Source organism: Paracoccus sp. PARArs4 (assembly GCF_947311865.1).
GTDB lineage: Bacteria > Pseudomonadota > Alphaproteobacteria > Rhodobacterales > Rhodobacteraceae > Paracoccus > Paracoccus zeaxanthinifaciens.
In genome coordinates, this window is sequence record NZ_CAMZMW010000005.1 from 1 (window position 1) to 56,187 (window position 56,187).

55 protein-coding genes (1 of these 55 only partly in view) are annotated in these 56,187 nt (G+C 63.3%); 14 read left to right on the forward strand and 41 right to left on the reverse strand.

Features of this window, described 5'->3' with window-relative positions; genetic code table 11:
- Positions 1–466 precede the first annotated feature (466 nt).
- The 4 genes from QMZ16_RS05245 to QMZ16_RS05260 all read left to right on the forward strand — a co-directional run bounded on the left by QMZ16_RS05245 (position 467) and on the right by QMZ16_RS05260 (position 6,014).
- A complete protein-coding gene (locus tag QMZ16_RS05245) occupies positions 467–2,065 on the forward strand; it encodes an AAA family ATPase (RefSeq protein ID WP_147100010.1) in 1,599 nt (532 codons plus the stop codon).
- A gap of 7 nt (positions 2,066–2,072) precedes the next feature.
- The gene (locus QMZ16_RS05250) at positions 2,073–3,137 is read left to right on the forward strand and encodes a UvrD-helicase domain-containing protein (RefSeq protein ID WP_246133124.1); all 1,065 of its coding nucleotides are present in this window, start codon (positions 2,073–2,075) and stop codon (positions 3,135–3,137) included.
- A gap of 22 nt (positions 3,138–3,159) precedes the next feature.
- Positions 3,160–4,836, forward strand: a complete 1,677-nt coding sequence (locus QMZ16_RS05255) for a hypothetical protein (RefSeq protein WP_282602409.1) — start codon at positions 3,160–3,162, stop codon at positions 4,834–4,836.
- A 215-nt stretch (positions 4,837–5,051) separates the two neighbouring features.
- Entirely contained in the window at positions 5,052–6,014 is a 963-nt protein-coding gene (locus tag QMZ16_RS05260; RefSeq protein ID WP_282602410.1) for an SOS response-associated peptidase, read from the forward strand.
- Between the two features lie 169 nt (positions 6,015–6,183).
- Here QMZ16_RS05260 and QMZ16_RS05270 read toward each other — a convergent pair whose 3' ends face one another.
- From QMZ16_RS05270 to QMZ16_RS05385, 24 genes are all read right to left on the reverse strand, one after another.
- A complete protein-coding gene (locus QMZ16_RS05270; RefSeq protein ID WP_147100346.1) occupies positions 6,184–6,435 on the reverse strand; it encodes a hypothetical protein in 252 nt (83 codons plus the stop codon).
- A complete protein-coding gene (locus tag QMZ16_RS05275) occupies positions 6,435–7,109 on the reverse strand; it encodes a D-Ala-D-Ala carboxypeptidase family metallohydrolase (RefSeq protein WP_282602412.1) in 675 nt (224 codons plus the stop codon). Before QMZ16_RS05275 ends, QMZ16_RS05270 begins: the two co-directional genes overlap by 1 nt.
- A gap of 95 nt (positions 7,110–7,204) precedes the next feature.
- Positions 7,205–7,492 carry a DUF6127 family protein gene (locus QMZ16_RS05280; protein WP_271890176.1) on the reverse strand — a complete coding sequence of 96 codons (288 nt, stop codon included), beginning with the start codon at positions 7,490–7,492 and terminating at the stop codon, positions 7,205–7,207.
- Positions 7,489–8,565 (reverse strand): DUF2793 domain-containing protein, encoded by a 1,077-nt coding sequence (locus tag QMZ16_RS05285; protein WP_282602413.1) that lies wholly within the window; start codon positions 8,563–8,565, stop codon positions 7,489–7,491. Before QMZ16_RS05285 ends, QMZ16_RS05280 begins: the two co-directional genes overlap by 4 nt.
- A 19-nt stretch (positions 8,566–8,584) precedes the next feature.
- Positions 8,585–12,550, reverse strand: a complete 3,966-nt coding sequence (locus QMZ16_RS05290; RefSeq protein WP_282602414.1) for a glycoside hydrolase/phage tail family protein — start codon at positions 12,548–12,550, stop codon at positions 8,585–8,587.
- Between the two features lie 11 nt (positions 12,551–12,561).
- Entirely contained in the window at positions 12,562–12,993 is a 432-nt protein-coding gene (locus QMZ16_RS05295; RefSeq protein ID WP_282602415.1) for an NlpC/P60 family protein, read from the reverse strand.
- Positions 12,993–13,877: a DUF2163 domain-containing protein gene (locus QMZ16_RS05300; protein WP_282602416.1), complete on the reverse strand. Its 885-nt coding sequence runs from the start codon at positions 13,875–13,877 to the stop codon at positions 12,993–12,995. Before QMZ16_RS05300 ends, QMZ16_RS05295 begins: the two co-directional genes overlap by 1 nt.
- Complete coding sequence (locus QMZ16_RS05305) at positions 13,874–14,500, reverse strand: DUF2460 domain-containing protein (RefSeq protein WP_282602417.1); 627 nt, start codon at positions 14,498–14,500, stop codon at positions 13,874–13,876. The genes QMZ16_RS05300 and QMZ16_RS05305 overlap by 4 nt, the downstream gene beginning before the upstream one ends.
- Positions 14,501–14,515: 15 nt before the next feature.
- Entirely contained in the window at positions 14,516–16,699 is a 2,184-nt protein-coding gene (locus QMZ16_RS05310; RefSeq protein ID WP_282602418.1) for a phage tail tape measure C-terminal domain-containing protein, read from the reverse strand.
- A gap of 1 nt (position 16,700) precedes the next feature.
- On the reverse strand, positions 16,701–16,880 hold the full coding sequence (locus QMZ16_RS05315; protein ID WP_282602419.1) for a hypothetical protein: 180 nt from the start codon (positions 16,878–16,880) through the stop codon (positions 16,701–16,703).
- A 26-nt stretch (positions 16,881–16,906) separates the two neighbouring features.
- Positions 16,907–17,356 (reverse strand): hypothetical protein, encoded by a 450-nt coding sequence (locus QMZ16_RS05320; RefSeq protein WP_282602420.1) that lies wholly within the window; start codon positions 17,354–17,356, stop codon positions 16,907–16,909.
- Positions 17,357–17,360: 4 nt separating this feature from the next.
- Positions 17,361–18,299: a phage tail tube protein gene (locus QMZ16_RS05325; protein ID WP_282602421.1), complete on the reverse strand. Its 939-nt coding sequence runs from the start codon at positions 18,297–18,299 to the stop codon at positions 17,361–17,363.
- A 25-nt stretch (positions 18,300–18,324) separates the two neighbouring features.
- Complete coding sequence (locus QMZ16_RS05330) at positions 18,325–18,744, reverse strand: acyl-CoA transferase (RefSeq protein WP_282602422.1); 420 nt, start codon at positions 18,742–18,744, stop codon at positions 18,325–18,327.
- A 98-nt stretch (positions 18,745–18,842) separates the two neighbouring features.
- Positions 18,843–19,226 (reverse strand): hypothetical protein, encoded by a 384-nt coding sequence (locus tag QMZ16_RS05335; RefSeq protein ID WP_282602423.1) that lies wholly within the window; start codon positions 19,224–19,226, stop codon positions 18,843–18,845.
- Positions 19,227–19,231: 5 nt separating this feature from the next.
- A complete protein-coding gene (locus QMZ16_RS05340) occupies positions 19,232–19,933 on the reverse strand; it encodes a hypothetical protein (protein WP_282602424.1) in 702 nt (233 codons plus the stop codon).
- A 105-nt stretch (positions 19,934–20,038) separates the two neighbouring features.
- Positions 20,039–20,665 carry a DUF6441 family protein gene (locus tag QMZ16_RS05345; RefSeq protein WP_282602425.1) on the reverse strand — a complete coding sequence of 209 codons (627 nt, stop codon included), beginning with the start codon at positions 20,663–20,665 and terminating at the stop codon, positions 20,039–20,041.
- Positions 20,662–20,976 carry a hypothetical protein gene (locus QMZ16_RS05350; RefSeq protein WP_282602426.1) on the reverse strand — a complete coding sequence of 105 codons (315 nt, stop codon included), beginning with the start codon at positions 20,974–20,976 and terminating at the stop codon, positions 20,662–20,664. The genes QMZ16_RS05345 and QMZ16_RS05350 overlap by 4 nt, the downstream gene beginning before the upstream one ends.
- 6 nt (positions 20,977–20,982) lie before the next feature.
- Positions 20,983–22,005, reverse strand: a complete 1,023-nt coding sequence (locus QMZ16_RS05355) for a major capsid protein (RefSeq protein WP_282602427.1) — start codon at positions 22,003–22,005, stop codon at positions 20,983–20,985.
- Between the two features lie 58 nt (positions 22,006–22,063).
- The gene (locus QMZ16_RS05360) at positions 22,064–22,444 is read right to left on the reverse strand and encodes a head decoration protein (protein ID WP_282602428.1); all 381 of its coding nucleotides are present in this window, start codon (positions 22,442–22,444) and stop codon (positions 22,064–22,066) included.
- Between the two features lie 26 nt (positions 22,445–22,470).
- A complete protein-coding gene (locus QMZ16_RS05365) occupies positions 22,471–23,838 on the reverse strand; it encodes a S49 family peptidase (RefSeq protein WP_282602429.1) in 1,368 nt (455 codons plus the stop codon).
- Positions 23,838–25,346 (reverse strand): phage portal protein, encoded by a 1,509-nt coding sequence (locus QMZ16_RS05370; RefSeq protein ID WP_282602430.1) that lies wholly within the window; start codon positions 25,344–25,346, stop codon positions 23,838–23,840. The genes QMZ16_RS05365 and QMZ16_RS05370 overlap by 1 nt, the downstream gene beginning before the upstream one ends.
- A 3-nt stretch (positions 25,347–25,349) precedes the next feature.
- Positions 25,350–25,562 (reverse strand): hypothetical protein, encoded by a 213-nt coding sequence (locus QMZ16_RS05375; RefSeq protein WP_282602431.1) that lies wholly within the window; start codon positions 25,560–25,562, stop codon positions 25,350–25,352.
- A gap of 3 nt (positions 25,563–25,565) precedes the next feature.
- Positions 25,566–27,608, reverse strand: coding sequence for a phage terminase large subunit family protein (locus tag QMZ16_RS05380; RefSeq protein ID WP_282602432.1), 2,043 nt, complete (start codon positions 27,606–27,608; stop codon positions 25,566–25,568).
- A complete protein-coding gene (locus QMZ16_RS05385; RefSeq protein ID WP_282602433.1) occupies positions 27,556–28,149 on the reverse strand; it encodes a hypothetical protein in 594 nt (197 codons plus the stop codon). Before QMZ16_RS05385 ends, QMZ16_RS05380 begins: the two co-directional genes overlap by 53 nt.
- Before the next feature lie 124 nt (positions 28,150–28,273).
- On the opposite strand from QMZ16_RS05385, the gene QMZ16_RS05390 reads away from it, so the two are divergent.
- Both QMZ16_RS05390 and QMZ16_RS05395 read left to right on the forward strand, forming a co-directional pair.
- On the forward strand, positions 28,274–28,501 hold the full coding sequence (locus QMZ16_RS05390; protein ID WP_282602434.1) for a hypothetical protein: 228 nt from the start codon (positions 28,274–28,276) through the stop codon (positions 28,499–28,501).
- Between the two features lie 140 nt (positions 28,502–28,641).
- Positions 28,642–29,190, forward strand: a complete 549-nt coding sequence (locus QMZ16_RS05395) for a DUF3489 domain-containing protein (RefSeq protein ID WP_282602435.1) — start codon at positions 28,642–28,644, stop codon at positions 29,188–29,190.
- Positions 29,191–29,445: 255 nt separating this feature from the next.
- On the opposite strand, the gene QMZ16_RS05400 is transcribed toward QMZ16_RS05395, so the two are convergent.
- From QMZ16_RS05400 to QMZ16_RS05435, 8 genes are all read right to left on the reverse strand, one after another.
- Positions 29,446–30,915 carry a Fic family protein gene (locus QMZ16_RS05400; RefSeq protein WP_282602436.1) on the reverse strand — a complete coding sequence of 490 codons (1,470 nt, stop codon included), beginning with the start codon at positions 30,913–30,915 and terminating at the stop codon, positions 29,446–29,448.
- 353 nt (positions 30,916–31,268) lie between these two features.
- On the reverse strand, positions 31,269–32,366 hold the full coding sequence (locus QMZ16_RS05405; RefSeq protein WP_282602437.1) for a DNA cytosine methyltransferase: 1,098 nt from the start codon (positions 32,364–32,366) through the stop codon (positions 31,269–31,271).
- Between the two features lie 4 nt (positions 32,367–32,370).
- Positions 32,371–33,624, reverse strand: coding sequence for a site-specific DNA-methyltransferase (locus tag QMZ16_RS05410; RefSeq protein ID WP_282602438.1), 1,254 nt, complete (start codon positions 33,622–33,624; stop codon positions 32,371–32,373).
- Between the two features lie 396 nt (positions 33,625–34,020).
- Positions 34,021–34,722, reverse strand: a complete 702-nt coding sequence (locus QMZ16_RS05415; protein WP_282602439.1) for a hypothetical protein — start codon at positions 34,720–34,722, stop codon at positions 34,021–34,023.
- Entirely contained in the window at positions 34,719–35,681 is a 963-nt protein-coding gene (locus tag QMZ16_RS05420) for a helix-turn-helix domain-containing protein (RefSeq protein WP_282602440.1), read from the reverse strand. Before QMZ16_RS05420 ends, QMZ16_RS05415 begins: the two co-directional genes overlap by 4 nt.
- A complete protein-coding gene (locus tag QMZ16_RS05425; protein WP_282602441.1) occupies positions 35,678–36,076 on the reverse strand; it encodes a VRR-NUC domain-containing protein in 399 nt (132 codons plus the stop codon). The genes QMZ16_RS05420 and QMZ16_RS05425 overlap by 4 nt, the downstream gene beginning before the upstream one ends.
- Positions 36,073–36,333 carry a hypothetical protein gene (locus tag QMZ16_RS05430; protein ID WP_216034472.1) on the reverse strand — a complete coding sequence of 87 codons (261 nt, stop codon included), beginning with the start codon at positions 36,331–36,333 and terminating at the stop codon, positions 36,073–36,075. Before QMZ16_RS05430 ends, QMZ16_RS05425 begins: the two co-directional genes overlap by 4 nt.
- A 5-nt stretch (positions 36,334–36,338) precedes the next feature.
- Positions 36,339–36,599, reverse strand: a complete 261-nt coding sequence (locus QMZ16_RS05435; protein WP_101461915.1) for a helix-turn-helix transcriptional regulator — start codon at positions 36,597–36,599, stop codon at positions 36,339–36,341.
- 471 nt (positions 36,600–37,070) lie between these two features.
- Here QMZ16_RS05435 and QMZ16_RS05440 point away from each other — a divergent pair, with 471 nt between their 5' ends.
- Positions 37,071–37,667 (forward strand): hypothetical protein, encoded by a 597-nt coding sequence (locus tag QMZ16_RS05440; protein WP_101459780.1) that lies wholly within the window; start codon positions 37,071–37,073, stop codon positions 37,665–37,667.
- A gap of 27 nt (positions 37,668–37,694) precedes the next feature.
- Here the strand turns inward: QMZ16_RS05440 and QMZ16_RS05445 are convergent, their stop codons facing one another.
- Positions 37,695–38,966 carry a site-specific integrase gene (locus QMZ16_RS05445; protein ID WP_282602442.1) on the reverse strand — a complete coding sequence of 424 codons (1,272 nt, stop codon included), beginning with the start codon at positions 38,964–38,966 and terminating at the stop codon, positions 37,695–37,697.
- Positions 38,967–39,622: 656 nt separating this feature from the next.
- Between QMZ16_RS05445 and QMZ16_RS05450 the strand changes: the two genes are divergently transcribed.
- The 4 genes from QMZ16_RS05450 to QMZ16_RS05465 all read left to right on the forward strand — a co-directional run bounded on the left by QMZ16_RS05450 (position 39,623) and on the right by QMZ16_RS05465 (position 43,025).
- Positions 39,623–41,119: a multicopper oxidase domain-containing protein gene (locus QMZ16_RS05450; RefSeq protein ID WP_282602443.1), complete on the forward strand. Its 1,497-nt coding sequence runs from the start codon at positions 39,623–39,625 to the stop codon at positions 41,117–41,119.
- A gap of 28 nt (positions 41,120–41,147) precedes the next feature.
- On the forward strand, positions 41,148–41,747 hold the full coding sequence (locus tag QMZ16_RS05455; RefSeq protein ID WP_230383201.1) for a DsbA family protein: 600 nt from the start codon (positions 41,148–41,150) through the stop codon (positions 41,745–41,747).
- A gap of 93 nt (positions 41,748–41,840) precedes the next feature.
- Positions 41,841–42,293, forward strand: a complete 453-nt coding sequence (locus QMZ16_RS05460; protein WP_211096375.1) for a DUF305 domain-containing protein — start codon at positions 41,841–41,843, stop codon at positions 42,291–42,293.
- An 81-nt stretch (positions 42,294–42,374) separates the two neighbouring features.
- Positions 42,375–43,025: a L,D-transpeptidase gene (locus tag QMZ16_RS05465; RefSeq protein ID WP_168782982.1), complete on the forward strand. Its 651-nt coding sequence runs from the start codon at positions 42,375–42,377 to the stop codon at positions 43,023–43,025.
- A 28-nt stretch (positions 43,026–43,053) separates the two neighbouring features.
- On the opposite strand, the gene QMZ16_RS05470 is transcribed toward QMZ16_RS05465, so the two are convergent.
- The 4 genes from QMZ16_RS05470 to QMZ16_RS05485 all read right to left on the reverse strand — a co-directional run bounded on the left by QMZ16_RS05470 (position 43,054) and on the right by QMZ16_RS05485 (position 44,968).
- Positions 43,054–43,326, reverse strand: coding sequence for a hypothetical protein (locus tag QMZ16_RS05470; RefSeq protein ID WP_101459775.1), 273 nt, complete (start codon positions 43,324–43,326; stop codon positions 43,054–43,056).
- A gap of 38 nt (positions 43,327–43,364) precedes the next feature.
- On the reverse strand, positions 43,365–43,820 hold the full coding sequence (locus tag QMZ16_RS05475) for a c-type cytochrome (RefSeq protein WP_282602444.1): 456 nt from the start codon (positions 43,818–43,820) through the stop codon (positions 43,365–43,367).
- Between the two features lie 3 nt (positions 43,821–43,823).
- Positions 43,824–44,303 carry a DUF411 domain-containing protein gene (locus tag QMZ16_RS05480; protein ID WP_282602445.1) on the reverse strand — a complete coding sequence of 160 codons (480 nt, stop codon included), beginning with the start codon at positions 44,301–44,303 and terminating at the stop codon, positions 43,824–43,826.
- Between the two features lie 416 nt (positions 44,304–44,719).
- Positions 44,720–44,968: a metal-sensitive transcriptional regulator gene (locus QMZ16_RS05485; RefSeq protein ID WP_348984652.1), complete on the reverse strand. Its 249-nt coding sequence runs from the start codon at positions 44,966–44,968 to the stop codon at positions 44,720–44,722.
- A 133-nt stretch (positions 44,969–45,101) separates the two neighbouring features.
- On the opposite strand from QMZ16_RS05485, the gene QMZ16_RS05490 reads away from it, so the two are divergent.
- Entirely contained in the window at positions 45,102–47,465 is a 2,364-nt protein-coding gene (locus tag QMZ16_RS05490) for a heavy metal translocating P-type ATPase (RefSeq protein WP_282602446.1), read from the forward strand.
- A gap of 64 nt (positions 47,466–47,529) precedes the next feature.
- On the opposite strand, the gene QMZ16_RS05495 is transcribed toward QMZ16_RS05490, so the two are convergent.
- The gene (locus QMZ16_RS05495; RefSeq protein WP_271890140.1) at positions 47,530–48,138 is read right to left on the reverse strand and encodes an isoprenylcysteine carboxylmethyltransferase family protein; all 609 of its coding nucleotides are present in this window, start codon (positions 48,136–48,138) and stop codon (positions 47,530–47,532) included.
- Between the two features lie 4 nt (positions 48,139–48,142).
- The gene (locus QMZ16_RS05500) at positions 48,143–50,410 is read right to left on the reverse strand and encodes a heavy metal translocating P-type ATPase (RefSeq protein WP_282602447.1); all 2,268 of its coding nucleotides are present in this window, start codon (positions 50,408–50,410) and stop codon (positions 48,143–48,145) included.
- Positions 50,411–50,498: 88 nt separating this feature from the next.
- On the opposite strand from QMZ16_RS05500, the gene QMZ16_RS05505 reads away from it, so the two are divergent.
- On the forward strand, positions 50,499–50,939 hold the full coding sequence (locus QMZ16_RS05505; RefSeq protein WP_101459769.1) for a helix-turn-helix domain-containing protein: 441 nt from the start codon (positions 50,499–50,501) through the stop codon (positions 50,937–50,939).
- Positions 50,940–51,718: 779 nt separating this feature from the next.
- Here the strand turns inward: QMZ16_RS05505 and QMZ16_RS16290 are convergent.
- Complete coding sequence (locus QMZ16_RS16290; protein WP_348984653.1) at positions 51,719–53,593, reverse strand: NAD-dependent epimerase/dehydratase family protein; 1,875 nt, start codon at positions 53,591–53,593, stop codon at positions 51,719–51,721.
- Here QMZ16_RS16290 and QMZ16_RS05515 point away from each other — a divergent pair.
- Positions 53,522–55,213 (forward strand): glycosyltransferase family 2 protein, encoded by a 1,692-nt coding sequence (locus QMZ16_RS05515; RefSeq protein ID WP_282602448.1) that lies wholly within the window; start codon positions 53,522–53,524, stop codon positions 55,211–55,213. The genes QMZ16_RS16290 and QMZ16_RS05515 overlap by 72 nt on opposite strands.
- Here the strand turns inward: QMZ16_RS05515 and opgC are convergent.
- Positions 55,210–56,187, reverse strand: partial view of an OpgC domain-containing protein gene (gene opgC / locus QMZ16_RS05520; RefSeq protein ID WP_282602449.1) — the 3' portion only. Its footprint extends 147 nt past the window's final position; only the last 978 of its 1,125 coding nucleotides appear in the window; its start codon lies off the right edge, out of view; it ends in the stop codon at positions 55,210–55,212. The genes QMZ16_RS05515 and opgC overlap by 4 nt on opposite strands.

Below are 56,187 nucleotides of genomic sequence, written 5' to 3' on the forward strand. Positions count from 1 at the left end.
GGGGTAGAGCAGCCCGGTAGCTCGTCAGGCTCATAACCTGAAGGTCGCAGGTTCAAATCCTGCCCCCGCAACCAAAAATAACAAATAAATCAAATGCTTGGATGCCGACCGAAATGGTCAGGCATCCCAATCCCCGTTTTACATCAACGCCACATCAACGTTTGAAGAGACGGGTGGCAGAACCGTACGACGCCTTGGCTCTCAATGCCGCTGATAGTTCGCCTTCGATACTACCACCTCAGCAAAGATTCGTGCGGTCATTGGGCTGATGCTGACCAAACCGACACGCGGGATCGAGGCGGGCCAGTAAAGCTACGGGTGGACTGACCTCGTAGAAGGTCGCCCGACCCCAATTTCGTATCCAGCTTTTTTCTGGGCAGCTAGACTTGGCTAAGCCGCACCGGCCCTTGCAGACTTTGCTTAAGCTGTGCCTCATGGCAGCGTATGCGGCAAAGGGAGACGCGGTTTGTTCATCCAACGGGCGGTAATCAGAAACTACCGCTGCCTTAAGCAGGCAAACGTCACCTTCAATGACAAATTGAACGTCATTGTCGGAAACAACGAGTGTGGCAAATCCACCCTCCTTGAAGCGATCCACCTGGCGCTTACCGGTCAACTCAACGGCCGTCCTCTCCATATTGAACTCCATCCATATCTGTTCAATGTCGATCTCGTTCTTGAGTACATCGAAGCGCTGAAGGCGGGTCTTGCGCAGGCACCGCCATCGATCCTAATTGAGGTGTATCTCGCCGACGATCCGGCCCTTGCGAAGCTCAAAGGCAACAACAATACTCTTGGCCTTGACCTTCCCGGCGTGGCGCTCCTCATTGAACTCAACCCGGCGCACGCAGAGGACTTTGCTCAGTACGTCTCCGACCCTTCGGAAATTCGTACGGTGCCAGTGGAGTACTACTGGATCAAGTGGAGGGACTTCGCCGAGAACGACGTTCTAAATTCGCGCGGCATTCCACTTCGCTCAAGCCTGATCGATGCAAGCACAATCAAGAACAACTCGGCAGCTAGCCGCTACGTTATCGACATCGTGAAGGAGAGCCTTACCTCGAAAGAGAAGGTGGATCTCGCGCTGACTTATCGGCTCATGAAGGATCGCTTTCTTGAAGAGCCGAAGGTCAAGACGATCAACGACGCCCTAGCAGAAAAGAAGGGGAAGATCAGCGACAAGGTTATCTCGGTTTCCCTCGACACGTCCGCTCGGGCGAACTGGGAGGCTGGAATTATGCCTCACCTGGACGATATTCCTTTGTCACTCGTAGGGAAAGGCGAGCAGAATTCGGTCAAGATTAAGCTCGCGATGGAGACGTCGGCAAAATCCCACATTATCCTGATTGAGGAAGCTGAAAATCACCTCTCCTACGCTGGCCTCAACGAACTAATCGGCCACATTGCGGCTAACGCTGGTTCGCGACAGATATTCATCACGACGCACAGCAGCTTTGTTCTCAACAAGCTTGGCGTGGAGTCCGTACTTTTGTTCCTCCGCGGCGAGGGTGTGCGCCTGACCGACCTGAAGGATAAGACTACACAGGACTATTTTATGAAGCTGCCGGGGCACGACACGCTGCGGCTCATCCTTGCGAAGCGTTCGATCCTCGTGGAGGGGCCGTCAGACGAGTTGATTGTCCAACGCGCCTACCAGATGAAGCACGGCAAGATGCCGCTGGAGGATGGGGTTGATGTGATTTCTGTGAATTCGCTTGCCTTTAAACGCTTCCTCGAAATCGCAATCCTCCTAAATAAGACAGCCGATATCGTGACCGACAACGATGCTGATGTCGCTGCGTTGGAAAGAAAATATGCCGACTACCTGAACTCCGACATCGTCAAAATCCAATACGATAAAGACGAAACCGCCCACACGCTTGAGCCCCAGCTCGTGAAGAAGAACGGCTTGGCGACGATCAACGCTGTCCTCGGCAAGAAATTCGCGGATGAGGCAGCCGCTATCGAACACATGGTCAAACACAAAGCTGAGACCGGTCTTAAGTTCTTCGAAACAGACGTGGAGTGGTCGCCTCCGGACTATATCGCCCGTGCCGTGCGCTAATCGCATTGTGATATCCGCCGCCGGAGGCGGAAAGACCACGCGAGTCGTCGATCAGGCGCTAGCGTGGGAACAGGGGCAGGGAGCAACCGCCCTGATCACCTATACACGCAATAATGTCCGTGAAATTCAGCTCAAGGCCTATGAACGCGTACGCACCATTCCCTCCCATTTGGAAGTTATCTCGTGGTACTCGTTTCTGCTGCGGGAGCTTGCCCGTCCCTATCGTTCAGCCATGCACGCGAGTCGGGTTGATGGCATCCACTGGGTTGAAGGAAAGTCGGTCCCCTACATTCCGGCGGCACGGATCAGCGACCACTACTTCCTCGATGGCTCTCGGATATATTCAGACAAGATTGCGAAGTTCGTTTGCGAGTGTGATCGACGATCAGGTGGTGCGATCATGCGACGACTGAAGCAACGCTTCAGCCACATCATCATCGACGAGATCCAGGACATGGCCGGGTACGACCTCGATCTCTTGGAGTTGATATTAAGAGCGGGCGTTTCAGTCACCTTCGTCGGTGACCACCGACAGGCCACATTTGCCACGAACAACGCGTCGAAAAACAAAGCGTTTGCTGGTCCGGCCATCATCAAGAAGTTCGAGCTGTGGAAAAAGGAGGGGCTCGTTGCGATCGAGCACGAAGCCCACACATACCGCTGCAACCAAGCCATTGCGAACTTGGGCGACAGCTTTTTCCCGGACGAGCCGAAGACAATTTCGTGCAACCACAAGCTGACGGGACACGACGGATTGTTTCTCGTCTCAAGCGCTGACGTGGGTGACTACATAACGCGGTTCGCGCCACAGGTGCTTCGGTATTCCGCTGCGACCAAGTGTGATTCTAACGAAGCTATGAATTTCGGCGAGTCAAAGGGCCTCACCTTCGATCGGGTCTTGATCTACCCGCACGGGCCAGCTCGCAAATGGCTCGCGTCGGGCGACATCAGTCATGTAGCAAAATCCGCGACGAAAATGTACGTGGCCGTCACACGCGCTCGATACAGCGTGGCCTTCGTATACGACGGAAAGGTTTGCAGCGTCGCCGCTACCAAATGGGTGCCAGCATGACCCAAGCTTTTAGACGGCAAGAATGACCGAAAAATCTGTGACACAGTTTGCTCTCGATCACGAACGCCTCGCTTCGGCGAACGACGGTTTCGAAGCGGGACCGACCTTCAATGCATGTCTGAATGCCCATGGAATGTATGAAACAATGCGGTTCGTGCTGCGCTTAAGTCCACGCAATCATGAACTTATGGAGAGGATCGAGTCGAACGAATTTGATGCAAGCGCCGCTCCAGCTGATTTAATTCAGGCTTACTCGACTTACATTCACGAGACCATTCATTGGTGGCAGCATGTCGGATCCACATCGGGTCTGCTGTTCAGCCTCAGCTACCTTGCTCAATGTCATTCAAGCATGGGTGAGCTCAAGGAGGTGCTCGCCACAATCGGTGCCAAAAAGCCCCTGAAAGGCTATACGGACCAGATGCTTCTGAAAGAGGGGCACTCGGCACAGGCAAAGCTTGCAGCGGCTAATGCGGCCGTGAACAACGCTCTCGACGTCGAGTACTACAAATACTACGCCTATGAGCCTCGTGAGAACATTCATTGGATGATCGAGGAAAATCACTTCGAGTCAGTGGGGCACGGATATTTCATCGTCTACGGCCAGCTCGTGGGTATGATCGCCGATGCGATTGACCCGGAGTTCAAAATTCTGCCCAAAATGTCTGAATGGGATGCCGAGGTGCAGCGTCTCAATGCCGCTCAGCATGAGGGGTTTTACTGGCGCTCGCCGGTTCGCTTGCCTGCTACTGGCATGCGCGCGATCTATGAGGGGCAAGCAAGATTCATCCAGCTCCAATTCCTGAACAACACGCAGGAGGAGCCACTCTTAGTCACCGATCTGCGCGATATGGGGTATTTTTCGGGAGTCTATGTCGAAGCCTTCGAGCGCTTCCTCGAGCTTGCCGATGCGGAATGGCCGGAGCATTTGGATGATCCGCTGATCGGGTTGTTCCTGCTTGTGTGCGACCTATCGATCAATCCGACGCGTGGGTTGCCTCTGGATGTAACGAGTTTCGAGGATCTGATACTTGACGTGGATGTTGGTGTCCGCTTCACGAAGCTTTGCTTTTGCGTGAAGGAGCTGCCGCACTTGAAGCGGTCCATCACCGAATACTCTAGGGAGGAGTACGTCGTTGTATCCGGGGAACTGACGAAAGCTGCGGGGTACGACCACCCCATGGAGGGGCTGAGCGCTGTCTTGAAATGGCTTGAAAAGGCTCCGGGCCTTCCCAAGCTGATGGAGGAGTATCGCACGTTCGAGTACGAGCCCATGAATCTCCCGATCAGGGTGTTCCTCTCCCACTTCGTCGCGCTGTGCCAGGATAAGATGGAGCACCCCGAGTTCTTCTGTTGGCCCGGCGCCTACCTGGCAGGTGACAAGAACAAGAAGGAAGTGCGCGACGTATGGCTGCGCCATCTGTCGCTGTTCAGCGATCGGGGCGACAAGGAGGGCGTTTATCCAAGGAGGTGGACGAACCGCACGGAGAAGGCTGTCATGGATACCTTTCAGCGCTTCTACAGCACGATGGCTCTCTATGATCTGACTAGGCAGTGGCTCCTTAAAGACGGCCCCTTTGTCTGCGACTTCCGTTGGTTGTTCGAGAACTATGATCAGACGCAAGCGGAGGCGTGGGGGAACGAATCATTTAAGAAGCTGTATGGAGTCGCTCTAGACGACTTTGAGCTTGTCCAATGATCAGAGCGGAAGTTGGTCATGTCTAGAAGCGTTTGAGCGAATCACGTCAGCGGGCGACATCGGCCAATTGCGCCGCGCGTTGTTTGAGTAGTCGCTTGTACAGTTTTGCTGTGAGCGCCATGCCGCAATGCCGACAGTCGGCTTCCCGAGCTAATTCCTGTATTCGCGGGGTTCTTACTTGCTTTGATCTACTTGTTCTGCATTTGTTCTCGCCTATGACGCGCCGCAGCACACCTCAAGCCAAGATCGACGATTCGGCCTTCCCGGTCCGGGTGTTGATCTGCGTACCGGAGATGGGTTTTGGCCGCTGGTCCGATGCGCTGCATGAGTGGCTGGCGACTCGGATCGGCAGGGGAAACTATGCCTGGCATGGTGGCGGGCGCGGCGGCACGCGGGACCGGATTGCACTCTATTTCCGTGAACCGGATGCGGCCAGCGCCTGCCTGACCGCCTTTCCGGATCTGGAACTGGCTGACGGAACCTGCCTGCCGGGCTACAGTTCACCCTATCTGCCCTTTGGCCGTTCCGAGGACGACGATACCGTGTGCAATCTTTATAATCAGACCACCACGCAGGAGGCGATGCGCCAGCTTTTCAGTGGGCTGACCATGACTGACCGAGCGGGCAATGTCGCGCCGGGCAAGGTCTATCCGGATCAGCTGGCTCCGATCGTCCGCCATGATGGCAATTCGCTGGAATTGGTGAAGGCACGGTGGGGGATGCCATCGCCGCCTTCTGTCCTGAAGACCCAGCGGGATCCAGGCGTCACCAATGTCCGCAACCTGACCTCGCCACATTGGCGGCGCTGGTTCGGCCCCGCGCATCGCTGCCTGGTGCCGGTCACGGCTTTCGCCGAGCCGATCAAGGGCGGCAATCAGTGGTTCGCGACCTCGGAAGCAGAGACGCCGATGTTCTTCGCCGGGATCGAGGTCCGTGGCTGGACTTCGGTCCGGAAGGTGAAGGATGGCGAAACCACCGACGATCTCTATGCCTTTCTGACCTGCGCGCCCAGTGCCGAGGTGAAATCTGTGCATCCGAAAGCCATGCCGGTCATCCTGACCGATCCCCGGGATTGGGAGACCTGGCTTTCGGCGCCGATCGAAATCGCCAGCAAGCTGCAACGCCCGCTGCCGGATGGCGCATTGGCGCTGGTGGATGCCCCGGCCGAGGCGTCCTGACATCGGCGATCAGCCCGCACACACCCGCGCCTGCGCGCGCATGACAGCGTAATCCGCCATCATCCCGACTAGAACGGCATCGTCGGGCAGCGCCTCCAACTCCGCCGCCGCCCTGTCGCGCGCGGCCTGATCGTAAGCGACCACCGGCGAGCAGATCGCGCCGCCCCGATCAGAACCGTCCGTCGCGCAGGCGCTCAGCAAGCTCGTCGCGATCACGAGGGCGGTTGCTGGCTGCCTCCAGCATGCGGCGTTGGATGTCATTCTGTCGCTCCATCTGTTTCAGGCGTTCGGCGTGGCGGCCGGCGGTTTCGCCTGCCCGCCGCAGGTTGATGAGGAAAAGCAGGACCGCGCCGATCAGCGCGGCCCCGATGATCAGACGCCGCGCCCAGTGCGACGCCAGCAGCGCAACGAGGGCGCCCATCACCGTCTTCCCCGGTTCCAGTCGTCGAGCCTGGCCCAGACGGTCAGGCCGATCCCGGCCAGCGCCATCGCGATGAAGGCCCAGCGCAGAGTGTCGAGATAGGGGATCAGCGGCTCGATGGCCGATTGCGCATCGCCGAGCGCGTCCTGAGCAATTTCGATGCCTGCCGCTCCGACGGTGGCAATCCCGGCCGCGCCGCTGCCCTTCATGGTCCGGCTGTCGGCCAGATGTTCCCGCGCCGGTGGCTGATCCTCGGCGAAGGGGATGGCGCGGGCCGGGAAGGGATCGCCCCAGCGCCGTGCGGGGCCAAGATCGATATGCATGAAGCCCGAGCGGGGATAGCTGCCGAAACCCAGAAAGCCCTCAGCTCGCGCTGCCTTTTCGAATTTGGTCGGATCGTGATTGGCCATGGAGATGTCGAAGGCCGCGCCTTCCAGGTGCTTCGAACGTTTGGCGCCACGCACCCGGGCATTGTGCTCGGGGCTGCGATAGGCCGAGTTCACGATCAGCGGCTTGCCGACGCGGGTGCGCAGCGCCTGCAGCCGGTCGAGGGCTGCGTCATGGATCAGGATCGATCCGGTGCCCCGGCAGGCGATCTCGGCTGGCGAGAAGTTCGGCCAGCGCCAGCTGTCATTCGGCACGTCGCGCCAATGGCGATAATAGCGGGTGGTCATGGATCTCCTCCGGATATGAAAAAAGCCCGCCGGAAGGGCGGGCCGTGGGGTGAATGGGTCTGCGAGGGGTGCGGCGGCGATTACCGTCCAGTGCGTCAGCCGCCCTCGCCGAAGAGTTTCAGCTTCAGGGCAATCCCGGCCAGCAGGGTCAGTATCAGACCGGCGGTCAGCATGCGGATCACGGTCTGGGCAGCGGTGCGACGCATCAGGCGGATGCCTTCCAGCAGCGCCCGCAGGTCACGGATATCGAGGGCCGCTTCCCTGCCATCGAGACCGGCATCGACAAGGGCGCGGCGCGCGCCTTCCTGCGCGGCGCGCGCCAGCAGTTCCTCGAATTCGCTCTCGCTCATCTGCAGCATGTCGTCGAGACGTTTGGGTGTCATCCGATCTTCGCTCCCCAGAAGGTGGTATGGTCGGCGGCGAAATACCCATCCGCCGCCCGGAACGTGCCCTGCAGCGCGACGGTATCGCCCGCGTCCAGCGGGACCATGGTCTGTAGCCAGAGGGCGGTCGCCTCGGACACATGCGCGCCAGAAATCTCGCCCTGCGATCCCCGAATTTCCGTGGATCCGTTCAGCACCAGCCGCCCACGCATCCGGGCGTTGCCGCTGGCATTGATCTTGAAAAGCAGCGAGGCGCCGAAGAGATAGGTTCCGGCGACCGGCGCCACGAAGCCATTGGTGCCCGCGTCGAAGCAGCCCTGATCGTTATACTCCGCGATGTTGATCCCGAGCGTCGTCCAGGTATCGGTGGCGACATAGTTGTCGTAATTCGTCCACGCCTTGAAGCGCGGCAGGTTCGGCTGATCCACGATGCCCGTCGCCGGGTCGACGCCCAGCGCATCGCGGAAACTGGCCCCGTCCGGCGAGACCGCAAGGCGCAGCTGGTCAGATCCGAAGAGGCCAATCAGGGCCCGGGTCGAAAACCCGGTCTGCAGGATCAGCCCGGCATCGTCCGTACCCGTTTCCCGGTTCAGGGTCTGGGTCAGATCGCCGCTGCCGCCATCGGCGGCGTAAAGGGCTGTCCAGAGGGCGCTGTTAAGCTTGGCCGAGAAGGGCGAACCCGCGCTCGCCGCCATGCCGATGCCGAGCCGGGTCAGATCGTCGAGGGTGGTCGGGATGACCGGCTGCCAGCCCGTGCCATTCCGGACCAGCAGAACTCCCTCATCTTCGACCCATGCCCGCCAGCCGTCGCGCGGCGGCAGGCGCAGCCAGTCACCGTCGGTCCAGAGGGCCACGTTCAGATCCCACCCCGCCCAGCCGCCGGTCGCGCCAGAGGCGACGATATAGCGGTCGCCATCGGCGGGGCTAGCGGGTGGCGCGGTCAGTACCCGGCTCTTCACGGAAAGCTGGACCAGCCCGTCCAGCAGGCGCAGGGCCTCGTTATGGGTGACGTGTTTCTGGGCCTGTGCTGCCATGAGATATGGCAGCAACAGGTTTGTCGTGCTGTCGGGCATCGTGATCTTCCGGGTTAGTTCAGAGATAGAGTGTGGTGGTGATTGCCGCGCCGCGCCCGATACGGGCGGAAAGCTGGCAGATGCGGATGCTCAGACTGTCGCCCGGGGCCAACAGCCCGCCGAAATCCGCCACCTGATCTGCGCCGCGATAGGTGACGGAGGTGGTGCTGGATTCGAGGCCGCGCCGGACGGTCGCACCATCCAGGATCTCGACCGACCATGCCTCTCGTTCTTCCGCCATCGGCACCTCCATCCCCTGCCAGCTGTCGGCAGCGAGGCTGCGGGAGCGCCGTGTCCATCGGATCACCAGATCACCGGGCACATGCGGGCGGCGCCATGGCTGGCCGACATGCACTGGCGATAAGGGCCGTAGCCCCTCACCTTCGGGCGTGAAGGCGAGGGCGGTGAAGGTGTCGTTGCTGACCGGATGGCGGGCGGGCCCGATGCGCCAGTTGAACGGGATGTCGAGATCGCCCTCGGGGATCGGCAGCGGGGTCAGCGCCTCGTTCAGCAGCACCACCCGCGCCCCGGCCGGGGTCGGATTGCCCATGGACTGCTCGGTGCCGCGCTGGCCGCGCAACAGCCGGGTCAGGCGGTATCGCCCCGGTGCGATCAGCTCGGCATGGCCCGCCTGGACGATCTCCCAGCGCCCTGGCCCGGATTCGACCGCCATTGCATTCGCGCCACCGAACAGCGCCAGATCGCCGACGCTCTCCAGCTGGCCACTTGCGAGATCGATTATCAGGACATTGCCCATGTCGAGGCGCGATGTCGGACCGGGCCAGAGATCGGCGGCCAGACGCCCCATGTTCGCGCGGCGGCGAACTGTCGTCACAAGTTCAAACCCGTCGCTGCCGGGGCTGCGATAGATGGCCAGTGCGCCGGGCCATGGTTTTGCCGTCGCGGCGATCAGCGGTTGATGCGCGGGAACGTCATCGCGCAGCTGTGGCAGATCGAGAATGACAACTTCCGGCGGCCCAAATGTCACCGCACGGGTAAGGGTGGCAGGTCGTTCCGCGCCGGGCGGCAGGTCATAGGCCTCGCGGTCCTGCCGCACCGCTTCGATGCCGCGCGCTTCGGCATCGGCAATGGCGGTCAGCCGGAATTGTTGGGCGCGTCCGTCGTGATCCAGTGCGATGACATCCGCTGGGTCCAGCGCCAGTTTCGAGGGCGGCAAGCGAAACACCGCGCTTTCGCGTCCTGCCCAGGCTTCCTGCAGGGCGCGACGGCAACGACGCTCGGCCTCTTCCGGCGGCACCGCCATCGGAAAACTCTCCGAAGCGATGCGGCTGGTGTCCACGGTGATGCGCGACGCCTCGACCAAGGCGGCATCGTAATCCTCATCGGCCCGGGCCACCTGCCACTTCAGCGCCTGCGGCAGTTCGGTTTCCTGGGCCCGGGTCAACTCGATCGCTTCGCCGTCGGTATTGCCCGCGACCAGATCGTCAGGGGTGATGGTGGCGACAGGTGCTCGGCCGCGCATCACAAATCGGATTACTCCCTCGCTCTCCACCGCGTCAAACCCGAAATGCCGCGCCAGCGTGGTGAGCGAGGCGCGCGGGCTTTCCAGCGCGGTGATGGCATAGCCCTCCGCGGCGCCCCAGAGGCCGGAGACATCGATGCGGGATTCCGGCAGCCCGGCGCGACGGCAGAGATGACGGACAAGGGCCGCCAATGATACCGCGCCCAACCGTCCGGTCAGCCAGTGTCCCAGCCGCCAGTTGGCGCCATCGGTCCAGACATCGCCCAGCGCCGGAAAGAACGGGTAGGGTCGGGCATCCCAGGTCCAGGCGGCGCATTCGCCGACCTCGACCATGCGGCCCGCATATTCCGTCGAGACCGGATTGTTGGCTGCCGTGCCCCAGAAGAGGTATGTCGCCTCCAGATAGGCCCGCTGAATGGCATCGTCGCGCCAGCCGCGCGAGAAATACGGCACGAAGCTTTCGGATGACTTCGGATCATAGAAGACATTCGGCTGGTTGGTACCCCGGTCGATGGCGGGGCAGCCCAGTTCGGTGAAACGGATCGGTTTGGACTGCGGCACCCATGCGGTCGGTGTCGCGGATTCCAGGCCGCCAGGACGGTCGTAATGGCGGTTCGACCACCACGACTGCAGGTCTTTGGGGCGGAAGACCCAGGGCTTGCTGTAAGCACCGTCGGTGATCGGGGTCCGGATCTGCGCTGCACGGTCGGCCTCGGAGGCATAGAACCAGTCGAACCCTTCGCCGCCCGCGATGTTGGACTGCAGATAGGCCCGGTCATGGACGGCGGGCCAGCCTGCCTGCGCGTCCAGATGATCGAAGCCGTCGCGCCAATCCGACAGTGGCAGGTAATTGTCGATGCCGGTGAAGTCGATGGCGGGGTCCGCCCAGAGCGGATCGAGGTGGAAATGGACATCGCCGCTGCCGTCTGGAGGCTGATGCCCGAAATATTCCGACCAGTCGGCGGCATAGCTGATCTTCGTGCCGGATCCGAGAATGGTACGGACATCGGCGGCAAGCGCCCGGAATGCCGCGACGGCCGGATAACTGTTCCCGCTTGCCCGGAGGGTGGTCAGGCCGCGCATCTCGGAGCCGATCAGGAAGGCATCGACGCCGCCCGCTGCGGCGCAGAGATGGGCGTAATGCAGCACCATCCGCCGCAGCCCATGATCACCCTGATCGCCGATACAGCGCACCTCGTCATTCGTGATGGTGAAACCGTCCACGCTGGCAGTACCGAAGAAAGCCGCGACCTGATCCCCGGCAGCCGTCGTCTTGTCGACGCTGCCTATTTGCCCAGCGGCAGGCGAACAGGTGATCCGTCCGCGCCATGGAAAAGCAGGCAGGCCGGTGCCAGCGGCATGGTCCGAATAAGGGTCCGGCAGGGCATTGCCCGGTGGGACATCCATCAGGATGAAAGGATAGAAGGTGACCCGCAGCCCTCGTGCCTTCATCTCCCGGATGGCCTGCACCACCGCGAAATCCGCAGGCGTGCCGCCATAGACGGGACGATCTTCCTGATTACGGCTGACCAGATGCGCCTGATCGCGCGAAATGCCGCTGACTGACCAGAGGTGCGGCGTGCTCGCCTTCTCGGCCACCTCGACGCCGGGCCGGAGGGCGCAGTGGCCGCAGCGCAGATCGTTGCCGAACCAGGCGACGACGAGGCTGACGCTTTCGACCTTTGGCGCCATGGCCTGGAGCCGGTCCAGCGCCACGATCATGTCCGGGCTGCCAGGCGCCGCATTCAGGTTCTCGGCCGCGCTGTCGCCCTTGCCGCCTTTGCGGATAGCTTCGGTGGCATAGGTGAATTCGCCCGAGGCCGGGATCAGGGTCACGGCGCGGGACAGCCCTTCTGCCGTGTCGGGATCGGCAAGGGGGCGAAAGACCTCAAACGACAGCTGCGGCAGGCGATTGCCGTAATCGCTCAGCGGCAGATCCTCGAAGACAACATAGGCCGTGCCGCGATACGCAGGCGTCGCGTTGGTCCCCATCGTGGCGGCGATGAACGGGTCCGGGTCCTGTGTCTCGCTGCCCGGATACCAGCGCCAGGTGAGGCCGGATGTGTCCAAAGGCTTGCCATCGGCCCAGATGCGGCCGATGCCGGTGATCTCGCCCTCGGCCAGTGCCACGGCGAAAGACGCATAATAGAGATATTCGGTGGTCTCAACCTTGGGCCCGCCGCCCTTGCCGCCGCCCTGCCGGCTGGTCCGTGTCTCCTCGCGAAAGTCGGTGGCCCAGATGATATTGCCGCCGATTCGCATGCGGCCGAAGACGCGCGGAATGACCGCGCCCTCGGTCGAGGCGGTGATGCGCAGATTGTCGAGCCGGGCACCTTCGATGCGCTGGGCCGGGGCGAGCGAGGAGACGATCCAGCTGTCCACGGCCGCGCCGATGGTGGAGCCGATCATGCCGCCGATGGCAGCACCGGAAAATCCGAGGATCGCGCCGCCGAAGCCACCGCCAATCGTGGCGCCGACCGAGGCCAGAACAAGGGTTGCCATTTGGGAAAACCTCAGGAGGCAGGAAACAGAAAGGCGAAGGCGACGCGGCGGCGCCAGGCGGAGGTCAGGGGTTCTTCGATCACGCCCAGCCGCTCATAGGCATGGATGAAGCGGTCCGGCGCGGTCAGAATGCCGACATGTTTGGCGATGGCGCCAGGGCGCATGCGGAACAGGACCAGCGCGCCGGGTCCGGCATCCGCGACCGGAAGTTCGATCATCATCTGCCGCGCGCCGTCCGCCAGCACTTCGCGGGTGCCCGTCTCGCCCCAGTCGCGGCTATAGGGCGGGATTGGGAATGGTTCGTCGCCGACCAGTTCGCGCCAGACGCCGCGCGCCAGCCCAAGGCAGTCGCAGCCGACGTTTTTGAGACTGGCCTGATCGTGATAAGGCGTGCCGAGCCAGCTGCGCGCGGCGGCGATGACGCGGTCCGGATCGGCGGACATCACAGCACACCGCCATCATGCCCACCGTCCGATGAGGCATAGCGCAGGATGGTGTCCTGGCCGGGGATGTGCGGAAAGCCCCGGAAGTTCACCACATTCCCGAACGTCTGTGCGCAGGTGGCGATGCGTTTATCGCAGCCGGCGTGGATGATGAAACCGTCGCCTGCGCCGATGGGTCGGATCGGCGCTTCCAGCAAGGTCAGTACCGCCACGCCATCGCTGCGGTCATGGGCCAGAACCTCCGCGCGGCGACCGGAATTGGGGCCGGATGTCCATTCCAGCGTGCCGAAGCGGAACCAGCCGGGCACGAAACCGCCGAGCCCGGAGGCGGTAAAGGCCCGGTCGCGAAGGCTGTCGATCACGGCGCCGCTTCCCAGATAGGCCGGATCTTCCAGATCGACCCCGCAGCGGGCATCGCCCAGCGCGGCATCGCAGCTCGCCTGAAACGTCCGGCCGACGGTTTGGCCGAGAATATGCGACATCGAGCGGATCTCGGCCACGAAGGCGTGCCGCCCGCGACGGATCTGACCGATGGCGCCGCGTCGCATCAGCACGCGCTGCGCAGGGTTGTCCCAGTTCACGCGCCAGAGTTCGACCTCGGCATTGTCCCAGCGCCCGTCCAGAATATCGGCCTCGGTGATCCGGTCCGAGCGCAGTGCGCCTGCGGCATCTTGGGCGTCCACCGAGAGATCGGCACCGGCGCGGATCTCGCTCGCCGTCAGCCCGCTTTCCGGTTCGAATTCGGTGCCATCGAAGGCAAGCACCCGGTCGTGATCGGTAAAGCCGAAAGCCACGCCATCGGCGCGGGTGATGCGCCAGCACCAGGCCAGTGTCGTGGTGCCGCTGTCGAGATGGGCCTGCAATGCGGGCGGGATATTCTTCATCGCCGGATTTCCAGCAGGGGAATGGAGGTGATCGAACCCAGCCGTTCGATATCCAGCGTCACATCCAGCACATCGCTGTCGAAGCGCACCGGCACATCGAATTCGAACCCGGCGGTGATGGCGATGTCGGTTGAGGGCGCGGTCTCGAAATTGACGACGCCGGTCTTCGGATCGACCGACCAGCCGACGGGCTGCGGGACACCGTTCAGGGCGATCTGGACCGTTCCGGCGATCGGCTTGGTGATGGCCCGTGCCCAGCTCTGGCCGCCCGAGGCATAGCGTTTGACCAGTTGAAACCCTGTCGCAACACCATCGCCGGTTCCAATCAGCTGATCCATCGGCGACGACATCTGCGAGGGCAGGCAGGACCGGTGATCGGCCCAGTCCTTGAAGCGAAAGCCGTAAAGCCTGCCGTTCCGCGCCTCGAAAAAGGCGACCACCGCCGCCAGATCGTCAGCGCGGCGGATGCCGTAGCTGACGTCAAAGCGGCGGCGCGAATTGGCCCAGCTGGCATTGCGTTCTTCATCGCCCGACGCCAGTTCGACGATCTGGGTGCGCCGCTCCGGCCCGCCCCGCGCGCCGCGACTGATATTGTCCGGAAACCGTACCTCGTGAAATGCCATGTTCTGATCTCTTTCTCATAATCCGCGTCGGCCCAGCGAGACGGCACGGGCAATGTCGGCGCCGATCTGGGTGCGGGATTGCCGGAAGCTTTCTGCGTCGCGGGCGTTGATGTTGACGGCGATGCCCTTGCCGTAATCCTGCGCCTCGCGGCGCGACAGCACCCGTTCGCCGCGCTGGAGGATCGCGGGCACTTCGTCATGACGCAGCCCGACCATGCCACCGCTATGCATGCGTGGTGCGCCTGCGAAGGCGAGTGCCGGGACCATGCGGCCTGGACCCGTGGCGCCAACCATGCCGCCCGCGTGCATGATGCTGGCGAAAATCCCGCCCGCGCCGCCCAGCGCGCCGGAAAGGGCATTGGCAATCGGCCCCAGCAGGAAGCGTCGCGCGGCCAGTTTTGACAGGTCGGCTAGCAGCGAGGTGACCAGATCGCGAAAGTCGAGCTTGCCGGTCTTCACGAATTCCCCGACCGCACTCTCCGCACTCTGGAACGCGCTGACCAGCGCCTGGCCGATATCGGCACCGATGTCTTTGGCTTTCTTCGCATAGTCCGACAGCGCCTCTGTCACGGCTTTCCAGCCGGTGGCCGTGGCCTCGGTCGCTGGCCTGACCTCTTCCGCCGCCGCTTTGCCTGCGGCCCCGGCGTCCTTTGCGGCAGCACCCGCGCCGGTGGCGGCTGTTTCGACATCGCCCAGTGCATCCTCATAGCGCCCGGCAGCTTCTGTCGCCACGTCCAGCGCCGCGCCACCGGCATCATCTTCGCCGCCCGACATTGCCGCGCGCAGGGCATCCATGGCCGGGCCGACGCCATCGAAGGCGGAAGCCCGGCTGGAACTGGCCCGGTCGCGGTAGCGACCCGCCATGTGACCGGCATTGCTGGCCGAATGCTCCAGCATCGAGGCCCGGCCCAGCGCCTCGAACACATCGATCCGGGTGTCGGAGCCGATCTCTTCGGCCACCTTGTTGAAGGTTGGGCCAATCATGCCGAGAAAATCCGCCCATTTCCCGGCAAGGAAGGCCATCAGCCGGGTCCAGATCGCCTCGATCTCCGATTGCATGGCCCGGAAATCGTCGGCGAAGGACAAGGCGGTGGTCTTGATGCCTTCCCAGACGGCCTTGGCCACATCGCCCATCAGCGCCATGGCATGGCCAAAGCCGCCTGCGCCCCTGACCAGCTTCGTGAACTGATAGATCAGCTCGCCCGCTCCGACGATCAGGGCGCCGATGCCAGTGCGGATTAGCGCGCCGCGCAGAACCACCAGCGCTGTCGCGAGACCCCGGACCGAAAGCGCGGCCGCTGCCAGACCTGCCACCCAGCGGCCGGCCATGAACGCGGCGAAACTGGCCGCATAGGTGGACAGCCTTCCGATCTGGTCGAAGAGGCCAGAGATCGCCATGCCAAGCGGGCCAGTGCGGCTGGCCAGCGCCGCCATGGCATCGGCGACAGCTTCCAGCGCGGGCGCTGCGGCAACCGCCAGCTGGTTCGACAGGCCCCGCCAGACCAGTCCGAGCCGCGAGATCGCGTCATTCGTGCGCTCGATCCTGTCGGCATCCTGTTCCGAGACCACGACCCCGAAAGCCCGGACATCTTCCGTCGCCTGGCGCAGCGTCGCGGTGTCGATCCGCGCCATGGCGATGGAGCCTTCCTCGCCGAAGAGCTGTCCCGCGACGGCGGCGCGCTGTGCGACCGGCACGAAGGCTTCGATGGCGGCATTGATCGAGCCGACGCGCTGGTCCAGGGGCAGGGCCAGCAACTCGCCTGCCGTGAGGCCCAGATGCGCCAGCGCCTCCGCCGCTGGACCGCCGCCTGCCGCTGCCTGGCTCAGCCGCCGCGTTAGATCCTTGGTCGCCTGCTCGATCCCGGACATCGACACGCCGGCGAGTTCGCCCGCACGTTCCAGCGTCTGGATTGATGCGACGGTTGTGCCGAGAGATTGGGCGAGCTTGGCCTGCGCATCCACCGTCTGGAGACCCGACCGGACCATGGCGACGCCAGCGGCCGTGGCGGCGGCAACTGCAGCGGCAGCAGCGACACCGACCTTCCGCGTGAACCCGGCCATGCGGGCATTCGCCGCCTCCATCTCGCGCGACAGCCGCCCGAAGCCGCGTGACCCGGCCTCGCCGACACCTTCCAGCTCGGCGCGCACCTGCCGCCCGCCCACCGCCGCGAGGCGGACGCTCACACGTTTCTCGGCCATGTCATCGTTCCATCTGTTCGTTTATCTTCCGGACCATCACCGCTTCGATGATGGGCAGCAGTTCTGCCGCCGCTGGGGCGCGGATGCCCAGCGCCGCCGCCAGACCCAGCGCGGCAGTCAGATCCCAGCCGATCACCGCGCCCGGCAGCACACGCAGTTGACCGCCAAGCCGCCCGACCAAATCCCAGACCTGCCAGCCCTCATAAGTCAGCGGCTGGTTTTGCCGCGTCGGGCAGTCTTCGCAGCATTGCGTACAGGCCGCGCAGTAGCTGTCGCCCCCACCGAGGGACCACTCGGCGAGGGCGCGGAGACGTTTTTTTCCTGTTCCAGCAGCAGGCCCCTTGAGACATAGACCAACTGGAACGCCTCGAAGATCGGCCAGACATTCAGCAGGGCATTGATGGCATCGGGGCTGGGGTCGATGACATTGCCCGCGGCATCGCCGACGCCTTCCCAGTCCAGCACCGCGCGGCGGGCCAGTGCCTTGGCGAAGATCAGAGCACGCTCTTCGTCGCTGGTTGCTTCGGGAACCGCCGCGACATCCGGATCGCTACGGGTGGCGACCATCAGGGCGGTGGTTAGCGGACGCAGCTGCACCCGGACGCCGAGCGCCAGATCGTGCCAGCGCGGTTCATTGCTCAAGTCGAGTGTCAGCATGGTCTCAGTATTCCTCGCGGTCGTTGATCAGGGTGGCGGTGCACATGCGGCCCAAGATGCTGTCGCGCGCGGCCTGCCAGTCGAATGTGGCCTGCACGCCTTGCGGCCCGGAAATCTCGATCCGGGGGCGAGGCAGGTAGACGGCATGGACGGTGAAACTGAAGCTCTCCCCCGAGGGCAGGGCATAGGAAAATTCCAGCGCGCAGGGATCGCCAGTGATGGCTTGGGTCACCAGCGTGCTGTCGGCGAACCTGACCTCAATGGAGCCGGTCAGGGCCGCAATGGACGGATCGGCGCCATCGATGCGGCCATCGGCGCGGATGGTCTCGATCCGGTCGAGATTGTTGGCATAGGTGATCTGGGCCGAGACGACATTGCCCAGCGCCGCGCCGTTGCGGGTGATCGATCCGTTGAAATGGCCGAAGCGCTTCAGATCGATGTTGGCGGGCGTGCCGGCGCTGCTGACGGTCCCAATGGTCTCGCCCTGCGCGACCAGCCGGGCCGTGGCGGTCAACAGACCGGAGCGCTGCATTTGCCAGTTGAGCTGATCCAGCACGCAGCCGGAATAGATCGCATAGCGCGGCACCTCGGGCATGTCGGTCTCGATGGAGAGGCTGGGCAGGGACCAGGCGCCCGAGCGGAATTCATGCGTCCACGGTCCGGTGCCGGTGGTGACCGGGTCTCCGAACGCTGCCTTCAGCCAGAAGCCGAAGGCTTCCGCATCGATGGGCACGACCACATCGCCATCGGCCGTTACCGCATCCTTGATCGGCGCCAGCGGATCGCGACCGTAGCCCAACAGTTCGGAGTTCAGAAGCGGCTGTTCGGCCCCGAGCGTGGTGCTGGCAAACGGCATTTTGGTATAACCGCCCGCAGGCGGCGTGCCATAGACGGTCTCGAACGCAAGCGACATCTGCGCCCGCGCCCCTTGGGCTCGTGCCATCGTGTTCTCCTGATTTTAGGGTAGGTCAGCCGAGCGGGTCGGCGGTGGTGTAATGCAGGATGATGGGGATCACCGCTGCCTTCAGGCTGGCCGCGCCCTCGACGGGCAGATCGACCGGGCGCGGTGCTTCCGCCTCGACCCAGTCGCAGAACCCGCCCAGCGTGCGGTCGGCGGCGATTGCCGTTCCGATGCTGGCGCAGAGGGCGTCAAAGGACGCATCACGGTCGGCGCCCTGCACGACAGCCTCGATCTCGGCGCGGTGCTGGTAGTGATAGGTCAGCGGCGACAGTGTCACCTCGGGTTCGTCCGGTTCGCCGTCACGCAGGATCAGCAGGCCCTCAAGGGGCACGCGTTCAGGCAGGACGTCGCCGCGCAGGGCAGTTGCGGGCAGCGTTGAAAGACGCGCCTGCAACGCGCTAAGGATGGTTTCGCGGAGGGTCGGCATTTCTTTGGCCTATAATGGATAAGGTTGCCGAAAAACCTGTTGGAGTTTTCTCGACTTGAAAGCAGAGCCAGACCGGTGCGGCGTGCCGCAACCGGCAATCAGATCTGGTTGAGCTTGGTGCTCTTCATTGGGATCTCGAACATTGCACCGCCGCCGACCAGTTCTGCCTGCTTCTCAATCGTTTCCCAGAGGGCCATCAGCCGCTCCATCTGCTTGGTCAGTTTTGCCTTCTGCAGTCCAGATGCAAAGAAGAAGCCGACCAGCTTGGATCCTTTGAATGCCTGTTGTTCGGCTTTGTTCTTAGCAATCCGTCGATCTGCGGAGATGATGATCCAATGACCCTCTGAATGAAGCGCGGCAATCCATTCGGTATCTTTTACCGCAGGGCCAAACTTGTCCCTCAGATGGATGATTTCGTGCGTTCCTGCGAAAAGGGCTGAGAGCGCCTTCGCCATGGCCGGGGGGAGGTTTTCATCAACCATCACCTTCAAGCGGCCAACAGCTCCTCATGGAACCTGACAGCATCCTGAACGACGGATTTGTCGACTTCATACAATGCCGCGACGCGTGCGACGGAGCCCTCGGCCTTCACGGCGTCAGCCAGCACGATGGTTGGCACGCCCGAAGCTGCAGCCACCGGTTGACCGAATGATCGGGTCGGATCGACAACGATACTGTCCTTGCCGCGATACGGCCGCCACCTCGCGACAATGTCGCCTTCGAGGTCCAGATCCTTGAAGCTCTGCTCGACGACCTGCTTGAAAACATACTGCTTTTCCTTGAGGTCAAGCAATTTAGGCTCGCCTGCAGCTTCGAGACTTTCCAGAAAGATGGTCCTGCCATCGGTTCTGAAGCGCCCTGACGAAAACGGTCGGTCAGTTTCGATGCATTGCCGGGCATAGTCCAAGCAGTTGCGAACGGCCTTCAGTCCGATTCCCTTTTCAAGGAAAGCTCTCACGAAGCGGAGCTCAATCAGATCGCGGAAACTCAGCTCGATGTCATCGTCGAGCTTGGGAATGTCCGGCGTCCAGAGTGGCGGCACATGCCGGATTTCATCGTCTCGCCTGTAGTCATAGCCACCCAACCACCGCCGCAAGTTTCGCGGCGGTGCCTTCAGGAGCTTCGCTGCGTCGGCCACCGAGTAAAGGCCAACCCCAACGAATTCATGAATGGGCGTCTGTTGGTTCATTATCCCAGTTTGTAGCGCCGCTGGCGCTGGACGCAACAGGAATGCTGGCTGGGTATTGTTCCGCCAAACTGCTGCGGCGACGGATTCTGGCTCGGTTGCGCTCCTTCACCGTCTCTCAACCCACTTTCCCACGATCCTCCCGGGCACCGCGTCGGCCGCCCGCTCCGCATCCCGTGTCAGATCCAGCCGCTTGGGCAGCCTGACCTGCGGCACCAACAGGAAGATCGGCACGGTTACGCGGCCGCGACCGGTCTTTGACCGTGACGCCACAGCCCGTCCCTTGGTATTCAGCCGCCCTTCGGCGACCAGCAAGCTCGGCCCGGGCCTGCGATAGACGAAGCGCAGCCGCAGCCCGGTCCGGCGCTCCCATTCGCTGGGGGTGATGCGCCCGCCGCGCAGGGATTTTCCGGCGGGCTCAAGCGGGATTGCCAGCCAGAAGCCGTCGCGGGAGCGGATCAGTGGTCCGGCATTATGGGCGCCAACAATCACCGGCGCCTTGGACCAGACCAGTGCAGTTGCGTTCAGGCTCTCGCCCGCTTTCGGATAGGTGGCATTGCGGATCGAATATGCCAGCCGCCGTCCGAGCCCAGCCCCGGTGATCTGCCCGCGCCATGCGGTTTTCAGGCCCAGGCCAGCTTCGCGCATGGCGCCAGTCACGGCTTTTTCGCCGGCCTCGATCTCGGCCTGCATCATCGCGAAGAGATCGGGATCGATGTCGAGCTTCAACCTCATGCCGGCAGCAGTTCTACGGTCCAGATCAGCCGGTCGCGGTCGCGGATGGGCTCGCCTTGGATCGCAAAGCTCTCGGCGCCGATGACGATCAGATCGCCCGACCGGGGGGCGGGGAGATCGCTGATCCGGATATCGGCGGTGAGGGTCTCGGACAGGATCTGCGCCGATCCGAATTCGGTGATCCGGTCCGGCGCGCGTCGGATGAGGCGGATCGGGCGCTCCTCCGATGTGCCCGCCGCGATCCAGACAGCGGAGATGCCCATATCGGGATGGCCGAAAATGCGATCCATGGCGGCGGCAAAAGCGTTCATGGTCGATCAGTTCGAGCTGTACAGCCGGATGGCGAGGCGCGGCCGCTTGTTGACCGGCAAGATCGAGGCCTCGGTCATCAGATCGATCCAGCGGCCTTTCGGGTCGAGATGCTGGCGGGCATAGAGCGGCAGGCCGATGGTATTGGCGGTTTCCAGCAGGTTCGCCGGTCCGCCATAGGTCGTAAACGTGTCCATGGTGCCGGTCGGGAAGGCGATGCCTTCGTTTGCCGGGATCAGGCGCTCCGACGCCTTGGTCGAGAGCGTCACTGCAGCCGCATATTCCTCGAAGAGGATGCCGGCGAAGGGGAAGTTGCGACGCACATCCTGCCTGAGCGGCTGGGCGCCGGTCGCGGCGTAGAACTTGTAGGCTTCCTCCGTTTTGGGGTGCGAGATCAGCTTGTCGAAGAATTCGCGGCTGACCAGGGCATGCACGCCCGACATGCTTTCGCCCAAGAGATTGTCCTCGACGGCGCGCAGCACCTCGCGGACCTTGCCCTGAATGTTCGTGCCGGCCGTGCCAAGCACGAAATCTACCGAGATCTGGGCGATGCCGAACTCGGTAAAATAGTTGTAGAGGGTAGTGCCCGCGCCATCCTTCACGATGCCGCGCAACGCGTTCATCTCCATATATTCGCGGGTCTGGGCATGCTTGCGGCGCATCAGGGTCAGTTTTCGGGTCATCACCGCAACCAGCGGGTCGGCCTCGTCAATCGCGCCAATGGCGGGCACACCCTGAATATCAGCGGGCAGGATCACATCGTCATGCGGGATCCAGGGCAGGGCAAAGCTGCGCATGGCGCGGCCCTCGCGCGAGCCGACGGTGGCGGGACCGCCCAGCGGCACCGAGGGCAGAAGGTTCAACACGCCTTCGATCTGTTCGATGATGACGCTGCGCTGGGAGACGCCCTCGAAGCGGAAGAGACCCAGTTCGCCGAGGCGGGTATAGAGGTTCGGCAGGATATTGATGGCCTGCGTCATCTCGGCCAGCGAATAGCCGCCGGCATCGAAGGGATTGCGGATGATGGTCATGGGGAAACCTTGTCGGGAGGAAGGATGAGAGAGGGGGCGCTGTTGCCGCAGCCGCCGGTCAGGCGCTGTCGCGGATGACGATGCCCAGCGCGGTCAGTTCCGCGTGCTTGGCAGCGATCTTGGCCGCGTCATCGACGCTGCCATCGTAGAAGAGCGCGTCACGCGACAGGATCGCCGGGCCCCGCGCCAGCAGGATGCCGGTGGCTTCAGACAGGCGGGTATCGACCGGATAGAGCAGAATGCCAGCGGCCTCCTCGGCCCCATCACTGCCGTCATGGCTGGCGAAGGTGTACTGGCCGCTGGTGGTGATGCGGCCCAGAACCGCACCGGCCGGGTATTCCGTGCCCTCGGCCAAGATGATGGTCTCGCGGGTATAGTTGGGGTTCAGCTCATATTTGAGCGCATCGCCCATGGAGGGCGGCTGGGTCAGGACGGGCATTGGGGTCTCCGGAAGGTATCAGGCGATCAGCGCTGGGCGCTGTCGGCGGATTTGCGGGCGGCCGCCACGAGCGGGCTCGGCTTGTTTGTGGGCGTGGGCGCGCTGGCCAGAATGCCGCTGGCGTCGCTCTTGGCAGCAAGGCTGTCTAGGATCTGGCCGCGCAGGGCATCGGGATTCACTCCACGCCGGACCGCATCGGCGGCGTCCAGGGCGACGCCCAGCTTTGCCGCCTGGGCGCAGATCGAGGCCACTTCGGCGGCCTCAGTGCGGATGGCATCGGCGGTGGCATCGACCGGTGCGGCGCCGGGCGCGGGCGGTTCCTGTGCCGTCGGCGTGGCCTCTGCACCGGGCGCGGCGGCGTTCGGCTCTTGCTGGTCCGGTGTCCGGGCATCTTCATCCGTCTGATCAGTCATGATCATCTCCTGCTTGGGGTGGGGTGGTGAAAGGGTTTGGCGCTGCGGCGTGCGAGCGACCGGCATTGCCGGGCAGCCGAGACTGTTGGCAAAGGCGCGGAACGCGGTGCGGGGATCGGCCACGGCATCGGCGAGACCGGCCTCGACGGCAGCCGCACCGCGGTAGATCGCGGCTTCGGTGGCCAGTGCGGCGTTCGTGCCGAGCCGGTTGCCACGCCCGGCGGCGACGGTTTCCGCGAAGAGCATCCGCAGATCCTCCAGCTCGGCCTGCAGCCGGTTGCGGATAGCTTCGGGCAGTGCGGCATAGGGATTGCCGTCACCTTTCCGCGCGCCAGCATGGATCAGTGTCACCGCCACGCCCTTCTGGGCCAGCATGCCGGACATGTCGGTGTGCATGGTGATGACACCGATACTGCCCGCCGCCCCGGTGCGGGGCAGGGTGATACGATCCGCCTGCGAGGCAAGCGCATAGCCCGCCGACAGCGCATGCTCGGCGAGAAAGGCGTGCACCGGTTTTTTGGTCCGCGCGGCACGGATGCGATCGGCGAGATCGAAGACCCCGGCGACCTCGCCGCCAAAGCTGTCGATTTCCAGCGCGATGCCGCGAATGGCGGGGTCATGAACCGCCGCGTCGATCTGGGCCGCAAGCCCCTCGTAGGAGGTGAGGCCCGAGCTCTGGCCGATCCAGGCGCCGCGATGGACCAGCGTTCCGGCAATGGCGATCACCGCCACACCGTCGATCACCGGGAAGGGTGAATCTGCATCATCGCCATGCCGCCCGACAAGATCGCCGCCGATCAACGAGACGCGGGCAGCTTGTCGCGCGGCCGACAGATCGGGCTCGGCGATGGTCACACTGTCAAAGCTGATCTCCTGCCCGGTGATGCGCGGCCCGAGGCCGGAGAGAAACGCCAGCGCCTTGGCGGGGGCAATCATCAGCGGCGTGTCGAAGGCCCGCTGGGCGATCTGGGCATGATGCATCAGCGGTCCTCCCGAAGCTTGGCGTCGTCATCGTCGGTGTCATCAGCATCCGGGTCGTCATCGCTACGATCACCAGCCGGATCGTCTTCCTCGGGCCCGGCCTCACTCTTCGGTCCCTGCGCGGGTGAGCCGGGGCGGCGGAAATCGAGGCCCAGCGCCGCCTCGCGTTTGCGTTCGGCCGCGATCTCGCGGTCGACCTGCTCGGCGTCGTAGCCGCGCTCGGAGATCGCTTGGCTGCGGGATTTGAGCCCGGCCTCGATCTGCAGGATCTCGGCCGAGGCGTCCTTCATCGGATCGACCCAGTCCCAGCGCGTCGGCAGCCAGTTGACCGCCTGAAAGCTGCGCCTGTCGCGATCATAGCCCGGAAGGTCGATGGCACCGGACAGCACCGCCAGGTCCAGCCAGCGCTGCCAGATTGGGCGGCAGAGCTGATGAACGATGACGCTGTGCTGGATCGCCGAGACCCGCCGCCGGAAATCCAGCAGCGCCACGCGGGTGTTGGAAAAGTTGCCGCGCGCGGCATCGCCGGTCAGATAGGGGTAGGGGATGCCCAGCGCCGCCGCGATCTGCAGGAGCGTGCGGTACTGGAAGGGCTCATAGGTGGACCCCGAGTCTGGCGTGGCGGGGGTCGAAACATCCTCGCCCGGATCGAGGCGGACCACCTGACCGGGTTCGACTTCCAGATCCTCTTCCGCCGGTTCCAGTGGGGTTTCCGGGGCGGGCGAGGTGATGAACATCGCGAACATCGCCGCCGTCTTCTTCCGCTCCAGCTCAGCATCGTCATAGAGATCCAGCGTGAACAGCTTCACAATCGCGGGTGCAAACCGCGACACCCCGCGCAACTGACCGGCCTCGACCGGATCGAGGATGTGGATCACCTCGGAGGCCGGCACGCGCACCGTTTCGCCGACGAGGCCGGGATCGGTCAGATCGCCCGGATGGCGGCGCAGGAAGTGATAGGCGACGCGTCGCCCGATGCCGTCGAATTCGATGCCCTGACGGATAGACCCGCCGCCCGGCAGTTCCCGGTTCAGATCCATCGGCAGCATCTCCGAGGGCAGCATCTGCAGCTGCAGCGGCACCGAAAGCCCGTCTTCGGGTCGGCGTGGTCGCAGTCGTAGAAACACCTCGCCCGCCAGAAACAGTTCTCGGGCGGCGCGGCGTTGCAACCCGTAGAAATCGGTCAGACCCTCGGCATCGGCTTCGTCGGTCCAGCCGAGCCAGAGTTTTTGCAGGGCTTCCTTCTGGGCGGCATCGGCGATGGAGGATGATGGTTTGATCCCGTCGCCGACGACATTGCTGGCGAAAGCTTCCACGGCACCCGAGGCATAGCCATTGTTCCGCGCCAGCCAGCGGGCCCGAGCCGTGATGGTCTCGCCCGCGCCCGCGATCAGCGTGTTCACGTGGGCGCGGCTGGCCCGGAATCCGCGCAGGCGGCGGTGCGACTGCGCCGCATCGAACCCGCCGATGATCGCGCCGAGGCGCTGGCGGATGCCGTCGAATGCCATGGATCAGAGCCCTTTCGTGGCCACGGTGCCCCAGCGCCGACGGCGGCTGGTGCCGGATGCCCGGGCAATGCGGGCTTCCAGATCGCTGATCGCGGCTGCCAGTTCCGTGTCGGAACCATAGGTCAGGGTCTTGCCGTCATAGCTGACGCTGCGCAGCCCGCTGAACCGGGCCTCTTGCAGGGCACTCAGAAGCGCCTGCATCCGTTCGGTCTCCATCCCTCACCTCATGAAACGCGGTGTGTAAGTCTGCCTCTTGCGGCGCGGTGTGGTTGGCGGCGTGCCCGCCTGACGGGCAGGCGGGTCCGCTATGGGTTCGGCGGTATCGCTGGTTACTGTCTCGGGTGCCGCGACCCCGGCCTGATCCTCCAGCTGCCGCCACATCCGCTCGTCCCAGCGATCCGCGCCCATGACCCAGGCGGCGGCGCGGGCATAGACGCGGGTGTCGAGCGCCTCGTTGCGTTCGCGCAGCTTCTGCCATTCCTGACGGGCATAGCCGCGCTTGTTGCGGACCGTGACCAGCTGCTCGGCCACCAGCTGCTTCAGCCATTCGCTGTCGGCCCAGTCCGGCAGATGGATCATGCCCGGCGGATCGGGTAGACCCGCCGCACGCTCTTCGTCTGTCGGCCGTTCCAGCCGCAGAAAGCGATAGGTCTCGATCTTGAAGGTGGCCGTGGCGACCGACCAGAGCCGGGCACCACGCCGCAGGCGCTTTCCGCCCACCGTCGCATCGACAAAGGTCGGCCCCGAGACTGGCGTCGCCCGGTTGAAGCCCTCGAGCCCTTTGACGGGTGCGACCTGATCGAACCCCTGCGCTCGCGCCCAGGCGTAAACCGCAGCCGCCTCATAGCCGGTATCCACGGCCAGCTTTGCAATCGGCATCACCGCCCCATTGGCATGCTGCCATGTGCGGCAGAGCAGCTTCGTCAGTTCCGCCCATGCCGCCGGACTGTCCGGCCCGCCCGGGATGACGATGTGATCGATGAGCCAGCTCTGCAGCCCGCGACCCCAGGCCCAGATATCGACCTCGATCCGGTCCTTCTGGATATCGGCCCCAGCGGTCAGGAACAGTCCACCCTCAGGGATCTGGGCACCAAACACCTCGCAGCGGTCGGCCAACCGCTGCCATTCCGGCGCCTCGCCGCGTTCGACCCAGGTCTCGCCCAAGAGCGTGTTGCGGGCTGCGCGCAGCATCTCGTCATTGCCCTGCGCCGCCAGCCATTCCCGGGCGATCTGCTCCCAGCTCTTCCAGCCGATGGGCGAATAAAGCGCCGAGAGGTGATAGCCGACATGATGCGGGTCAGTTGCAATCGCCGTCGCGCGCCATTCGCCAGCTTCCAGCATGGCGGTCTTGTGATGCTCGGCGATCAGCGTATCGCAAGCGTTGCAGGCATAGGCGGCGGTCTCGGGCCGACCCTTTTCCCAGCGCAGGCGTTCGAATTCCAGCCATTGCATCGCCCCGCAATGCGGGCAGGGCACGAAATAGCGCCGCTGATCGCTCGCTTCGAATTCCTGTTCGATCCGGCTGAGCCCCCGGATGGTCGGCGTCGAGACCAGAAATACCTTTCGGCGATGCGCGAAGGTCGTGCTGCGCGCCTCGGCCAGCGTCACCGGATCGCCCTCTTCGTCCGCCGAGGGCGGATAGGCGTCGATCTCGTCGAGAAACAGGTAGCGCGCGGGCATCGAGCGCAGCCCGGTCGCGCTATTGGCGCCAGTCAGGACCAGAATGCCGCCCGGGAATTCCTTGGACAGCATCGAATTCCCGGCATCCCGCGACCGGGCGGGGCTGACCCGTTCCCTGAGCGCGGGCGAATCCGCAATCAGCGGATCGAGCCGCCCGCGCGAGGCGCGTTTCGCCAACTCGACGGTTGGCAGCACCGCCAGCATCGGCCCCGGCGCGTGGTGGATCACAAAACCGATCCAGTTGTTCCCGGCCTCGGTCGCGCCGACCTGCGCGGCCTTCATGAAGCTGATCCGCTGCGCCGGATGGCCAGGCGAGAGCGCATCCATGATCTCGCGCAGATAGGGCGTCCGTGCGGTGCGATAGCGACCGGGCTCGGCTGCCGCGCGCGAGCTGAGCAAGCGGTGTTTGTCCGCCCATTCCGAAACCGTCAGATCGGGATCTGGCCGGATGCCGCGCGACCAGGCGCGCAACATGTCCTCGGCGCCGTCGAAACTCAGGTCGGGGCTGTGATCATCGCTTCCATCGTCATCATTCAAGAGAAACCTTGAGGTCGGCGAGGGCGGCAAGCTGGTCTCGGACATGGGTTTCCAGCACCCTCTGCAGCACCCCGGTGCCGATGCTCATTGCTTCCCCGGTGGTTTTTACCATCTCGGCCGAGAGCTCTGCCGCCATGATCGCGGCAACGCGCGCGGGCCATGTCACCCAGGCATCGCGCTCCTGCCGGGCGAGGCGAAACACCAGCGTCTCGGCCCGCGCCCTGTCGACCAGCACGCCCTTCTTCTTCTGGATGGCGATCTGACGCTCCTGCGCCTGATAGACCGTCAGCGCCGTCCGGGCCTTCAGATAGGAGGAACTGTCGCCAGGACCGGAGATCGACGGGGCCGCGAGATTGGTGTCGAGGCGGGTCGGTCTGCCCGGTGCCGTAGCCTGTCGCGCCGTGCCACCCTTGGACCGGTTCTGCTGATCCGGGTCTGTCGTGGCCGCGCGCCTTGCGTCAGATGCCGCAGCGTCGATGGAGCCGTCGGCGAACAAAACCAGCCGACCGCTTTTCCGCGCCTTCTGGATCGCCCCGCGCGAAATTCCTGCATGGGCCGCATAGGCCCGTTCGCTCATACCCTGCATGGCAGACCCGTCCGAAGATGATGGTGATGTGCATCATAAAGCACGGTTATTGCTCCGAATTCTCTACACTTCGCGGTTCCGCAGAGCGATGCTGCATCAACGAAACGCTGCTCCGGAGACTGAGATGACCCGCCAGACCGCCCGCAACAATGACGCCGCCCTCGCTGCCTTCATCGCGAAAAAGGCGGAAATCGACGCCATGCTGGCCCGGTTGCAGGGCTTCAGCGAGGATCATTTCGGTGCCGACCCGGAGCGGTTGAACTTGAGCGACCTTGGCAGTCTCGAATATCAGGCCCATCTTCTGAAGCAGATCAGCGATTTTGCCTTCGGTGAGGGCGAACACGCCGCCTGACGGGCTGGCCTTCGCCACTTGCTGCGCCCCGCGCGATGCGGGGGTGAGCCCGGACCGTGGCCCCAGTGGGGCCGCGTAAGCCGGGCGAACGCTCCGTAGAAGCCGACCGCAGCCTGCGGCGGCAATCCACGGAGCTTTCCATGACGATACTCACCGAGACGCAGTCCCTGATCATGACCCGCGCCAGCGCCCGGCCGGGCAACCTCGCCCTTCCGCTGCCGGAGGGACTGCATGGCGCTGCGGCGAAGATGGCCATCGGCCGGATGATCAAGCTCGGCTGGATCGAAGAGGTCGAGGTCAACATCCGCCGCAACGAACCGCTCTGGCGTGAGACCGGCGATGGACATGGCACCACGTTGATCGCGACCGAGGCCGGGCTGGACGCCATCGGGATCGATCCGGTCGTGGTCAGGACCATGGCCGGATTGCGGGACGCCAAGCCCGAGGCCATCGCCGCCGCCCAGCGCCCCGGCACGAAACAGGCGCAGTTGATCGCCATGCTGTGGGCGCCCGAGGGTGCGAGTATCGTGGAGATCGCAGAGGCGACGGGCTGGCAGGCGCATAGTATCCGGGGTGCGATTTCCGGCTCGCTGAAGAAGAAGCTGGGGCTGGAGGTGGCGTCAGAGAAGGTCGCCGAGAGGGGCAGGGTCTATCGGCTCGCCGGGCATGTTGGTGCCACGATCCGATAGGATCAGCCCGTCAAATGGCGGCAAAGCGGACAAGGGGTGAATTCGCCGCGATTGCCCGAACGGCGGCTGTCGGCGCTTCGCGACAAACAAGCACCCTACATCGGGTTGAGATAAGACCGAAACACATATGCAGCAGTGAAGTCGCAACTCTTTGCCAAAGCAGCTAGCCGCTACCAGTACAGGAGTGGGGGCCCACCAGCGCGGCAAATTGAATCAGTTTTATCCTTGACGTCGATGGCCAGGTTGATGCTGGATCTACAAATTCTGAGTCAGTTCTTTGAGAGCTACCTTGAGCACACTCTCGCGCCAAGGCCTGAAGCGGGACAGCAGCCGCTCTCGATCCTCGTTGTAGAAAAAGACGAAGCCCTCCTCCGCGAGCGGCGCCAAGGTGGCCCGCATTTGCCCCTCTTCGTCAGTGTCCTTGAACTCAAGGAATGGCGCGCAAATGAGGCTTCCGTTGAATGGCCTGCCAATCCCATGATTCGCGAACACGAGCTGACCGCGGCGCGACCACCGCATGTTGAGAGCGACCCATGATCTGTATTCACCGGTATCGGCGAAGTAACCTATGTGGTTCTTTGCATTGTCGATGATCTGCGCTCGGAAGTAGTGGTCCGTCTCCGAATTGGACTTTGTAACGAAGGCCGTCGCTCCATCGCTCACTCGTTGAAGCGCAGTTGCGACAGTGGGCGCAATCCCAGCAAGCCGGTCGCTAAGATCGTCTTCGAGGATGTGAGCAAGATCGAAAACCCCCCTCAGCGCGGCAAGCTGGTCTGCGGCAACCTTGTCGGCGGCTTTGAGTAGACCTCCGAGCGCGGCCTGGACATCTTCCTCGACCAATAGAGATTCAGAAATTGCTGAAGCCTTCCGGAACTGGCTTATCTGCAATTTGGCGATCAGATCGATCAACGGTTTCAAATTGCCCGAGTCCGCCGCTTCCAGCGCATCCAGGTAGGTTGGCTTGTCATCCCGTGTTACGACCAGCGGGAACAATCCGTCCTTTACCAAGACCAGTGAGGCGATCGCGCGCGCAACACGCCCGTTGCCATCCTGGAAGGGATGGATCTGGGAGAAGCGATGATGCAGCCAAGCTGCCTGAACCTCGCTTGGCACAGACTTCGCCACATGTTCCGCATGCATCTTGATCAACTGATCCATTTCGGAGCCGACGTGCTCGGGAGGGCAGTAAGTGAATGTGATGCCGTCGCGCACCGGGTAGTTTGCTTGCCTCTTCCAAGCCCCCTTTATCAAAGGCACGTCAACATGTCGTCCCTGCGCGTCCAGACCCTCTGTCGTATCCTGGCTTCGCAGAAGCACGGCGTGCAGTTCCTTGATGTAGGACGCGGAAAGGGCGCGGTCGCTTTTCACGAAATCGAACACCCCATCCAGCGCATCCTTCTGGTCGCGCAGCAGCTGGATCACATACTCGCGTGGCTTGTTGGTCGAGCCATGGCTCAGAAGTTCAGCCTGAAAGCCACGCTCGATAAGTGTCTGGGTAACGCCCCGTTCGATCTCATAGAGGTTTTCAATGACGCCGGTCTCGATGGCCCACTCCCGGCTCAGCTTTTCGGTGAAATCAGACAGCTGGGCGGAGCCCTTCAATCGCTTTCGTTGATCTGTCCACACCGCCTTAATACCCGGTATTTCCGACGCGCTAAGTTGGGCACGATCGGCATCGAGATCAGTAATGCCAGTTGCGGGGTTCCAAATCGGACACTCTGTCATTCTAAACTTCTTCGTTCCGAGGTCTTTGTCGCGAAGATTGCGACCCACTCAAAGGCGTTGTGAAGTATGAATTCGCAACGGCGAGCGTATTTTGACCTCATTTTTATGGTCCGGTCGAATAGCTATTGCATGCTGGGCCTGTAGTCCATCGTGTTCGCAGCTTCTAGCGCTGTTGGTCCGTAGCCTAGCTTTTGGGAAGCCGCACCGCGGCTACGGCGCTCTTTCGAAAGTCGGCTTCGAGGCGGCCTTTCAGTTGTCAACGGCAACAAAATGCGGATCGTGTCCGTCCAAGCGCAGCACAGCATTTGAGAGTCTGGGCTCGAAGCTGCCTTTGAGCTTGTTAGCCCTCCGGATCACCCGTCGTCCAGCAGCTGATACGCCAGAGTTCTGAGCGCATGCGCCGCAACCAAGGGGACCACGCCATTGCCACAGAGGCGGAGCCTGTCCACACTGCAGGCCAGCCCATCAGATCCTCGACGAACAGCGGGTTCAGCGTCCGGCGCTGATCGCAGGTATCGCTGCCAGCCATCGGTGTCGTGAGGACCTGGCGGCCAAGGAGGCCGTTCACCGGCGTGTTCGCAAGGCTCGTCGCCCAATCCTTGTGATCGCGCGCCGTCGGCGTCATCCACATCCGGCTGGCATGTGTCAGGTCCGCCGATTTGCGATTGCCCGCGCTCGCCTTGCTGCCATCCGTCGCCAGCGACGTTGGCCATTGCGCGGCCGTTGTCGCGAGGTTCATCCCGTGCCTGCCCGCCGCCTGCGATGGCGTTGGTCTGGTCTGTCGGTTCTCGTTGGCGCTGGCCCGAGGCGTCGGCCAGAGGCGCATGATCTCGCTGCGATTGCCGCCACTCGAGCGGGTGCCGGAGCAGGCGCGTGGGGTCGGCCAGTTCGTCACCTTCCCGGATGGCGAGGATGAAGAGCCGTTCCCGGCGATGCGGGGCACCGACTTCCGCCGCCGTAAACAATCCTGCCGCAAGCCTGTAGCCCATGCTGACCAGTCCGCTGGCGACCTCGGGGAAGCCGAGGCGGAGATGATGGGCGACGTTTTCGAGGAAGACGAAGGGCGGTTCGACCTCGCCGATGATCTGGGCGACATGCGGCCAGAGGTGGCGCGGGTCGTCCGCACCCCGGCGTTTGCCCGCCACGCTGAACGGCTGGCACGGATAGCCCGCAGAGACGATATCCACCGCGCCGCGCCAAGGCTTGCCGTCGAATGTGGCAATGTCGTCCCAGACAAGAGCCTGATCCAAGGCCGCGTCCGCCATCCTCGCCACGAGAGTGGCCGCGGCATAGGTCTCCCGCTCGACATGGCCCACAGCTCGATATCCGGGCAGGGCGAGGGTGAGGCCGAGATCGATCCCGCCCGCGCCGGAGCAGAGGGAAAGTCCGAAGAGGCAGGTGTCATCGGCCCCGGAAACGCGTCCGGGGGCAGGTAAAGCCAGGTCATTCATGGTCTCAGCGTCGAGTGGCGGTCAGGTCGTCGAAGGTCTTGTCGGTGCCGTCCAGCACCGCCGCCTGACCGGTCAGGTTCTGCCAGCGGGCGATGGCGACATCGACATAGGCGGGGTTCAATTCGATGCCGTAGCAGACCCGCCCGGTGGTCTCAGCCGCGATCAGGGTGGTGCCTGAGCCCATGAACGGCTCATACACGGCCTGCCCGGGGCTCGAGTTGTTCAGGATCGGGCGGCGCATGCATTCGACCGGCTTCTGGGTGCCGTGCACGGTTTCCGCATCCTGATCTCGGTTCGCGATGTGCCAGAGCGTCGTCTGCTTGCGATCCCCGGTCCAATGGCCCTTGCCGCGCTTCTTCACGGCATACCAGCAGGGTTCGTGCTGCCAGTGGTAATCGCCGCGGCTCAGCACCAGCCGGTCCTTGGCCCAGATGATCTGCGAGCGGATGTCGAAACCGGCCGCGATCAGGCTGTCGGCGACGGTGGTTGAATGCAGCGCGCCATGCCAGACATAGGCGACGTCGCCCGGAAACAGCGCCCAGGCTTCGCGCCAATCGGCCCGGTCGTCGTTCAACACCTTGCCGGTACGTTTCGTCTTGGCCGCGCCAGTCTGGTTCCGCCAGCTCGGGTCGTATTCGACGCCGTACGGCGGGTCGGTCACCATCAGCAGCGGGCGGACATCGCCCAGCAGCTTTGCGACCACATCTGCTGAGGTGCTGTCGCCGCAGACCAGCCGGTGCGGCCCGAGCTGCCAGAGATCGCCCGGCACCGAGACAGGATCGGCAGACGCTTCCGGCACATCGTCCTCGCCCTCGGCCGCGCCATCCTCGGCAAGATCGGGATCCTGCAGCAGCGCCTCCAGCTCGTCCTCGGCAAAGCCCAGAAGCGACAGGTCGAAATCGTCCGCCAGCAGCCCGGCCACTTCGTCACGTAACAGCGCCTCGTCCCAGTCGCCGAGTTCCGTCAGCTTGTTATCGGCAATTCGGTAGGCCCGGCGTTCGGCCTCGTCGAGATGGCCGAGCCGGATCACCGGAACCTCGCTGAGCCCCAGCTCCGTCGCCGCCAGCACGCGGCCATGGCCCGCGATCAGCTCGCCATCGTCCCCGACCATGCAGGGTACGGTCCAGCCGAAGCGCGCCATGCTGGCGGCGATGCGCGCCACCTGATCGGGCCCGTGCATCTTCGCGTTCCGGGCATAGGGGCGCAGCCGCTCGATCGGCCAGAACTCGATCTGGCGCGGCGCGAATGTGAGGTCCATGGGGCAGGGTTGTCCTGTGGTTTTTGTGGCTTCTCAGCGGGTGGATTCCGGTGGATTCCGCTGGCGGTGGCTTCCGCAAAAGGGATCCCGCAGGTGGCTTCCTGGATTCCGCCGGAATCCAGCGGGAATCCACCCTGCGGCGGCGCTTAAGGCCTTGTTTTATTGATGGAAACTGCGCTCTTCTGGCTCAAGTGGATTCCGCCTGGATTCCCCGGTGAAAACGCCTGACGCTGGCAATCTTCCGCGCTGCGCCCCCCCGAATACGAATGGCGACAGGGAGGAACCAGGGCAGGGGGATGGGGCTGGAGGGTCTGACCGGAAGAGCGCCTGAAGCGCGTCTGTTCTCCGGGCGCTCGTCTTCGATGTTTGATGTATGAGTCAACCCGGGCACGAATGTCAAACTGTTTTGTTGCCGATCTGTTCGCAGCATGTCCGGGGCACCCACGGCTGCCGTTTCGGCATGGCATCGGTCACGTCGATGCTTCGCAGCATGCCACCGTCGCGCAAACCCTCCCGCACCCAGTCCAGCGCCAGCCACCAGTGGTCGTAGTGACGGCGCGCGGCCGCGATCTGGTCGGGATGCGGCGAGAAGGTGACCGGACAGGCGCGGAGTTCGACCGTCCGCCATTTGCCGCGTGAGAACACACGGGTTGTGCCGACCGGGATGGTGATCGAGCGTTCGCCATGCTGGTTGCGCTTCGTCTCGACCGGCACGCAGCGTGGCACGGCGCCGGGCATCCAGTCGGGTGTTATCCCGGCGCGGGCCAGTTCGGCGAGGCGGATCGCCATGCGCAACCCGCCCAGCGAGGTGGGCAGTCCAGCGACGCAGGCCGCGACCACGTCGGCATCCTCGTGGGTGGAGCTGTCCGGCTTGTAGCGCCCGCCATCGATCCTGCAGCCCAGCGCGGCACGCTGCATCAGCACATATTCGAGGCCGAAGCCCAGACCTTCGCCGCGCTCCGGATCGGGCGGTTCAGGCAGTTCCAGCCGGGCCTTCTCCATGCGAAAGGCCCATTCCAAGACCTGCTGAACGTCCAGCGCGCGTTTGCTGCGGGTGTTTGTGGCACTGCGGTTCGGGAAGCGGGAATGGATGCTCATGCCACGCTCCGCGCTCGCAGCCGTTCCGGTGTGACCAGTCCCCGCTCCAGCATGGCATTGCGCACGGTGTTGGAGATCGCGTTGGACGGCAGGTAGCCGTCCCCGTTCACCAGCCCGGCATAGAACCCCGCGATTTCGTCCATGCTGGCCCGGGGCGCGTCGGCGGGCTTGCCGCCGCGCTTGCGGCGCTTGTCGCTGTTGGGGGATGTCCCGGCCTCGGCCGTCTTCGCAGCCCGTTCCATCGCCCTGTCCAGCGCCCTCGGTCCGTCTGGCGGTGTGGGGTGGGTTCTGCGGCTGTCACGAGCCACGGCGATGATCCGTTCCTCAGTCAGCCCGAGATCGGTCATCCAGCGCCGGACGTGCTCTCTCGGCGGCCAGCCCTGCCACCAGCCGGGCAGGTTTTTCGGGTCGAGGCCCAGCACATCGATCAACTCGTCGAAAAACTCTTCAAATCGGTCATCGCGCGCTCGCGCGCCCTCCTCCTCCTTTACTGGTTCCCTTAATGGTTCTCTTACAGGGTTAGTCTCCGAATTTCGGAGATGGAACCCGGCCAAATTCGGAGATGGCTTCGGGGATTTTTCGGAGATGGCTCCATCTCCGGAATCCGGACATGGATCGTCGCTGTCATCGCCGTCGTCAGGGCCAGAATCGTCCTCGTCGTCCCCGCCGGACGGATCGGGAAATCGATCCTCGAAGCCGAGGATGTAGCGGGTTGCCTGGCGTCGATGCGTCTGCGGATCCTGGCACCGGACGCGGTGGATCAGCCGCGCCTCTTCCAGCGCCCGGAGATGGTCATTCAGGGATGACACCGACATCTCGCAATCGGCGGCCAATCGCACCTGGGTCGGAAAACAGCCGAAGTCAGGATTGTGACGGTCGCAGAGATGCCAGAGCACGATCTTGGTGGCGGGCTTCAGCCCACGCTGCAGGATGGCCCAGTTGGTCGCGTAGTGGCTCATGCGCAGGCCCTCCGTCGCGGGTTTAGCGCTTGGGCGCGCGTCGTGATGCCGTGATCGGCGAGCGCGCCCAGCGCGTCCTCGACGGAGCGGACCAGCGCCCAGCCGAACCCTTGGGCCTTCACCATGTCGCGGAACGCTTTCTGGGCCGGACTGAGGCGGCCGGACGGGCTTTTGACCTCCAGAAACAACACCTGCCCGCCAGTCAGGACGACCAGATCGGCAAAGCCCGGAAACACGCCCATGCCGGTCAGGATCGCCTGGCGCTGCCGTGCGGCCTTGCCACCCGACCCGACCTCATTGGCGGAATGGTGGATGATGGCATCGCGGGGCAGGACGATCCGCAATGTGTGGACAATGGCGCGTTGGATATCGGCCTCGGGTGTTCGACGGGTCATGCGTCACCACCTTTCGCTTTGCGGTTCGACACGGCGATCAGCAGACCGGCAAGGGCCAAGGCCTCGCGGCGTTCCTGATCTTCGGGGCTGTGCGCGGCGATGGCGCGGCAGGCCAGGATGATCAGGCTGTCCGGGTGATGGACGAAATCGGCGACAATGCCCCGGGCCTCAGAGAGGCGCTGGGCGGGCCAGTCCGGCGGGCAGGCAGTATCGGTCGTAGAGCTATGATCGATAGCGGCATCGGGAATCTGGGACATAGCGTTCATTTCCGCCCCCGCGCCTTGCCGGGTTTCGCGTCGGTGACCCGCGGCATCTCCTGCGACTGCAGCCAGTCCTGCACCACGCTCATCCGGTAAAAGATCTTGCGACCGGCGCGGACACAGGCCGGACCCTTCCGCCGCCGCTCCCAGCGCCCCAGCGTATCGACCGTGAGGCCAAGCTCCTGCGCCAGATCGTAGCGGCTGATCCAGCCGCGCAGCAGGCGCGGTTCAACCGTCGGTTCCGCACTCATGGGTTGTGTCATGCTCTTGCCTCCATCTTGCATCGCCCGGACCGGGCCGCTGACGGGGAGAAGAACAATCACATAAAAAGGCCCGGCAGGGAGGCGGAAGGTGGCGTAACCTCCCGGAGGTTATGCCACCCCATGTTTTGCTGGGTTTGGCGATGCGCATGCACTGCGAGACAGGCTGTCAAGAGGCAAAATCCGGCGACCGGCAGAACCCCTTCTGCCGGTCGCCGGTGTCAGATTCAGCCTTTGTTCGGGCTGGAACATGTCAAGAACAAAGAGTCGGTTGTCCCCAGTGAAATCGTCTGGACAAGTCTCGTTCTGGTGGTGAAGAAGTCGGCCAATCACGCCGGATGCGGTCGAGCGACGCGAGCCTTTGCAAGGCCCGTGATCGGGAAAGCTGTGTCTGCGCGCGAGAGGATTGAGGCAAGGCGCTTTGGGATCGGAAGAAGGGCAGCCCAGCGCCTACGAGCAGGGAGACGAAAGAAGATGGGATTGCCGCAACGCACGTTTTTCACGGTTCAGGAAGTTGCGATCAGATGGGATTGCAGCCTCGACGATCTGGCGGGTTGGGCCATCAACGGAAAGCCCGAGGTCGTCATGGCGATCGAGCCGATCCAGCAGAACGGGACGATTCTGTCAGGGCTGGTCGTGGTGCCCGTGGTCGATATCCTCAGCATGTTCCGGCGCTGGGCCAGCGGGCCGCAACGCCGCGTGATCCGGCGGGTTCGACCAATTGGCCAGAAGGACTGGGTGATGATCGCGGATCCCGAAAATCACATCACCGTCGAACCCTCCGACCTGCTGATCCTCGCGAGTGAGGTTTACGAGTTCGAGATTGCCCACGGTCTCGCCAAGCGTGCGGCAGATCCGGGCGGTGCGCCATCCCGCTATGACTGGGAAGGTCTTTATATCTCGCAGATGGTCCGTCTGCACGAGGATGGCCTGCCTGCAACGCAGGGTGAATGGGTTGCGGAAGTTCAGGACTGGTTCGCAAAGACCTCTCCGGGTCGCGAGATACCTGATGAGAGTACGATCCGAAGGCGACTGACCCCGATCTGGCGGGCGCTGCGGGAAACCCCATAGCGCCCGTTGCGAGAGGCCGACGTTTGGTCAGGCGCTTTTGCGCGCCTGATCATCTTGCGCCCCGGCATCATGCACCAGCACCGGCTTTGGCCGGAAGGCGCTGGCCACGGCATCGACCCCGGCGCGCAGCGGCGAGTCCATCAGATGGGCATAGCGCGCAGTGGTCTGCGTCTGGCTGTGACCCAAGAGCTTTCCGATCATTTCCAGTGACGCACCGCCACTGACCAGTAGCGAGGCGAAGGTGTGGCGCAAGTCGTGAATGCGGACATCGGGAATGTTCACCTGCTTCTGGATCTGATGCCAGAAGCGGCGGATTTCCTTCACAGGCTGGCCGGGCACATCGCCCGGAAACAGGTATGAGCAGCCGGGCGGCACCAGCAGTTGCCTTTGGCGAACAATGGCTGCGGCTTCGTCCGAGATCGGCAGCCGGTGAGTCCTGCGCTGCTTGGTCATGCTGGCGGGCTTTGACCAGCTCAGATGTTCAAGGTTGAAATGCTCGAACCGCGCCTGCCGGACCTCGCCGACCCGCGCGCCGGTCAGCATGCAGAGCCGGATGATATCCGCCGCGCGCCGATCCTCGGCCGCGTCCAGCGCGGTAGCAAGCTTCCGGATTTCGTCCTGCGACAGAAACCGCTCGCGCGGGTTCTCGATCCGGCGGCGGAAGCCAGAGGCCGGGTTATCCTCCCGCCAGCCCCAGCCCTGCGCATAGGTGAACATCTTTCGAAGCACCTCACCGACGCGGTTGGCGCGCACCGGCGTCGGCTTTGCGCCCTGCAGCTTCCTTGCCCGGTTGTTCGGGTTTGCCTTATGGGGACGACACCGGCCCTCGGCGATCCGGTTCAGCAGCTTTTCCACATCATAGGGCGTGATCTCGGTCACCAGCCTGTTGTTCCACTCCGGGCCCACCAGCTTCGTCAGCATCGAGCGCTGATCCGAGGCATTGGTTTTCGCCAGATTCGGCAGATGCACCTCGGCATAGCGGTCAACCAGATCCCTGAACCGGGGTGCGTCCCGCCCGTCTTCCTTCGCGCTCAGCGGATCGCCCCCGGCATCGATCTCGCGCCGCAACTCCTTTGCCCGCTCCCGCGCCGCTGCCGTCGACCATTCCGGCCAGCGCCCCAGCGTCATCCGCCGCTGCCGTCCGGCATGGCGGTAATCCAGCGTGAAGGCCCGGTTGCCGGAGCGGTAGATGCAGATGGCAAATCCCCGCACCTCGCTGTCGAAAATCTGATAGTCCCGGCCCGGTTCCGGCACCGCCTCCCGCACCGATTTCTCGTTCAATCTCAGTCTTTTGACCACGCCCAGCGCCTCCTTCTTGCATCCCACATGAGGCTCAGCCTCGCGCGCATGGCAAGTCATACATCGCCAGTCAGACCGGCGGGGAGGCGGAAGGTGGCAGAACCTAGGGGGAGGGCTGCCGGTCAATGGCTCAGAAGGGAAAAACCTACACCCTCTGTTGATTACTCCGTGAATTGCAACGAGAGCCTGTCCTGCTTATTGTCAAGCTAGTTTCATAGGTTCCAACTCAACCACATGATGTGCCGCGCGATATGTTCTCTGCTTGTTGTCCTGCTCGTGTTGGCGGGTGCGACGCAGCATGGGCAAAGTGCTGGCCCAGCCGGACTGCCGACCGATCAAGTTGTCGCTTCGATCAGCCATCCCGGCGACACAGCCGGGCATGAGCACGGTTATTCGGGAGAGCCTTCTCGGCACGATATGACCGATGCCTGTGGGATTGTATGTGTCGGCACACCTACGCCCTGGCTTGCTGCCGCGCAACTTGCGCCTGTTGAGACCGAGCATTCGCTGAAATGGCACTCTATAGCGGTGACACGTGAGGGCCGTCTGGTCGGCCCCGGATACCGCCCTCCGAAATCCATCTGAACACCTGATTTGCCGCACCTGTTCAAGGTGCCGAACATTGTTCGCCCCACGGGGTTTGATGGATTACTCATATGACATGCACGCTGAATCGCCGCGGCTTTCTGACCGCATCCGCTGCCATGGCCGCAGCTTTTGTCATCCCGCGCGCGGGCTTTGCGCAGCCAGCCGCGCTGGCATTGCAGGCAACGACGCGCACGCTTGACATCGATGGCCGCGCCGCCACTGTTTTCGGGCTGATCAACGGCAACGGAACGCCCGGGCTGATTCTGGACCCCGGCCAGCGTTTCCTGCTGGACCTGACCAACGATCTGACCGAGCCGACGATCATTCATTGGCATGGACAGATCCCGCCGAACGCACAGGACGGCGTTCCCGATATGCCGATGCCGCTGCTGCAGCCAAGAGAGACGCGTGCCTATGATTTTGAGGCCGCAGCAGGCACGCACTGGATGCACAGCCATGTGCCCATTCAGGAGATGCAGTTGCTGGCCGCACCCCTGATCGTCCGCCGCCCCGAGGATCTGCGAGCTGATCGGCAAGAGGTCACCATGTTCCTGCATGACTTTTCCTTCCGCCCGCCGGAAGAGGTGCTGGACGAAATCCGCTCGGGAAAGGGGCATGACGAGGCCGCCGAAGCCGAAATGTCGCAACCAGCCGATCCCCATGCCGGTCATGACATGGGGGGCGGCATGGCCATGAATGTGATGTCGGAAATGAGCGGCATGTCCATGCCCGGCATGACCGGGATGCAGATGGATCTGAACGACTTCGATTTCGATGCCTATCTGGTGAATGACCGCACCTTGAGCGACCCGGAAGTTGTGCGGGTAGAAAAGGGTGGCCGGGTCCTGCTGCGGGTCATCAACGGGGCTGCGGCCACGGTATTCTGGCTCGACAGCGGCGAGGTTCCGGGTCGGCTTGTTGCGGTGGATGGCCAGCCGGTGCAGCCCTTGCCAGGAACGCGCTTTGGTCTGGCCATGGGGCAGCGCCTGGATATCGAGCTTGACCTGCCCACCGGAGGCGGCGCATGGCCGATCCTTGCTCTGCGCGAAGGCGCGCAGGAGCGCACCGGCCTTATCCTTGCGACCGCTGGCGCCAAGGTGCCGGTCATGCTTGGAATGGCAGACGAGGCCGCACCTGCATTCGATATCGACCTTGCACAGGAAGCCGCCTTGCGGGCCGTTGCTCCGCTGACGGAACGAGTTGCCGATGCATCACCCATGGTGATGCTGGGCGGGCAGATGCAGCCCTATCGCTGGACCATCAACGACCGCGTGTTCGAGGATCGGATTCCGGTTACGGCCAAAACAGGCCAGCGGGTCGAGATCATGTTCCACAACATGTCGATGATGGGCCATCCCATGCATCTGCATGGCCATCATTTCCAAGTTGTCGCGATCAATGGCAGACGGTTTTCCGGTGCATTGCGCGACACGGTCTATGTGCCGCCCATGTCGATGGTCACGGTGGCGCTGGATGCGGGCGAGGCGGCGGAATGGATGCTGCATTGTCACCACATGCCGCATCTTGCCAGCGGCATGATGACGACGTTCGCGGTCTCGGCGTGACGGGAGTGACATGATGTTTCAGCGACGCATGATCCTGACCCTGGCCCTTACCGCTCCGGCGATGGCCATCGCACCGCGCCTATCTTGGGCTGGTCATTCGCTTCCACCCGAATTCCGCAGGCAGCTTGAACATGACGCGAATGCGCCGATCTTCGGCAATCCTGACGGCGATGCGACTCTGATCGAGTTCTTCGACTATAACTGCCAGTTCTGCCGTGCGATGATGCCAGTGGTGGATGCCGTGTTAGGAGCCGATCCCGGCTTGCGGATGGTGATGCGGGAATGGCCGGTCTTTGGCGAGGGTTCGGTTTTCGCGGCCCGCGCGGCGCTGGCGTCGCGCAAGCAGGGCCGCTACGCCGACTTTCATCGCGCCTTGATGAGTCAGAAACCCCGGGCCGAAAGGGCCAGCGTCCTGCGTGTTGCGCGATCCATGGGTTTAGACACTCAGCAGTTGCAGCGCGATATGGGCGGCCCGGAGATTGCCCAACATATCCAGCAGTCCAATGCGCTGGCCGAGGCGATGGGGCTTGTCGGCACACCCACCTTCATCGCCGGATCGGATTCGCGCTTTGGCGCCATTTCATCAACGGAACTGGCCGAACTGGTTGCGGCCTCGCGTGGCAATTGAAGCATTTCACGAAAGGACAACGCTATGGATAATTCTGATCGACACAATAGCCACGGAAGCCAGAGCGGCGGAAGCTATGGCCGTTTTGCGGCGATGATCGCTACCTCGACGGTGATCATGTTCGGGCTGATGTATCTGAACACCTGGGCGATGGATCATGTCTTTTTCAGCCAGACCCGGATGTGGATGGCGCTTTACATGGGCGGCGCCATGGCGCTGATCATGCTGGCCTTCATGCTGGGGATGTATCGCAGTCCGCGTGCCAATTTGATCGTCGCGGGCGTTTCGATTCTGGCATTTGCGCTTGGCCTGTTTCTGGTCCGCAGTCAGGCAACGGTCGATGATACCGCCTGGATGAAGGCGATGATTCCGCATCATTCCATTGCGATCCTGACATCCACCCGTGCGGATATCTCGGATCCTCGCGTCCGGGCGCTGGCGGACAGCATCATCGAGGCGCAGACTCTGGAAATCGCGGAGATGAAGGCGCTGATCGCCGATCTGGAAGGCGGGCCAGCGGCGACGCCAGAGGTCGATGGGCGCTGAAGATACGGCACGGCAATCGCAGAAGTCGCTGCGCTTGCCGCTTCCATCTGAAGATACAAGGAAAGGACAAGGAGCAATCACATGCTGACACGCAGACATTTCATCCGCACGACGACGGCGCTGTTTTCGGCGGCCGCCGCCACGCCGGTCATGGCCTCAACCTGGCCCGACACGGCGCAAAAGGCCGCTTGGGATGCCGAGGTGGAAGCCGGTGGCCCCAATCCCTGGAGTCTGCATCCGCGCTTCCTGCCGCAGCGAGTCACTGCGAACGCAGGGCTGGTGCCGGGCGACATTCATGTCGATGCGGTCGCCCGATACCTTTATCACATCGAAGAGGGCGGCACGGCGATGCGTTACGGCGTGGCCATCGGCAGGGGCGATCTTTACGAGCCGGGCACCTATACGATCAAACGCAAGGCCGAATGGCCGCATTGGACCCCGACGCGCAACATGATCGAGCGCGAACCCGAGGTCTATGCGCAATATGAGGACGGCATGGAACCCGGCCCTCGGAACGCTCTGGGTTCGCGTGCGCTGTATCTCTATCTCGGCGACCGCGATACCTATCTGCGCATTCACGGCACGCCGTTTCCAACCTCGATCGGCAGCCGCGCCAGTTCCGGCTGCGTCCGCATGGTCATGGCCCACATCAACGAACTGTATCCGCGGGTCCAGATCGGCGCGACCGCATATCTCTATTCGCCGGAAGGCAGCGTGTCGGCCGTCAGCTAGAAGGCTGCCCTCCGGCGATCCTGATGGGTCAGACCGGTTTTGCGTTGCAGATTTGGTTGCCATTTGCGGCGCGCAGCGGCACCAGCGTCGTTTCGACCGGCCCTGCGTAGTAGTACCAATAGCAGTCATCCGCCGGATCGAGGCGCGCTGTTGTCAGGTCCTGATTAGGGCCAGCAATGGCGACGACCTCGTTTGGGATCGGATAGGGCGAGGCCTCCTCGGCGGCGATATCGGGCGTCTGGGCTGCGCATCCGGCGAGGATGAGAAGCGTCAGGACGATGGCGGCGGTTCTTTTCTGCATGGGAAACTCCTTGGCTATGGTGGTGATGCGCCGGGGTGTTACGGCGCGCTGTCCTTGGTAATGCGGCTCTGGATTGCGCCCTCGCGTTCCGGCCAGGTAGATTTGATATAGGCCAGAACGGCGGCAATTTCGGCGTCACTCATGACATCGCCGAAACCGGGCATGTCGCTTTCATACCCATCGCCGACCACGGCGGCCGTGCCGTCGCGAATGATCCGTTCCAGCAGCGGGTCGGCGTGATGCCATGTGTGGCCGGTCTCGTCATGCGGGGGCGCCGGATAGCGGCCATTTTCCAGCGGGGTCTGCCAGTCCGGCTGGCCTTCCAGATCGGCGCCGTGGCAACTGGCGCAGTTTTCGGCGTAGAGCCGCTGGCCAAGCGCGATCACGGCCTGATCCTGCGCGGCTGTCTCAGTCGCCGCGCCGCCGCGCCAGAGAATAAGAATCGCAGCGGCCAGCCCGACCGCTGCGATGAGGATGAGTGCGTTGCGCGTCATCTGCTACCCGCCCAGCGGAAAGGCGCGCCCGTCACCGGCAATACCACCCCAGGCGATGACCTCAGCGGTGGCCTCGACCCCGCCGCCCATGCCCGGCGATCCGGCGGGCATCCCCGGCACGGCGATCCCGGTGATGTCGGGGCGCTTTTCCAGAAGCTGCCTTATGGCCGCGAAGGGCACATGGCCCTCGACGATATAGCCGCTGATCCGGGTCGTGTGGCAGGACCACAGGTTTTCGGGCACAGCGGCGTCGTGCTTCATGCCGACATAATCGCTGGTTTCGGTCGTCTCGACCTCGAAACCGGCCTCGATGGCCAGATCGGCCCAGGCGCCGCAGCAACCGCAGCCGGGGTCCTTGGTGATGCTCAGCAGGTTCGGCTTTTCGTCCGAACCGATGGTGGCAAAGGCAAGTGTAGAGGTTGTCGACAGCATCGCTGCGACCGCAAGGATCGCCCCGCGACGCGAGAAATTGGGATTGCTCATTTCTGATGTCCTTCAGGATATTACGCGCCGTAGGGTCATTCGCCCCTTTCGTCGCGCAGTTGATCGGCTTGTGGCCCCTCGGGCCATGTGGCGTGAGAGAGCAGCGGATCGCGGAGGGGGCCGCGGCAAGCGCGGCCTGGCGGTTTTCATATCTTGCAGCGGGGGAAAGTGTCGGATTCGGCGTGACAAGCGGGCCGCGTTGGACGTGATTTCGGCATTGCCGATGTCGGCACAGGCCGCACAGTCGCCATGTGGAGAATCCGGCTGCGTGGTGCAGCATTCATGTGCGACTGGCGACGCGGATGTTTCGGCCGTCGAGGCCATCGACGATGCCTCCGCCGAGGCGGCGCCGGTCAGGGCCAGTGGCATCGTCACCGCCAGCATGACGGCAAGCAGTGCCGACAGCAGGAACCGCATCAGTCGCGCACCTTTTCCATCAGTTCGACGACCTCGCGGAACATCACCCGCTGACGGTCCTGATCGCCGGATTGGATCGCGTCTTCCATGCAGCTTCGCGCGTGATCCTCGATCAGCAAGCGTTCGACGCCGCGCAGGGCAGACCGGATGGCGGCGGTCTGGTTCAGGATGTCGACGCAATAGCGCCCATCCTCGACCATGCGCGAGACGCCCTGCACCTGACCGTTCAGGCGGGAAAGCCGCTTCAAGATCGCGTCTCGGTTCTGCTTGTCATGCGCCAAGGAGGGCTCCGATTTTCACCATCCGCAGCTTGTGCTATACCCTCAAGGGGTATAGAGCAAGTCTGATATACCCCCTATAGGTATCTGCCGGGAGAGAGTCATGGACCACAGGCACGATCATTCGCATGGGCATCACGATCACGGGACACACGGTGGCGCACAGGCACAGGCTGATTCCGGCAAGGCCATCGATCCGGTTTGTGGCATGCAGGTGACAATCAAGCCAGAGGCACGTCAGCGCGACTATGAGGGACAGACCTTCTATTTCTGCTCGGATGGCTGCCAGTCGAAATTCGATGGCGATCCGTGGTTCTACGCCTCGGGCGCAGCGGCCAAGATTGAAAAATCCGCCCCGGCCGGCACGCAATGGACCTGCCCGATGCATCCCGAAATCGTCCGCGACGAACCCGGCGCCTGTCCGATCTGCGGCATGGCCTTGGAGCCAATGATTCCCTCGGACGAACCCAGCCACGAACTGACCGACTTCACCCGCAGGCTCTGGGTCAGCGTGGCCGCCGCTGTGCCGCTGCTGATCCTGACCATGGGCGAGATGGTGGGCATTCCGGTCCGCGACTGGATCGGACACCGCACCGCCGCCTGGCTGGAGTTTCTGCTGGCCACACCTATCGTGCTCTGGGCGGCGCGCCCGTTCTTTCAGCGAGGGCTGGATTCCTTCAAAAACCGCTCACCGAACATGTGGACGCTGATCTCACTGGGTGTCGGCGCGGCCTATCTCTATTCGCTGTTCGCGACTTTCCTGCCGGGTATCTTTCCTGAAGAATACCGGATGGGCGGCATGGTCGGCACCTACTACGAGGCTGCCGTCGTCATCGTCGCCCTGGTCTTTGTCGGGCAGGTGCTGGAACTCAGGGCGCGGGAACGCACCGGTGATGCGATCCGGGCACTCATGGATCTGGCACCCAAGACGGCGCGGCGCATCCTGCCCGATGGCACGGAATATGACGCGCCGCTGGAAAACATCACGGCCGGGGACCTCTTGCGCGTGCGGCCCGGCGATAGCGTGCCGGTCGATGGCGAGGTGGTCGAGGGGCGGTCTTCCCTCGACGAAAGCATGATCACCGGCGAGCCGGTGCCGGTCGAGAAGGTGCAGGGCGACCGCGTGACCGGCGGCACGATCAACAAGAACGGCACGCTGGCGATCCGCGCCACCGATGTCGGCGCCGATACGGTGCTGTCGCAGATCGTCCAGATGGTGGCCGGGGCGCGGCGGTCCAAGGCGCCGATTCAGGGGCTGGCCGACCGGGTGTCAGCGATCTTCGTGCCGACGGTGGTGGTGATCGCGGTGCTGGCCTTCATCCTCTGGCTGATCTTCGGCCCCAGCCCCTCATATGTCTTCGCCATCGCCTCGGCGGTCTCGGTGCTGATCATCGCCTGTCCCTGTGCGCTTGGGCTGGCGACGCCGATTTCCATCACCACGGCGGCGGGGCGCGGCGCGCAGGCGGGCGTGCTGGTGAAGAATGCCGAGGCGCTGGAGCTGATGGCCGAGGTCGATACGCTGATCGTTGACAAGACCGGCACGCTGACCGAAGGCAAGCCTGCACTGACCGATGTGACCAGCTTCGGTGACGTGCCCGAGGATGAGTTGTTGGCCGCCGCCGCCGCGCTGGAACGCGCATCCGAACACCCGCTGGCAGAGGCGATTGTCGAGGGTGCGAAGGCGCGCGGGTTGAGCCTTGGAAATGGCGAGGAGTTCGAGGCCGTCACCGGCAAGGGGGTGATCGGCAAGGTCGATGGCCGCGACGTGGCGCTTGGCAATAACGCGCTGATGACATCGCTTGGGATCGACTGCGACACCGGCGAGGACACTGCCGACCGCCTGCGCGGCGAGGGCAAGACCGCCATGTTCGTGGCGCTGGACGGCAGGCTGGCCGGTCTGGTCGCCGTGGCTGACCCGGTCAAGCCAACTGCCGAGGCGGCGATCCGCGAGTTGCACGATCTGGGCATCAAGGTGATCATGGCAACCGGCGACAATAAACGCACGGCGCAGGCGGTGGCGAGCAAGCTGGGCATCGACGAGGTCCGCGCCGGGATGCTGCCTGAGGGCAAGAAGGATCTGATCGACGGGCTGCGCGGCAAGGGGAACAAGGTCGCCATGGCCGGCGACGGAGTGAATGACGCGCCCGCATTGGCGGCGGCGGATGTTGGCATCGCCATGGGCACTGGCGCCGATGTGGCGGTCGAAAGCGCCGGGCTGACGCTTCTGGGCGGCGACCTGACCGGCATTGTCCGCGCCCGCAAGCTCGCCGTGGCCACCATGCGCAATATCCGCCAGAACCTGTTCTTCGCATTCGCCTACAATGCCGCCGGCATCCCGGTTGCGGCGGGGCTGCTCTATCCGATCTTTGGCCTGCTGCTGTCGCCGATGATCGCTGCAGCGGCCATGTCGCTGTCCTCGGTTTCTGTCATCGCCAATGCGCTGCGGCTGAAACGGGTCGAGCTGTGATCCGTCCGGACATTCGCAAGTGGCATAATTGATCGTGTGATTCAGGTAATTGGTCGAGAAGAGATTATGGTAGCCCGATCCAGCGCGGAACAGATGCCGCGTATGCCTCATACTCTGCCCCCAGGGCTTGCCGAAGGACGTCCTCCTCGGACCGGACCTGCGCCGTGGCCGACCACAGAAACAGCAGCGGCGCGAGAAGTGTCGGCAGCGAAGGGATGGCAAGGGCTGTGCCAAGAAGCAGGATGAACTGCCCGAAAAAGGCCGGGTTGCGGCTGAACCGATAGAGCCCGCCCGAGACAAGCGCACCCGTGGCACCTTCAGCGACACCCACCCGCCATGAAGCGCCCATCGACATCTGCGCAGCAAAGGCAACCATCGCGCCGATGCCGGCCAGAAACACACCGACCCCGCCAAGCGCCTGCGCCTGTCCTTCGATCCAGAAGGGGTCAAGGTTATGCAGCGTGGGAAAGGCACCCCACAGCAGTGGCCCCAGAAGCGCCAAAGCGAAGGCCGCCCGAAAGCCCAGCGCCGCCCACCAGTCGCGCCGTTTCGCCCGCGAGAACAGCCAGACCGGCCGCCCGGCGGCTCGCGCCGCCATGGCATTGCCGAAAAAGAAAAGCATGAGGTAAGCGGCAAGCAGGGCAAGCACCGCCCAACCGAAAGCGGAAATCACGGCGTCATGCCTCGCGTTCAGGATCGAAGCGCAACAGCCGTAGCGCGTTCAGCGTAACCAGAACCGTCGCCCCGGTATCGGCCATGATCGCGATCCACAGCCCGGTGATCCCCAGAACCGAGGTCACAAGAAACACCGCCTTAAGCCCCAGCGCGATGGTGATGTTCTGGCAGATATTTCCCATGGCCGTGCGGGCAAGCCGGATCTGCGCGGGGATGTCCGTGACCCGGTCGCGAAGGATCGCGGCATCTGCGGTTTCCAGCGCCACATCCGTGCCTGATCCCATGGCCACGCCGATGCTTGCCTGTTTCAGGGCCGGCGCGTCGTTGATGCCGTCCCCGATCATCATCACGCCGACTTGCTCGCCCATTTCACGGATCGCGGTTAGCTTGTCTTCAGGCATCATGTCGGCCCGAAACTCCATGCCCAGCCCGCCGGCGATCGCGGCCGCCGTGCGCGGATTGTCCCCGGTCAGGATGACGGAGGTCACGCCCATCTCTGTCAGTTGACGAATCGCTTTGGCTGCGTCCTGTCTTGGCTCATCGCGCATGGCGATCAGGCCGAGCGGGGTCTTTTCGCGGAAGACGGCGACAGCGGTCTTGCCATCTTCCTCAAATGCCGTGGCAAGCTGCAGGTCAGACTGGTCGATCCCGCCATTTTCCAGCGCATACCGCGGCGAGGTGACCCAAGCGGAGGCGTCGCCGACCGTGGCGATCACCCCTTTGCCCAACAGTGCTTTCGCATCGCGTGACGGCAGCGCTTCGATGCCCGCCTCATCGGCCTTGGTCAGGATGGCGACGGCCAGCGGGTGGCTGGAGCCGGTTTCGACCCCCGCCGCCACTGCCAGCAACTCGGCCTCGGTCGTCGCGCCGAAAGCGACAACATCCGTCACCACCGGACGCCCATGAGTCAGGGTGCCGGTCTTGTCGAAGGCGACACGGGATACATTGGCCGCCGCCTCGATCACCGCACCGCCCTTCATCAGCATCCCGCGCCGTGCGCCCGTGGACAGCGCCGAGGCGATTGAGGCCGGAACCGAGATGACCAGCGCGCAGGGGCAGCCGATCAGCAGCAGCGCCAGACCGCGATAGATCCAGGTGTCCCAAGGTTGGCCAAATGCCAGCGGCGGCACCAGAACAACCAGCGCCGCGACAGTAACGATAGCGGGCATGTACCAGCGGCTGAAGCGGTCGATGAAGCGTTCAGTCGGCGCGCGCGCGACCTCAGCCTCTTCCACCAGCCGGATGATGCGGGCGATTGTGTTATCCTCTGCAGCTTTGGTGACGGTCACGCGTAGCGCGGCCTCGGTATTGATCGAGCCGGCGAAGACCGGGTCGCCCGGCCCCTTGGTGACAGGAACACTTTCGCCGGTAACGGGGCTGTCATCTACGCCCGAGGTGCCCTCGGCAATCTCGCCATCTGCGGGGATGCGGTCGCCCGGACGGACAAGCACCATTTGCCCGACAGCAAGGCTTGATGCCGGGACTTCCTGCGTTGTCCCGTTCACCAACAGCAGCGCTGTCTTGGGAACCAGATCGGCAAGCGCGCGGATGCCATCGCGCGCCTTGCCGGCTGCCACACCCTCCAGCACTTCGCCAACCGCGAACAGGAACACTACCAATGCCGCCTCTTCCGCAGCATCGATGAACAAGGCGCCAATGGCCGCGACCGCCATCAGGCTTTCGATTGTAAAGGGCTGACCCAGACGCAGAGCTGCAAAGGCGCGTTTCGCAACCGGCGCCACGCCGATCAGACAGGCCGCGACGAAAGCCCATTTGCCGACCTGCGGCGCCAGCAATTCGATGATCCAAGCGACACCCAGAAGGATCGCGGTAAAGATTACCAGCTTACCCTTGCGGGTCTGATACCATCGCTTGCCGCGGTCGGCAGGGTCGTCATGCACATGGCCAGGGCTGCCATGACCGCTGTCGTCACGCGCCGCTGCGGCGGCATCATTCCGATCATGGTCATGGTCATGGCCATCTGCCGGCGCATCGCTCATGGCGGGCATGACAAAGTCCTTCTTCGCCCCTGCCGCGCGCGGCGCGATTCCATAACCAAGCGATTTCACCACCTTTTCGACCTTGTCGCGATCGGTCTGTGTTTCGTCCAGCGTCAGGCGAAGCCGTTCCGTCATGATGCCAATTTCAACGCCGCTGACGCCCGGCAGGCGTGTCACGGCATCCTTGATCTTGGTCGCACAGGATCCACAATCCATGCCCGAGACTGTCCAGTCGCAGGCTGTTCCGCTGTTGGGATCTGTAGTTGTCATGTCGTTATCCTCGCCCCGGATCGGGAAGTTGCCTTCATCGATTCGAGAACCTAATTTCTCTAGTAACTAGAGCTTCAAGGGGAATCTCATGTTGACGATTGGAAAGTTGGGTGCGTCTGCCGGTGTGAAGGTGCCGACGATCCGTTATTACGAGCAGATCGGTCTTTTGCCCGAGGCTGAACGCAGTGCGGGAAACCAGCGGCTTTACAGTCAAAAGGCGCTGGAACGGCTGGCCTTCATCCGCCACGCGCGCGATCTGGGTTTCACGCTGGAGGCAATCCGTGACCTGCTCAGCCTGTCGGACCAGCCTGACCAGCCCTGCGCGGCGGCCGACGCCATCGTCATCGCGCAACTGGCCGAGGTTGAAAGTCGTCTTGCGCGGCTGGGCGCGCTCAAGGTCGAACTGCAACGTATTCTGACGCAATGCGCGGGAGGCAAAATAGCGAACTGCCGCGTCATCGAAGCATTGGGCGACCATTCGCTTTGCGCGACCGATCATCGTTACCCTGACCTCGGGGCGACAATCTGATCTTAGCCAAATCGATGGAGAGCCGGACGAAATTCTGTCAAGTCAAACTTGCACTTTCGTCGCTGCGTTCGTGCGGGATCACGTTCTGCGTGATCATATAGCGAAATGGATGGTACTGAAAATTGCTCACCTCAACGCCACATCAACCTTTGGCTGCAGTTTTCGTGCAGGTTGTGCTGTCAAAAGCCGCTCAATGCGGTCGAACGCCGGAATGGAAATCGCGAAAAATCAAACGGTTACTTCGTAAGATGCTGAATTCTTTAGGTTTCCGATGTTCCCTTCTGATCGGCTCATAACCTGAAGGTCGCAGGTTCAAATCCTGCCCCCGCAACCAAAAAAGCCTCCCGAAAAGGGAGGCTTTCCGCGGTCCAGATCACAGAAAAATACCAAGATGAAACATCCGACGGCGAAACTGCCCAAGGAAGTCGTGATCGCGTGCAAACGCAAGAGCGCGTAAGCCAGCCGCAAGAACGCTTGTTCGATCCAGCATCGAGATCTCTGATGCATGGTGAACTGCCACTGAACTTTCATCTAAGCGCGACCGGAGCCCGATCGGTGTTCACGCCGATCGGCGCAGGTTGAGCAAACGCCCGACGCGCGGAGTTATCATCTCGCGTAATCAACGGTGGAGGAATAATCCCGTGGCAGGTCAACCGGAACGCTCGATCAGATCGGTCGATCCCCGCGCGATCCGCATGGGTAAAAACCGCCCGACTAGAACGTCCTCGCTACCCAAGGCTTGAGCCTAATAGCCATGCGCCACAAGTCTGCTCAGCCGTCTATGCATAATAGCTTCCGAACCAACCCATATACGCCTCAACGGCATCTGCAAGCGGTGTTTTCGGGATGCCGCCGATAAGCTGGCCGATCAGGTTATCGTCGGCCCATGTCGCCGAAACGTCGCCAGGTTGCATTGGCATCATGCGCTTCTGGGCCTCCACGCCCAATGCCGTCTCGATCGCCGAGATGAAGTCCATCAGCTTGACCGGGGCACCATTGCCGATGTTCACGACCCGCCACGGAGCGACCGGCGAAAGACTGTCGCCCTCGACCGCGGATGCCGTGGGCGCCTGTTGCAGAAGGCCCAGAATGCCTGCCACCAGATCGTCGATATAGGTGAAGTCGCGTTGCATGTCGCCGTGATTGAAGACCTTGATCGGTTCGCCCTTCAGGATGGCATCGGTGAACAGATGCGGGGCCATGTCCGGCCGCCCCCAAGGCCCAAACACCGTGAAGAAGCGGAACATCGTGATGGGCAGCTTGAAGAGATGCGCGTAGCTGTGGGCCATCACCTCGTTCGACTTCTTTGTGGCGGCATAGAAGGACAAGGGCGCTTCGGTCTTGTCGGTCTCGGAATAGGGCATCTTGGTGTTGGCACCATAGACCGAGCTGGTCGATGCCATCATCATGTGCTGCGGAGGGAAGGCGCGCGCCGCCTCCAGCAGTTCGAAAGTGCCGATAAGGTTAGCCTCGACATAGGCGCGGGGGTTCTCGATCGAGTAACGGACTCCGGCCTGCGCAGCCAGATGGATCACGCCGTCCGGCCGATATTCCTCGAACAGGGACATTAGCAGGCCGGGATCCTCGACCTTGCCGTGAACGGCCGTGAACCCCTTGTGCGGTGTCAGCTGGGCTTCGCGATCGGCCTTCAGTGTCTGGGAATAGTAATCGTTGTGGCTGTCCAGCCCGATCACTCGGTGTCCGGCTTCCAACAGGGCGCGAGAAACGTGGAAACCGATGAAACCTGCGCTGCCCGTCACAAGAATAGTCTGCACGCGGCCCTCTTGAATTAATTCTCTGGCGTTTTGCGCAAGTGAACACGCTATGCGCGCATGATGCAACTCGGGAACGACCGGGAAATGCGCGGGGCTTGAAGGCGCGCCTGCCAGATGGGATAGAGAATTCATCCCCTTCTGCTGCCCCAGGGTCGCAGGAACGCGCACGAAGACGGGAAAGACCACATGCCCAGAAGCAGTATCACCGGCCGCACGATCCGTTCGCAAGAGATGCTGCTTCCTGAAGGTTTCCCGCGCTCCAGTTTCCGGCTCTTGGATGCTCTTGCCACGGCGGACAGCAATGTCGTGCGCATGTATTTTGAACAGATCGACGATCTGCGGGCGTTCGGACCGGCGCGTTCGGGCGACGTTCAGCAGATAAGGGGCTTCTCTGGCGCATTGCTTGCCGAAATGCGCATGCCGAACGGTCGGGATGTCGCGCCGCCCTTTGGGCCGCCGGGCGGGCAGATCGCTCCCAGCCCTGCCGAACATGATTTGCATGCAGGCCGGGATGTGCTGCTTGGCCATTGCAACGGCGAGGATGCAGCGACGCTGAGCGATTGGCTGCTTTGGCATCACCGGGTGCACAGGGCGACTGGTGCGCTGATTGTCGACAGGGGACATCCGGGCGAGGCCGGAAGAAAAGCGGGCGAACTTCAGCGCGTTCTGTCCGCGACCGAGGAGGGCCACGCGGCGCTGGATGCCATGGTCATCGTCATCGTCGATTTCGATTCTCCGCTTGGCGATCCGCTGAAGGGCCCCGAGGCTCATCCGATGAACGCCCCCGACGCCCCCGGCAAGGATCGCATGGAACAGCCCGCCGCCGAGCCTTGGACCGCGCCATTGGGGAACAAGCTGCTGTTCGACCTTCTGCGCCATCGCTTCCTTGGGGCGGCAACGGCGGTCGCGAATATCGAGACCATCGACCTGATCGATCCGATCGCAGGCAGCACGGTTTTCGATGCCGCCAAGGGGGTGGAAACCGGCTTCCTGTCCCTTCTGGGCGAGAGGGCATATCCTTGGGGTGTGCGAAACGACGCCGTTCCGCGCTTTGGCGATCATATCTGCAAGCGTTTCGATGGCAGGGCGCGCGACTGGCGCTGGTGTGCGGCCATGGATCGGCTGCCGAGCAACACGATCTGGGTTCGGGACAGGATTCTGGGGGCCGCGAACGCGCCCGAGCCGGTTCGCTTCATCCGCCACATGGCCTTGCGCTATGGCCAGGACGAAAGCGGCAAGGTCAGCCGGATCGTTCCCAAGACCAGCCTTGTAGAAGCGGACGATCTGCTTGCGCGTGCCATTGCCGCGGGTGCCGATCCGCTGCGCCAGCCCAAGGCCGATATCGCAGAGAATGCGAGCCACGACCCGGATGGCACGCGACGCGACGGCGTGACCATCGTCACCACGATGAAGAATGAAGGGCCGTTCATCCTGGAATGGATCGCCTATCACCGTGCAATCGGGGTCGAGAATTTTCTCGTCTATACCAACGACTGCACGGATGGGACGGACGACCTGCTGCGACTTCTTGCCCGCAAGGGCTATTGCGAGTGGCGCGAGAACCCCTATCGCGAAGTGGACATGAAGCCGCAGCATGCCGCGCTGCATGCCGCCGACTCCGAAGACATGGTCAAGAACGCGGACTGGCTGATCTGCATGGATGTCGATGAATACATCGCGGTTCATGTCGGGGACGGCACGATGAGGGCACTGTTCGATGCCACCAATGACGCCAACCTTATCTCTCTGACGTGGCGCTTGTTCGGGAACGCGGACATTACGGATTTCCGCGACGGCTTCATCACGCAGCAATTCTTCCGTTGCGCGAAGGAGTTCGCCAACAAGCCGCATCAGGCATGGGGCTTCAAGACGCTCTATCGCAATATGGGGCTGTTCAAGAAGATGGGCGTCCATCGCCCGAAGGGGCTGCAGCCCAATGCGCTGGATGCCATCCGCTGGATCAACGGTTCCGGCAAGACGATGCCGCAGGACCAGTGGCGCAACGCCTGGCGGTCGCATTCGGGGACCTACGGCTATCAGCTTGCTTCGCTCAACCACTATGCCGTCCGCTCGGTCGAGAGCTTTCTGGTCAAACGCGACCGTGGGCGCGTGAACCATGTCGATCGCGACCAGGGCCTCGCCTATTGGTTCCGCATGAACCACAATGTCGAAGAGGATCGCCGCATGGAGGCCGTTCTTCCGTTGCTGCAGGCCGAGTACGATAGCATGATGGCCGATCCCGAGATCCGCGCGATGCATGAAAGCTGCGTGGCCGCCCACCGTGCCAAGATCGACGAACTGAAGGTCCAGCCCGCCTACAGCGCATTTTTCCAGGAACTTCAGACCGACCGCATGCGCAAGTTGTCAAAGCTGCACGGCCATTTCGGCTCGAACGTCTATCTGGCGGGGCCGACCGTCATTCCCGACGAGATCGTCGAGAAACCGGCCGACAGCGATTTCTTCTTCACCGTCGACCGTGTCGAGACGACCGAGCACTAGCTGGCGCGCGCCTTGCGCGCCTTCTGCCATGGCGCGCCGTGTTCCAGCCACAGGGCCGATACCCACCACAGCGTGACGCAGGCCCACAGGTCAATCAGCAGCCGGCTGGTCATCGACTGATCCGCAGGTGTCATCTGAAGTGCGTCACCAAGAACCGACAGAAGCACGCACGCCACGAACGAGAAAAGCCCGCCCTTGCCGATCTGCTGCAATGCGACCCCCAGCTTCGTGGCCGAGAACCAATGCGCGGGACGCGCCAGCGGGACCGCGATCAGCCATGCTGCCGACAGGATCGCAAGATAGCGCGTGCCGTCCAGGCTCCATTTGTCGATCGAACCGTAGAGTACCTTGAGCGCCTGGCGCAGGGGCAGGGCGGGTTCGCCAATGCGGGATGCGATCACGATGGTTGCGCCGAAGGCGAACATCGCAGCAGCGAGAGCCGTCACCAGATGCCGACGCGGCCACAGCACGGCCATGATCCGCTCGCGGAACAGGCCCAATGCGGTGCCGGTATAGAAGAGCATCTGCCAGCCGAAGGGGTTGAACAGGAACCCGCCCTGGCTGCGATGGTTCGGCAGCATCTGGTTCAGGGGCGGCGCGAACCACCACAGCACCACCGACACGACGGCGCACAGCCAGAAGGCGCGCAGCATCGCGGGCACCACGAGGGGCGTCAGAGCGATCAGCACGACATAGACGGCCAGAACGTCGATGATGTTGGGCTGCAGCCAGAAGCTTCCGACCTCGGCCATGAACAGCAGCGGATGATCGACCGACCAGACCGCATAGCGGTCCCAGATCGCGGTGTGCGGCAGGTCCACGGCCCAGAGCAGTGCCGACAGCAGGCCCATCAGCAGGGCGCCGACCACCATCGCGCGCCACACCTCGAAGGCGCGGCGCAGGAAGCGGCGCTGCGCCTTGCCGCGGCCCTGCTTGGCCTCGATCCCGCGCCAGACCATGCCGACAAGGAAGCC

Coding starts and splice junctions, on each gene's coding strand:
- QMZ16_RS05385 (WP_282602433.1), bottom strand. CDS start 28,149: ATGCAGGGTATGAGCGAACGGGCCTATGCGGCCCATGCAGGAATTTCG.
- QMZ16_RS05470 (WP_101459775.1), bottom strand. CDS start 43,326: ATGCAGAAAAGAACCGCCGCCATCGTCCTGACGCTTCTCATCCTCGCC.
- QMZ16_RS05465 (WP_168782982.1), top strand. CDS start 42,375: ATGCTGACACGCAGACATTTCATCCGCACGACGACGGCGCTGTTTTCG.
- QMZ16_RS05475 (WP_282602444.1), bottom strand. CDS start 43,820: ATGACGCGCAACGCACTCATCCTCATCGCAGCGGTCGGGCTGGCCGCT.
- QMZ16_RS05255 (WP_282602409.1), top strand. CDS start 3,160: ATGACCGAAAAATCTGTGACACAGTTTGCTCTCGATCACGAACGCCTC.
- QMZ16_RS05310 (WP_282602418.1), bottom strand. CDS start 16,699: ATGGCCGAGAAACGTGTGAGCGTCCGCCTCGCGGCGGTGGGCGGGCGG.
- QMZ16_RS05390 (WP_282602434.1), top strand. CDS start 28,274: ATGACCCGCCAGACCGCCCGCAACAATGACGCCGCCCTCGCTGCCTTC.
- QMZ16_RS05285 (WP_282602413.1), bottom strand. CDS start 8,565: ATGCCCGACAGCACGACAAACCTGTTGCTGCCATATCTCATGGCAGCA.
- QMZ16_RS05335 (WP_282602423.1), bottom strand. CDS start 19,226: ATGGTTGATGAAAACCTCCCCCCGGCCATGGCGAAGGCGCTCTCAGCC.
- QMZ16_RS05375 (WP_282602431.1), bottom strand. CDS start 25,562: ATGGAGACCGAACGGATGCAGGCGCTTCTGAGTGCCCTGCAAGAGGCC.
- QMZ16_RS05420 (WP_282602440.1), bottom strand. CDS start 35,681: ATGAGCCACTACGCGACCAACTGGGCCATCCTGCAGCGTGGGCTGAAG.
- QMZ16_RS05355 (WP_282602427.1), bottom strand. CDS start 22,005: ATGACCATCATCCGCAATCCCTTCGATGCCGGCGGCTATTCGCTGGCC.
- QMZ16_RS05345 (WP_282602425.1), bottom strand. CDS start 20,665: ATGAGGTTGAAGCTCGACATCGATCCCGATCTCTTCGCGATGATGCAG.
- QMZ16_RS05395 (WP_282602435.1), top strand. CDS start 28,642: ATGACGATACTCACCGAGACGCAGTCCCTGATCATGACCCGCGCCAGC.
- QMZ16_RS05280 (WP_271890176.1), bottom strand. CDS start 7,492: ATGACACCCAAACGTCTCGACGACATGCTGCAGATGAGCGAGAGCGAA.
- QMZ16_RS05490 (WP_282602446.1), top strand. CDS start 45,102: ATGGACCACAGGCACGATCATTCGCATGGGCATCACGATCACGGGACA.
- QMZ16_RS05300 (WP_282602416.1), bottom strand. CDS start 13,877: ATGAAGAATATCCCGCCCGCATTGCAGGCCCATCTCGACAGCGGCACC.
- QMZ16_RS05455 (WP_230383201.1), top strand. CDS start 41,148: ATGATCCTGACCCTGGCCCTTACCGCTCCGGCGATGGCCATCGCACCG.
- QMZ16_RS05295 (WP_282602415.1), bottom strand. CDS start 12,993: ATGTCCGCCGATCCGGACCGCGTCATCGCCGCCGCGCGCAGCTGGCTC.
- QMZ16_RS05500 (WP_282602447.1), bottom strand. CDS start 50,410: ATGACAACTACAGATCCCAACAGCGGAACAGCCTGCGACTGGACAGTC.
- QMZ16_RS05380 (WP_282602432.1), bottom strand. CDS start 27,608: ATGTCCGAGACCAGCTTGCCGCCCTCGCCGACCTCAAGGTTTCTCTTG.
- QMZ16_RS05350 (WP_282602426.1), bottom strand. CDS start 20,976: ATGAACGCTTTTGCCGCCGCCATGGATCGCATTTTCGGCCATCCCGAT.
- QMZ16_RS05425 (WP_282602441.1), bottom strand. CDS start 36,076: ATGACCCGTCGAACACCCGAGGCCGATATCCAACGCGCCATTGTCCAC.
- QMZ16_RS05370 (WP_282602430.1), bottom strand. CDS start 25,346: ATGGCATTCGACGGCATCCGCCAGCGCCTCGGCGCGATCATCGGCGGG.
- QMZ16_RS05430 (WP_216034472.1), bottom strand. CDS start 36,333: ATGTCCCAGATTCCCGATGCCGCTATCGATCATAGCTCTACGACCGAT.
- QMZ16_RS05340 (WP_282602424.1), bottom strand. CDS start 19,933: ATGAACCAACAGACGCCCATTCATGAATTCGTTGGGGTTGGCCTTTAC.
- QMZ16_RS05440 (WP_101459780.1), top strand. CDS start 37,071: ATGGGATTGCCGCAACGCACGTTTTTCACGGTTCAGGAAGTTGCGATC.
- QMZ16_RS05410 (WP_282602438.1), bottom strand. CDS start 33,624: ATGGACCTCACATTCGCGCCGCGCCAGATCGAGTTCTGGCCGATCGAG.
- QMZ16_RS05515 (WP_282602448.1), top strand. CDS start 53,522: ATGGAACAGCCCGCCGCCGAGCCTTGGACCGCGCCATTGGGGAACAAG.
- QMZ16_RS05330 (WP_282602422.1), bottom strand. CDS start 18,744: ATGCCGACCCTCCGCGAAACCATCCTTAGCGCGTTGCAGGCGCGTCTT.
- QMZ16_RS05290 (WP_282602414.1), bottom strand. CDS start 12,550: ATGGCAACCCTTGTTCTGGCCTCGGTCGGCGCCACGATTGGCGGTGGC.
- QMZ16_RS05460 (WP_211096375.1), top strand. CDS start 41,841: ATGATCGCTACCTCGACGGTGATCATGTTCGGGCTGATGTATCTGAAC.
- QMZ16_RS16290 (WP_348984653.1), bottom strand. CDS start 53,593: ATGGCGCAGAAGGTCGAACAGCAGCTTGTTCCCCAATGGCGCGGTCCA.
- QMZ16_RS05275 (WP_282602412.1), bottom strand. CDS start 7,109: ATGACCACCCGCTATTATCGCCATTGGCGCGACGTGCCGAATGACAGC.
- QMZ16_RS05400 (WP_282602436.1), bottom strand. CDS start 30,915: ATGACAGAGTGTCCGATTTGGAACCCCGCAACTGGCATTACTGATCTC.
- QMZ16_RS05505 (WP_101459769.1), top strand. CDS start 50,499: ATGTTGACGATTGGAAAGTTGGGTGCGTCTGCCGGTGTGAAGGTGCCG.
- QMZ16_RS05270 (WP_147100346.1), bottom strand. CDS start 6,435: ATGGGCGCCCTCGTTGCGCTGCTGGCGTCGCACTGGGCGCGGCGTCTG.
- QMZ16_RS05325 (WP_282602421.1), bottom strand. CDS start 18,299: ATGGCACGAGCCCAAGGGGCGCGGGCGCAGATGTCGCTTGCGTTCGAG.
- QMZ16_RS05480 (WP_282602445.1), bottom strand. CDS start 44,303: ATGAGCAATCCCAATTTCTCGCGTCGCGGGGCGATCCTTGCGGTCGCA.
- QMZ16_RS05365 (WP_282602429.1), bottom strand. CDS start 23,838: ATGCATCATGCCCAGATCGCCCAGCGGGCCTTCGACACGCCGCTGATG.
- QMZ16_RS05415 (WP_282602439.1), bottom strand. CDS start 34,722: ATGAGCATCCATTCCCGCTTCCCGAACCGCAGTGCCACAAACACCCGC.
- QMZ16_RS05260 (WP_282602410.1), top strand. CDS start 5,052: ATGACGCGCCGCAGCACACCTCAAGCCAAGATCGACGATTCGGCCTTC.
- QMZ16_RS05320 (WP_282602420.1), bottom strand. CDS start 17,356: ATGCTGACACTCGACTTGAGCAATGAACCGCGCTGGCACGATCTGGCG.
- QMZ16_RS05435 (WP_101461915.1), bottom strand. CDS start 36,599: ATGACACAACCCATGAGTGCGGAACCGACGGTTGAACCGCGCCTGCTG.
- QMZ16_RS05305 (WP_282602417.1), bottom strand. CDS start 14,500: ATGGCATTTCACGAGGTACGGTTTCCGGACAATATCAGTCGCGGCGCG.
- QMZ16_RS05450 (WP_282602443.1), top strand. CDS start 39,623: ATGACATGCACGCTGAATCGCCGCGGCTTTCTGACCGCATCCGCTGCC.
- QMZ16_RS05360 (WP_282602428.1), bottom strand. CDS start 22,444: ATGCCCGTCCTGACCCAGCCGCCCTCCATGGGCGATGCGCTCAAATAT.
- QMZ16_RS05405 (WP_282602437.1), bottom strand. CDS start 32,366: ATGAATGACCTGGCTTTACCTGCCCCCGGACGCGTTTCCGGGGCCGAT.